The organism is Nocardia sp. NPDC050630 (genome assembly GCF_044457245.1).
In the GTDB taxonomy this organism is placed as follows: domain Bacteria; phylum Actinomycetota; class Actinomycetes; order Mycobacteriales; family Mycobacteriaceae; genus Nocardia.
Map to the genome: position 1 here is coordinate 384,863 of NZ_JBITGN010000003.1, position 51,795 is coordinate 436,657.

Here is a 51,795-nt window from a genome sequence, read left to right on the forward strand (position 1 = left end):
ATCTGCGGCTGTACGGATCCGGATCGCAATGCGCGCACATCGCGCCGCTGCACGGTGACTCGGGCGGGTTCGTGGAGGCCGTAGCCGGCAGGTCGTTGTCGTCGAAGAAGCAGAAGGCGGTGGCGAATCCGCGCCAGAAGTAGCCGCGGACCAGGTTGCCGAAGGTCGGCCAGCCGCCGTCCTCTCCTCGGATGACCACCAAGCCGAGCAGCGCTTCGCCGATGGTGGCGTGGATGATGCGCTGCACGATGACCGTGTGTACGAACGACAACGCCGCGTAGGTCGCCACGAAGACGAGGACGACCCACCCCAGCCCCGAGACTGCGGTGTTCGCTATCGCGCCCGCTGATCCGCCATGTAGCGCGATATCGAAGAACGCCGCAGTATCGCCGCGCAGTTCTCGCGGCGAAGGGTAGCGGGGGTCGTTCTTGTCGCCGTGGTACTGCGGTCCGCGTGGCGGGGCCTCCAGGTAGTCGTTGACTCGCTGCAACCCTCGACCGACAATCCCCATATCGACGATCTTGAAATACCTCTGCCGCAAAGGCCTTCGGAACTTCGGTCTATCGGTGGCGGCTCACGCGACGAGCTCCGAGCAGCAGTGCGAGGACCAGGATGACGCCGCCTACCAGCAATAGCGCACTGGTACCCGTGTGGTTGTCGGGTTCATCGACAGACTGTGCCTCGTGGTCGGTGTCTTTGGGTGGTGGGGAGGCAAGTCCCGCAGTGCTTTTCGTCGATGCGGACTTGGTTTCGGGAAGTTTGCCGATGGTGGATCCCTTCGGCAGGGCGAAACCGTAGTCGAGCAGGCGCGCGGCCTGTTCCCACGGACGCAGCGGCAGCACATCGGCTTTCAGCAGCGTCACGACGAGTCGGCGGCCGTCGCGCTGGGCGGCGGCGACGAAGGTCTGTCTGGCGTCATCGGTGTAACCGGTCTTGCCGCCGAGCGCACCGTCGTAGTCGTAGAGCAGGTGGTTGTCGTTGGCGATGGGGAAGCCCGGATGATCTTTGTCATCAGGGCTTTTCGGGTCCTTGGGGTAGCCGGGAAAGTCGACTTGCTCGGTGTGGATGAATTCGGCGAACAGGGGAATGGTCATGGCCTCGCGGAACAGCACCGACAGGTCGTAGGCCGAGCTGCTCATGCCGGGACCGTCCAGACCGGACGGGCTGGCGGTGCGAGTATCCAAGGCGTACAACGATTTTGCCAGTTCGTTCATCTTCTGCACGGTACCGGCGTCACCGCCGAGTTGGGCGGCGATGGCGTGTGCGGCATCGTTGCCCGACGCCATGATCAGCGCCTGCATGAGCTGTCGGTTGGTGTAACGGCCACCGGGACCGATGCCGACCCGGGTGCCGTCGGCATTCGCATCCTCCTGCGTCCCGGTGACGGTCTTGTTCAGATCGAGGCTGCGCAGCGCGACAGTCGCGAGCAGCACCTTGATTGTGCTTGCGGGCCGGTAGCGACCGTGCGGGTCCTTGGCGGCGAGTACCTCACCGGTATCGAGATCCGATACCTGCCAGGCGGTGGCCGAAATGTCCTGGGGTACCGCCGGTGCGCCGCGCGGGATGACGACGCCGCATTCACCCAGACGTGAGCCGCCGACCGGCGGAATCGGCACGGCCAGCGCGGTCGGCGTCGGCTGTCCGGGTTCAGGGACCTCGGATTCATCGATCGGATTGGGCGGCCTGGTCTTCTGCGGGCAGCTGTCGGTATTCGGCGTGCTGAACGGCGTCGTCGTCGCGGTCGTCGGCGTTGCCTGTGAAACGGTCGCGGCAGGGCCCCACATCACGGCTGTTACGGCCAGTGCGGAGCCGAGGCAGAGTGCGACGAGGAGGCGAAGGTCCCGGGTGCTCATCGGCTGCGAGCCTACTGACCGGCCGCGTTGTCGGCGGGTAAGAGGCACGGATGGATCAAGTATTGACAGGAACTATTAAATGAGAGCTACTATCAAAAAGTTGTAACTATCATTTTCTGGAGGGGCTATGAAGACAGACTCGACTCGCCGCTGGCTGGCGCTGGGGGCGCTGGCCTTGGCAATGCTGACCATCGGCCTGGATATGACCGTGCTGACCGTCGCGCTGCCCACGCTCGCTGTCGACCTCAATGCGAATACCGGCGCGCTGCAGTGGTTCAGTTCCGCATACACATTGGCGCTCGCGGCCGTGATGCTGCCCGCGGGCGCGCTCGGCGACCGCTACGGCCGCAAAAAGCTGCTGCTCGGCGCGCTGGTGCTGTTCGGTGCGGCCTCGCTGGCCTGTGCCTTTGCCACCACCGCCGGTCAACTCATCGCGGCCCGTGTGGTACTCGGCGTCGCGGCGGCGGTCATGATGCCGCTGTCGATGGCGGTGCTGCCGGTACTGTTCCCGGATTCGGCGCAGCGGGCCAAGGCCATGAACATCTGGGTCACCTCGACCGCGCTGGGATTGCCGCTCGGTCCGATCCTCGGCGGTTGGCTGATCGATAACTTCTGGTGGGGTTCGGTATTCCTGATCAATGTTCCGATGGTGGTGCTGGGCGCGGCGGCCGTCGCGGCCCTGGTGCCGGAATCGCGGAACCCGGATCAGCGGCCGATGGATTTGCCGGGCATCGCGCTGTCGATCCTCGGCATGGTCAGTGTCACTTACGGATTCATCCGGCTCGGTGATAAGGGATGGGGCAACGGGCTCGGTTGGGGTGCGCTGGTCTGCGGCGTGGCGATCGTCGCGGTATTCATCGTGTGGCAGCGGCGTGCGAGCTTCCCGCTGGTCGATCTGGGGCTGTTCGGCAGCCCGGGTTTCCGCTGGGGCGCGGCGTTCACCGTGATTATCACCTTCGGCCTGTTCGGCCTGTTTTTCACCGTGCCGCAGTACTTCCAGGCGGTCCTCGGCGTCGACGCGCTGGGCAGCGGAGTGCGGCTGCTGCCGATGATCGCCGGACTGCTGGTCGGATCGCGGCTGGGGGATCGGTTGCAGCCGAAACTGGGACCGGCGCTCATGGTGGCGCTCGGCCTGACGGTACTGGCAGTCGGCATGGGCTTGGGCGGGCTGACCGAGCTGGGAACCTCGTACTGGTTCGTGGCCCTGTGGGTCGGGTTGACCGGTGCGGGCATGGGCCTCGGACTGCCGGTTGGTATGGCGGTCGCGTTGGACAATCTCGAGGTGGCCCGCGCGGGCGTCGGCTCGGCACTGGTGCAGGCGCTGCGTCAGGCAGCGGGCACCATTGCGGTAGCGCTGCTGGGCACCGTGCTGGCTACCGTGTACCGCGACGATCTCGGAGCGCTGAATGTCGATCCTATTCGCGATAGCGTGAATTCCGGTGTGGCAGTGGCGAAGTCGACCGGCGATGCCGCCATGCTGGAGCAGGTGCAGTCGGCGTTCGTCGGCGGGATGAGCGCGATGCTGTGGGTATGTGCGGCCATCTGCGCGGTGGCGGTACCGCTCGCACTGCGGGTGCTGCCACGGCGGTCGACGGGCGCACCACAACCCCCGGAGGCGATACCGGACGCGCTGGTGCCGGTTGATGGGCCAGAATCGACATATGTCGGTTGAGCTGCCCGCGGACGGGACCGCCGCGCAGAGCCTGCGCGAGCGGAAGAAGGAACGGACCCGCCGGACGATTCGTGAAGAAGCGTTCCGGCTGTTCCGCGAGCAGGGCTACAGCGAGACCACCATCGAGCAGATCGCCGCGGCGGCCGAGGTATCACCCAGCACTTTCTTCCGCTATTTTCCGACCAAGGAACAGTTGGTGCTCGCCGACGATCTCGATCCGCTGATGATCGACGCGATACGGGCCCAACCGCACGACATCCCGCCGATGACGGCGTTCCGCAATGCGGTTGGGGAGGTATTCGCGAATCTGCCCGTGGCCGAGCTGGCATTCGAACAGGAGCGTCAGGCGCTGCTGTATCACGTGCCCGAGCTGCGCGCCGCCATCGGACTGGAACTGCAACGCGGCATCGACCTGATGGCGGGCCTGCTCGCCGAGCAGATGGGTCGGGATGCGGACGATTTCGAGATTCGCGTGACCGCCGGTGCTATCGCGGGGGTCGCGCTCGGAATCGCGAGGTTCAACCCGTTGAATGCCGAGAACCTCAATCGCGCACTGGATTTCCTGGAGGCAGGGTTACCGCTCGGCAAGCAATAGTGCTGCCGAGCGGCGGAAAGTCCTAGGCGGACTTGGTAACCGGGCACCCGTGTGCCAATGGGCCGAGCAACTTGTTGTTGTCGTAGAAATGCTCGAGTTCGAGAATGCGCAGGTCGTCGCTGACCCTGGCGATCGTCACGCCGAACATCTCGATCAATGCGCCGGTGGGCTGGTGGCCCTTGTATTCGCCGTCGTAGCGACCCCAGTGCCGCCAGCGGAAGGTGACCGCGGGCGGTCCGGCCAGCACCTCGAGCACCTCCCAGAAGAAGCCCTTCGGAAAGGCGGTATGGAAGGTCTCGTGCGAGGACTCGAAGGTCTCTCGCTCGACCTCGTAGTACGGGTTATCGCCGATCAGGATGTTGTAGCTGCCGATCCGTGCGAATTCCTCGGCGTCCTGCCACGCTCCGCCGTTGACTCGGCCACGGTAGTGCTCGGCTACCAGCGACACCCAGGTCGCTGGGTCCTTCTTGTGTGAGACCTCCATTTCGAAGACCCGCACCAGATCCTCGACGATGGCTTCGAGCGAGCCCGCCGCATGCTCGGTGGTGCGCTCGCGCGGCACGGTTTCGTTGGTCAGGTGGTAGTCGGGCGCGCCGTTGCGCCAATGCTCGGCCGGCGTCGCGGCGACCACCGCGTCTCGGCCCTGTAGCCACAGCGGCGTCGTCTCGGCTGTGGAATCGGTTGTATCAACAGTCATCTCGGCTCGCGCCCCTTCGAAGAGATCGGACGCGAGGCAGGCTAACAGCCGGTTGGTGGATTGTCGCGACAGCTGTGCATCCGGCGAACTACAGTGTCTTCCAGCAACTTTCGAGTTTTAAACGATGATGTGTCACATTCTGGTCGACGCGTGCAATGCGCGGTGCGGCGAATCGTCGTCCATGGTGCTGAAAAATCCGCCGATCACGTCCTCGATTTCCGAAATCGACTGTGCGCAATACAGAATCGGTTGGTAGTGCGTGATGTCGTAGACGGCGGTGCCCATCCTCGCCACATCCAGCGGTCGCAGCTCGGCGTGCTGGAACTCCTCGATCTCGCCGTAGGAGGACAGCAGTCCAGCTCCGTAGCAACGAATTTCGCCGTTCTCGCGAACCACGCCGAATTCCATGGAGAACCAGAACACATCGGCGAGGAACTTCAGCGCCGTCTCGGTGGTCAGCCGAGTGACAGCAGCGCCGACCGCCTCGTAGATGGCCGCGAAACGCGGACTGGCTATCTGATTGGCGTGCCCGATGATCTCGTGGATGGCATCGGGCTCCGGGGTGTACAGCGGGGCCGAATGGTGCCGGATGTACTGGGTGGAGTGGAAGGTCCGGTCGGCGAAGGAGCCGAAGAACTCGCGCAGCGGCACCAGACCCGCGGCGGGTACGTAGCGGAATCCGGTCAGCGGGGTCAGCGCGGCGGAGACCTCGTCGAGCTGCGGAATGTGATCGCTCGGCAAATCGAGCCGGGCGGCGGCCGCGAGCACTTCGGCGGCGGCGTACTTCTGGTGTTTGCGTGCGAGTTCGGCCGACACGATGCGCCACACCTGTTGTTCCTCATCGGTGTAGTCGATATGCGGCAACGCTTTATCCGGTGTGTAATCCAGCGCGAGCGCGGCGATCGCATTGCGGCGGGCGCGGTATTCGGGATCGTGCACGCCGGGGTGCTCGTCGCTCAGGTGCACCATGACATCGCCATCGCCGGATCGAGTCACCGGCGAGTACAGCTGAGCTTCGGTGAACATACGTCGATGCAAGCACCGCCGGGCGGTGGCGACAACAAAAGCCCGCCCAGCTGGTCAAACTGCCTAGCTGGTCGGGCTTTTTCGCGTTGTTACCGGCAGTAGGCCGGCCGTGGCGGCGGCAAAAGTGATCAGTGGTGGCCGTGCAATTCGTGCACCACAGCATGGCCCTTGCCGCGTCCGATCATCCACTTGTTGATCGGTGTGGTGAGGACGAAGGCGACCACCAGAGACAAAGCCAGAGTCGCCCAGAACATGACTGTATCCAGATGTGCGTCCATGGCACCGGGCACCGCGAGGATGACGGCATTGTCGACGATCTCCATGACCGTGATCGAGACCGTATCAGCGGCCAGTGCGGTAGTGATCGCTGCCGCCAGCGGCAGACCCGCCTTCAGGACCCCACGCATGGTCAGTGCGTAGCCGAAGAAGAAGGCAAGCACGATTGCCAGCACCATGGTCGCGGTGTTGTTCCAGCCGAGCGCGGTGCCGATCACCATGCCGAGGATTTCGCCGATCGCGCAGCCGGTGAGGCAGTGCAGGGTGGCCTGGGCGGCCATCCGCCAAGACGCCGGAGCGTGATGCTCGGTGTTTGCGTGCCGAGTATGCCCGGCGGCTGCCGCATGCGCGGAATGTGCTGTGCGCCCGGCGTGTTCGTGGTGTTCGATGGGCGTTCCGTGCTCGTGCTCCATGCGGGGAACTATACCCCCGTAGGGTAATTCGTCAAGTACCGATACCGGTGTTGTGCCCGATTTGCCAGACATCAGCGGGTCGGATAAAGCAATATGGCGAATGTACGAAGGAGGGCGCATGAAATCCGTGCGGATCGATCTCGACCAGCAACTGCTCGCCGCCGCGGCCGCCATCATGGGCACATCGACGAGCAACGCCACCATCAACGAGGCGCTGCGCCGAATCGTTGTGCACGAGCGGCAACTTCACCATCTGGAGCGGTTGGCTGCCGGTGTGCTGTGTGCTCTGCCCGGACCCGAGATCGCGGTTGCCGACGGCTGATCAGAGGTCACCGCGTCGGGCAGCGCAGCCCTTTCTGCGGTGGGGTCAGCTCGATCGGGTACTTCAGGACCGGTTCGTCGACGCATTCGATGCCGTTCATGGTTTGGCGAGGCCGCGGGTCAGTGGGGCCAGGTGCGTGAGGTGTACAAGGTCGAGATCGCCCTGGTCGTGGCATCCGAATAGCCCAGGCCGCGACCGTCGTTCGCGGTGGCGGGTGCTCGGCGAGTGACGGTCGAAGCCTTCCCATCTTCAATGTCGGTGGGGGCTGGCATGATGCGCGAGATCGCACCGCATTCGAGGGGGATTGATGTCGGTACCCATCGCCAAACTGCCATTCGACCAACGTCCACGGGAACGGCTGCTCACGCTCGGCCCGCACGCGCTCAGCGATAGCGAATTGCTCGCCGTGCTGCTGCGCCAGGGACGCCGGGGCGAAAGCGCACTGGACATGGCCGCCGAGCTGATTGCCGAGCACGGCGGCATCGCCGGTTTGGCGGCCGCGCGGCCGGAGGAATTATCGCGGCGAGCGGGCGTCGGGGAGGCCAAGGCCGCGGCCATCATCGCCGCCTTTCACCTCGCGACCAGGGCCCGCAGCAGTCCGGAAAACGCCCCGCGCCTGGACGCCGCCGCCGATGTCGTCCGGGTGGCGCTGCCGCTGTTCGCCGGTGCCCGTGTCGAACGGCTGCTCGTGCTGGTGTGCGATGCGCAGAATCGATTGCGGCACAAGGTATTCGTGGCCGAAGGTGCGATCGATCAGGTCGCCGTCCCGGTCCGCGAAATACTCAATACCGTGCTGCGTCACGACGGTCGCGCCTTCGCGGTGGTGCACAATCATCCCTCCGGCGACCCGGTCCCCAGCTTCGACGACCGTCGCGCGACCAGTCTGCTCATCGAATCCGCTCGCATCGTCGGCCTGCGTTTTCTCGACCACGTGGTGATCGCAGGGCAGGGGTGGGCGAGCGCCGCACCGTTGCAGCGGTCCGGTGCGTGATGCGATCAGCGGGGCAGTGCCGGAATGCGCTGCAGCAATGCGGGTGTCGGTTCGTCGACGCTGGCAGCGAAGTCGTTGTTCCTGGTGACCCACCGCACCACGAACGGGCACACCGGTACGATTCGGCGGCCGCTCGCTACGGTGTCCGCCAGCGCGTCGTGGATCAGAATGCTGCCCAATCCTCTTCCGCCGAACGCCGGATCGACCTCGGTCGCATAGAAGACACGGTGCGCACCATCATCGAAATACAGCTCTTCTCCGACGGGCGTGCCATCGAGTCGGATTTCGTACGCGTTGCGCGCGGGAACGCTGACTACCTCTACTTTCGGTTCACTCATGCCCCCTGGAACGCATCCGTACCGCCGTTTATTGCGCAGACGACGAGGGCTACCGAAATGTCCCTGAATGGGAATGAAATGGGAAAAGCTCCGTAGCGGGGGATCCATTGCGCGGACGACGAAGGCCGCCCGCATCTTTCGATGCGGGCGGCCTCGGGGTGCCTCGAATCAGCGTGCGAACAGCAGTGCGCGCTTGACTTCCTGGATGGCCTTGGTGACCTCGATGCCGCGGGGGCAGGCATCGGTGCAGTTGAAGGTGGTGCGGCAGCGCCAGACGCCTTCGACATCGTTGAGGATGTCGAGGCGTTCGCGGGCGCCTTCGTCACGGCTGTCGAAGATGAAGCGGTGTGCGTTCACGATCGCGGCCGGGCCGAAGTAGCTGCCGTCGCTCCAGTACACGGGGCATGAGGTGGTGCAGCAGGCGCACAGGATGCACTTGGTGGTGTCGTCGAACCGGGCGCGGTCGGCCTGGCTCTGGATGCGCTCGCGGGTGGGCTCGTTACCCGAGGTGATCAGGTAGGGCTTCACGGCACGGAACGCGTCGAAGAACGGCTCCATGTTGACCACGAGGTCCTTCTCCACGGGCAGGCCGCGGATCGGCTCGACGGTGATGGTGAGGGTCTTGCCGCTCTTGGGCAGCATGTCCTTCATCAGCACCTTGCAGGCCAGCCGGTTCACGCCGTTGATTCGCATGGCATCCGAACCACAGACGCCGTGCGCGCAGGAGCGGCGGAAGGTGAGCGTGCCGTCCAGGTAGGACTTGATGTAGATGAGCACGTTCAGGAAACGGTCGGTCGTCAGCACCGGTACCTGGAAGGTCTCCCAGTGCGCACCCTTGTCGTCCTCCGGGTTGAACCGGGCGATCTTGACGTCGACCATGACCGAACCCTCGGGCACCGGTGCGGCCTTCTGCGGGGGTGTGTCGAGTGCGGCAGTCATCAGTACTTACGCTCCATCGGCTCGTAGCGGGTCTGCACCACCGGCTTGAAGTCGAGGCGGATATCGGAGATGAGCTCCGCACCCTCCTTGTAGGCCATCGTGTGCCGCATGAAGTTCACGTCATCGCGGTCCGGGTAGTCCTCGCGGGCGTGACCGCCGCGCGATTCCTTGCGGTTGAGCGCGCCGACCACGGTGACCTCGGCCAGCTCCAGCAGGAAGCCGAGCTCGACGGCCTCGAGCAGGTCGCTGTTGTAGCGCTTGCCCTTGTCCTGCACCGTGATGCGGGTGTAGCGCTCCTTGAGCGCGTGGATATCGGTGAGCGCCTGCTTGAGGGTGTCCTCGGTGCGGAACACCGCGGCGTTCATATCCATCGTGTACTGCAGTTCGGTGCGGATATCGGCGACGCGCTCGTTGCCGTGCTCCGACAGCAGCATGGCCAGCCAGTCCTGCACCATTTTGGCCGGATTCTCCGGCATCTCGACGAACTCGGTGCGCTGGGCGTACTCCGCGGCGGCGATGCCGGAGCGGCGGCCGAAGACATTGATATCGAGCAGCGAGTTGGTGCCGAGACGGTTGGAGCCGTGCACCGAAACGCACGCGCATTCACCCGCGGCGTACAGGCCGGGCACCACATCGGTGTTGTTGCGCAGCACCTCGCCGCGAATCCGGGTCGGGATGCCACCCATCACGTAGTGACAGGTCGGCATGACCGGCACCAGTTCCTTCACCGGGTCCACACCCAGGTAGGTGCGTGCGAATTCGGTGATATCGGGCAGCTTTTCCTCGAGCACGTCCTCGCCGAGGTGGGTCACGTCGATGTAGACGTAGTCCTTGTTCGGTCCGGCGCCGCGACCCTCGAGCACCTCGAGCACCATCGAGCGGGCGACGATATCGCGTGGTGCGAGGTCCTTGATGGTGGGGGCGTAGCGCTCCATGAAGCGCTCACCGCTGGCATTGCGCAGGATGCCGCCCTCACCGCGGACGGCCTCGGAGATCAGAATGCCAAGACCGGCAAGGCCTGTCGGGTGGAACTGGTGGAACTCCATGTCCTCCAGCGGCAGACCCTTGCGGAAGACGATCGCCATACCGTCACCGGTCAGCGTGTGCGCGTTCGAGGTGGTCTTGTACATCCGGCCGGAACCGCCGGTGGCGAAGATGATCGACTTCGCGTGGAAGACGTGCAGTTCGCCGGTGGCGAGCTCATAGGCGACCACACCCGTCGCGACCGGACCACGCTCGGTCTCGGACATGACCAGGTCGAGCACATAGAACTCGTTGAAGAACTCCACATCGTGCTTGACGCAGTTCTGGTAGAGCGTCTGCAGGATCATGTGGCCGGTGCGGTCGGCGGCATAGCACGCGCGGCGGACCGGGGCCTTACCGTGATCGCGGGTGTGACCACCGAATCGGCGCTGGTCGATCTTGCCCTCGGGCGTCCGGTTGAACGGCAGACCCATCTTCTCCAGGTCCATCACCGCGTCGATGGCCTCCTTGGCCATGATCTCCGCGGCGTCCTGGTCGACCAGGTAATCGCCACCCTTGACGGTGTCGAAGGTGTGCCATTCCCAGTTGTCTTCTTCGACATTGGCCAGTGCGGCGCACATGCCGCCCTGTGCCGCGCCGGTGTGACTGCGGGTCGGGTAGAGCTTGGTCAGGACGGCGGTGCGGGCTCGGGGCCCGGCCTCGATCGCCGCGCGCATACCGGCGCCACCGGCACCGACAATGACGACGTCGTAGCGGTGCTCCTGAATCCGGGATTCACTCATGCCTGCACCTCGCTGGCTCCGGCATGTGTGAAACACGCTGTGTCGATGATTCGTTCGCTGCGCTCACTCATCGGAGTTCGCCTGTTCCTAACTGATGTTGGGGTCGAAGGTGAAGATGACGTAGGTGCCAACGCCCACGATCAGGATCATCGAGATGGCTAGCAGGGTGTTCAGCCAGAACCGGGTCGAGTCCTTGCGCGAGTAGTCCGCGATCACGGTGCGCAGGCCGTTGCCGCCGTGCAGCTGGGCAAGCCAGAGCATGGTCAGATCCCAGAACTGCCAGAACGGGCTGGACCAGCGCCCGGCAACGAAGGCGAAGTTCAAGCGCTTCACGCCGCCGTCGAGCAGCAGCATGATCGTCATGTGGCCCAGGACCAACACGATCAGCAGCAGGCCGGAGAAGCGCATGAACAGCCACGCGTACTTCTCGAAGTTGTTGTTGGAGCGGGCGCGCGGCGAGCGAGGCAGATCCAGGCTCGCGGGACGGTCGTAACTCTTACCGATGACAGGTGCGTTCATGCCTCCACCTCGCTGGCGCTCGGCTCCGGCATGACCGCACTGGCGGCTGTGTCGATGATTCGCTCGCTCATGTCAGTGCTCCGTGAACAGGTAGAAGAACTGGCGGCCGACGGCCGGAACCACCAGCAGGAACCAGACGGCCAGAATCACCCACAGCATCGTCTTCTGGTACTTCGGGCCCTTGCCCCAGAAGTCGACCAGGATCACGCGTACGCCGTTGAGCGCGTGGAACAGCACGCAGACGACGAGACCCATCTCCATCAGGGCGACGATCGGGTTCTTGTAGGTCTCGATGGCGTGGTCGTAGGTGTCGGGGCTGACCCGTACCAGTGCGGTGTCCAAGACGTGCGCGAAGAGGAAGAAGAAGATGGTGACACCGGTAATCCGGTGTAGCGCCCAGGACCACATTCCGGGGTCGCCTCGGTACAGCGTCTTCCGCTTCGGCTGTGCCGGAGCTTCTGTCGTGGTCATAGAGTGCGGTGCCTCCAACGTCGTTGATGGACCCGGTTGCAAGTCCGAGGCAGGCGACGTGGATGTATATGCCCAGGTGGCTGCGCTTTGCTGCTTCAAATAGCTCGCGCGTGGGCCCGCCGCCGGGAACCTGAACCGATCTGATCTGGACTCTAATCCCCTCGCAATCGCGGAACTAATTCGGCGTGCCGTGCGTTGCGCTACAGTCGAGCGAGTTAGGTTTACCTTTCTTGATGCGTAATGGGTTGCGCTGTGGCCCCTGCGCGGGCAAGTGTGGCTCGGTCCGGAAGGGGTTCCCGATGGCGGATATCGACTGGAAATCCTTGCGCAACAAAGCAATCCAAGTTATGCACAATGCCTATGCGCCGTACTCGCGGTTTCCGGTCGGCGCGGCGGCTCTCAGTTCCGACGGCCGAATTGTGAGCGGCTGCAATGTGGAAAATGTCTCATATGGATTGGGCCTTTGTGCCGAATGCGTACTCATCGGTAACTTATTCGCGGGTGGTGGAGGCCGTTTGCTGGCTATCTCCGTTACCGATTCCCGGGGCGAAATCCTGATGCCGTGTGGGCGTTGCCGCCAGCTGCTCTACGAACACGGCGGAGCCGACCTACTTGTGGATCACAAGGCCGGACCCGTGCCGCTACGAACCCTGCTCCCCGACGCCTTCGGGCCTGAAGATCTCGATGCCGGGCAGCGGTAGGCCGTTCTCAGCAATCTGCGAACGACGCGTCGATTTCGACTTCCGTCGGCATGCTGATCTCTGGTCTGCCGACCGACGTGATCCCCGAGGTGCTCCCCTTTCGACCTCGCGGACACTGAACTCGAGATCCGCGACGCGGCGGTCCATGTGTGCGTGCGTCATTGCGCTCCCCAACGTCTACTCGATGATGCGCGGAAGCTATCGGAAGGCACCGGCAAGTTCCAGGGGACGAGCGTGTCCCGTGCCAGACTTGCCGGTGTGACGGCAGTGGACGCGGTTTCGATCATTACGACCAAGCGGGACGGCGGGGAGCTGTCGGGCGCGCAGATCGATTGGGTGGTGGATCGATTCACCAAAGGGGTGGTGGCCGACGAGCAGATGGCGGCGTTGGCGATGGCGATCGTGTGGCGGGGGATGACGCGGCGGGAGACCGCGCGATGGACGAATGCCATGATCGCGTCGGGGCGGCGGATGGACTTCACGGATCTGGCGCGCCCGACCGTGGACAAGCATTCGACCGGCGGGGTCGGGGACAAGATCACGTTGCCGTTGGCGCCGTTGGTCGCAGCGTGCGGGGCAGCCGTGCCGCAGCTTTCCGGGCGCGGGTTGGGGCATACCGGCGGGACGTTGGACAAGCTGGAGGCGATACCGGGATGGCAGGCCGATGTGCCGGTGGCGCGCATGCGGGAGATTCTGTCCGATCCCGGCATCGGCGCGGTGGTGTGCGCCGCCGGCACCGATCTCGCGCCCGCCGATAAGCGGCTGTATGCGCTGCGCGATGTCACCGGGACCGTTGAATCCATACCGTTGATCGCCAGCTCGATCATGAGCAAGAAGATCGCCGAAGGGACCGCCGCGCTCGTCCTCGATGTGAAGGTCGGCGCGGGTGCTTTCCTGAAAACCCTGGACGGTGCACGCGAATTGGCAACGGCCATGGTCGAACTGGGCGCGGATGCGGGGGTACGGACGGTCGCGTTGCTGACCGCGATGGACACGCCACTCGGACGCACCGCGGGCAATGCGCTCGAGGTCGCCGAATCGGTGGAGGTGCTCGCGGGCGGCGGCCCCGCCGACGTCGTTGAACTGACGCTCACCCTCGCCCGCGAGATGGTGACCCAGGCCGGACTCGATATCGACCCGGCCGACGTCCTCGCTGATGGTCGCGCAATGGACCATTGGCGCGCCATGATCAAGGCCCAAGGCGGCGACCCGGACGCGCCCCTGCCGCGCGCGAAGCACACCGAAATCGTGCGCGCCGAACAAGACGGTGTCCTTACCAGACTCGATGCCATGGCCATCGGCGTCGCCGCCTGGCGTCTCGGCGCCGGTCGAGCTCGCCAGGGCGATCCAGTCCAATTCGGTGCAGGCATCGAAATGCACGCCAAACCAGGCGATTCCGTAACCACACGCCAGCCCCTACTGACCTTGCACACCGACACGCCGCAAGCCTTCCCCGGCGCTCTCGCCGCCCTCGAAAACTCCTTCACCATCGGAACCACGGCACCACCGCCAGCCGCCTTGGTCCTGGAGCGCATCGCCCTCTGACACCACGGCGTGCCGTCGCGGTGATCCGCTTGCCTCTTTTAGGGTCGTGGACCGCATCGGCTCCTGACACCACGGCGTGCCGTCGCGGTGACCCGCTTGCCTCGTTTAGGGTCGTGGACCGCATCGGCTCCTGACACCACGGCGTGCCGTCGCGGTGACCCGCTTGCCTCGCTTAGGGTCGTGGACCGCATCGGCTCCTGACACCACGGCGTGCCGTCGCGGTGACCCGCTCGCCTCTTTTAGGGTCGTGGACCGCATCGGTCCCTGACACCACGGCGTGCCGTCGCGGTGACCCGCTCGCCTCTTTTAGGGTCGTGGACCGCATCGGTCCCTGACACCACGGCGTGCCGCGGTGACCTGCTCGCCCGCTAAGCGTCGGGAAGTCCGATTGCCGGGCGGTCCTGGGCCGCCGGATCAGTCGGCAACACCTGTGCGAGTGCGAGTCGATCACACGGGAGGCGTGGCATGAGGTTTGTGGCAATTTGGCGGGAAACCGACCGCTACGTTAATTCTTGGCTGGTTAAAGGGGCTTTCCGGTGCTCATGGGTGGCCATCGGCTACTCGAGCAGCGACATTGCGGATTATGTCTCGGGTGGGGGTGGCGGAGAGCGCGATCACAGCCGCATGAAGGGGTCGGTGCGGCTAACGTGTGGTCATGACAGGACCGATGCCTTTGACCCTTGCCTCGATCCGCCAAGCTCCCAAGGCGTTGTTGCACGATCATCTCGACGGTGGTCTGCGGCCCGCGACGGTTTTGGAGCTCGCCGCCGATTGCGGTTACGACGACCTACCCGCCGACAATGAGACCGAGCTGGCGGCATGGTTCCGCGATGCGGCCGACAGCGGCTCGCTCGAGCTCTATCTGGAAACCTTCGCGCACACTGTCGCGGTAATGCAGACCCCGGAGGGCCTGCGCCGCGTGGCTCGGGAATGTGCCGAAGACCTCGCCGCCGACAGCGTGGTGTATGCCGAGGTGCGCTTCGCTCCCGAACAGCATCTGGAGCGCGGCCTCACCCTGGACGAGGTGGTCGAGCACACCCTCGCCGGATTCCGCGAAGGTGCGGCGGCCGCGGCCGAGGACGGTCACCCTATCGTGGTGACCTGCCTGCTCACCGCCATGCGGCATGCGGCGCGTTCGCGCGAGATCGCCGAACTCGCCGTGCGGTGGCGCGATCGTGGCGTCGGCGGATTCGATATCGCGGGCGCGGAGGCGGGGTTCCCGCCCAGCCGCCACCTGGACGCCTTCGAATACATGCGCGCCAATAGCGCGCACTTCACCATTCACGCGGGTGAGGCGTTCGGACTGCCGTCCATCCACGAGGCGCTGGCATTTTGTGGCTGCGATCGGCTCGGCCACGGTGTGCGGATCACCGATGACATCACCGTTACCGGCGCGATCGAGGACGCGCAGCTCGGCCTGGTCGCGAACTATGTGCGGGATGCCCGAATACCGCTCGAGCTCTGTCCGTCGTCGAATGTGCAAACCGGCGCGGTTCCCGCACTCGACAAGCATCCGTTCGACCTGCTGGCGCGGCTGCGCTTCCGCGTCACCGTCAATACCGATAACCGTTTGATGAGCGATACCAGCATGAGCCAGGAGATGCTCAAGCTGGTCGACACCTTCGGCTACGGCTGGAGCGACCTCGAACGCTTCACCATCAACGCGATGAAGTCCGCGTTCATCCCGTTCCCCGAACGTCTGCGCATCATCGACGACATCATCAAGCCGGGTTACGCCGTACTGCTCGGGTAGTTATTTCTCCTGCGTGAGCCGGGACTCGAAGTTGCGCTCCAGGTCCCGCCAGCTCTGGGCTTCCGCGGTGAACGGAGGGTTCGGGGCCAGGCGGGTCGGGTCCGGGTTCAGCAGGTACGAGACGTACCAGCCGAGCGGAGTGGACTGCGCCAGCGCCTGTTCAACCGTATCGTCGTCGGCGTAATCGGCTGCGTCGGTGAACAATTCGACCGCAAGATCGAGCTGTTCGACATCGACCGCCTGCGGGCCCTCGGCCAGATCGTCGGCGAGACCGGGCAGCACGTAGACGTTCTCGTCGGTGACCTCGACCTCGAGCGAACCGTCGACGGCGGCGGTCTGCACATCGGTGTAGGTGCTCACCCGCGCCAGCTCATGCTCGTGGTCATCGGCCAGGTAACGGGCCAGCGCGCGCTCGGAGCCGAACACGGTGATGGAGCCGTCCTTGCCGAGGAAGATCGGCTCGTCGTCGAGGTAGCAGCGCAGGGTGAAGTAGGTGCCGTCGGAGGTGACGATCTTGACCGGGTCGATGCCGACCTCATGCCAGAACGACTCGTCCTCCTCCCCTTCTTCTTCTTCCTCCTCCTCGTCGTCCGCATCGAGGTCGACGGATTCGAACTCCTCGTCCTCCTCGCTGTCGGCCGCGTCATCGGCGTCGACCACGTTTTCCTCCGCGGCGAGCAGTTCGGCCTCCGCGACCGCGACCGCCTCGGCATCGACCTCGGGGGTCTGCACCACGGAGTCGATGGCGTCGAGCACGTCGTCCCAGCCCTTGGCGATGGCGGCGCCGATCTGATCCCACAGCTCCTCGCCGTCGCGCCCGACAAAGGCGCTCACGCCGCTGGCCAGCGCGCCGACCACCGGATGGGAGCCGAAGAACTTGGTCACCGTCTCCAGCTCGCACACCTCACCGATATTGCGCACCATGCTGAGCGTGTCGTCGAGCTCGGCGATGGTATCCACATCTGGATCGCTCGCGACCAGCTCCGGCACCCCGACCAGATCGAAGGTGAAATTCTCCTCCGGCTCCAATTCGACCGCCGACAGCCCGGCCACGACCTTCCACGCCGGATGGTCCACGAGATCGTTATCGGAGTTGGTCCGGATGAATGCGGCCAGCTCCGCGACGGTCTCGAAACCGTAGAGGGAGTCCTCATGTCCGAGGAACGCCTCCCACTCGTCATCACCGTCGCGCCAGCGCGGTGCCCACAGGGTGACGAGATCGCCGTCGGTCAGGCCGAGCTCGATCGGGACGATGTCTCCAGAAGCCATGTGCGGAAGCCTATCGACCTTCCGAGTCAGTGACTATCCGGCCCGCCCCCAACGCTTCCCTGGGCGCCCTCCGGCCCGACCGCGAACGACTCGTTCAGTGTCGCAACGACCTTCGATCGCTGCGTGCCGGCGTCCTCCGCGGCTTGGCGACAGGCCCATATGATCAGCTGACCGACCTCTGCCGGCGGCAGCGAGGTGACCGACTCCGACAGGCTCAGCGCGACCAGCGCGCCGTCGCTGTTCACCTCGACGCTGACCATGCCGTCCTCGGTCCGGAACCGGCCATGCACCTGCTTCAGGCCGTACAGCGCGGCCTCGAGCGCTTCCAGTTTTGCCGTCGCGTTGGCGACCAGCGCGTCCATTTCAGCGCTCATACCTGCGCCTCGCTGGCGCTCGGCTCCGGCATGACCGCTGAGGCGCCTGTGTTCATGATTCGTTCGCTCCGCTCACTCATACCGGCCTCATCCAGCTCGTCGGTCCGGTGTCCGCGTCATCGATGCGGTCCAGTTCGTCCACCGCGGCCTGGCGCGTCGGCAGGCCGAGCTTGTCCAAGATGTCGGCGGGCATGCCCGCCTCGGCGAGCAGCTCGCGGCGGCGGGCTCGGGCGGCGACAGTGGAACGCTTGGTCAACCGCAGGATCTCGTCGGCCAGAGTCTGTGCGCCGTAACGGTATTCGCTGCGCTCGAACTTGATCTCGATCGGCATGCCCTGGTCGGTGGCACGGACCGAGATGGTGCCCGATCGGTTGGTGCTCGCCGCCACCGTGACATTGGGTATCGGTGGGGTCTGGGGCTGGGACATTATTCGTTCGCTCCGCTCATTTACGAGGTCGGCCGGTAGAAGCCATGGAAGTTCATGCCCATGTTGTCGGTTCGAACCGAGCTGATCTGGACCGGATTACCGGCCTCGACGAACTGTCCGTTGCCGATCACCATCGCGACGTGGCCATCCCACACGGCCAGATCGCCCGGCATCAGATCACCCGGTGACACCTGCATATGGCCATTGCCCTGCTCCTGAGCCAAGCGGGGCAGATCGACACCGGCCTCGCCGTAGGCGTACTTGGTGAGACCGCTGCAGTCCAGTCCGGAGCCGGGCGTGTTGCCACCCCACACGTAGGGTGTGCCGACCGCGCCGATGGCCGCCTTGACCGCCGTCGCAGCCTTTTCGTTCGGGGCCTCCACGACGCTTCCGTCGGGCAGGGTGATCTTCACGCCCTTCCCGGAGGCCGACGACTGCCCGGTCCCGGTCGTGCTCGTACTCGGTTTGGAACTCGATGCCGTACTCGCGGACGTGGTGCTGGCTTTGCTCGCGGTGCTCATCAGGCTGCTGAGCATGCCGCCCGCGCCACTCGCGACAGTGCTCACGGTCGATGACAATTGCGAGGCACCCTGGGTGGCGGTGCCGACCGTGCTGGCGACATTGGACAGCGACGGCGTCGACGGCGGGGGAGTCAACTCGTTCATCGACGCGGTCTGGGTATCGAGTTCGTTGCGTACCCGGCCGACCACATTCAGGCCCTGACCGATGTGGTCGATCGCGGAGCCGACGAGCACCGTCAGCCCCTCCGGTGTGGCCAGCGCAGGACCGAGACTGGTGGCCTGGTTCACGAATGACTGGACGATCCCGTTCAGTTCCTTCTGGCCCGTTTCGACTTGGGCCGCAGCCTGATTCACGACGGTGGCCATATCGTTGCCGCGATCGGAAATGGTGGCGGCCGAGGTCTGTACCCGCAGCGCCTTCACGGTGACGGCATCGGCCGCCGCACCGTCCCATGCGTTGTTCACCTGGTTGATGCTGTTGCGCCCGACCGCGTGCACCTGGTCGACGGCGGTCGAGGTGGAGGTCAGTGCGTCGGCGGGTCCGCCAGTTGGCAGGACACCGGTGCCGAAGCTGGAAAGGAGGTCGAGCAGTGGCTGGACCAGGGCGCTGACATCGATCACGGCGTCATCCGTCCAGGCCGGTGGCGTTCAGCCCGGCGGCATTGTTCAGGTCGGTTTCCTCGAGGACGACGGCCGAAGATGTTGCCGCACCGCCCATGCTCGCGAGCACCGCCGACAACTGACCGATCGAAGCAACGTGTCCGGCGTGCGCCGCGGCGTAGGCGGCCATGAAATCGCCGCCGATAAGGCCCATGATCGGGCCGAGAAGTGTGGGATCGGCGGCCGCGGCGCTCACCCCTGCGGCGGCGAGATCACCTGACATGGCCGCGGCCGTCGCGCCGTAGGCGGTGATGCCTTCGGTGTCGGCCGACATCTTTCGCATAATGCTCCCCCATCTGTTTGTTCCCAGGCAGAGTACGTCATCCACCTAGTTCGACGCGCTGCCTTGCCGATCGGTTCCAGCCGTTCGAAAAAAATTCGGGTGGAGGTACGCCGCCGAACTCGTTTTCGACCTTATCGTTCCCTCATGCGCACGCACACCGTGGACCATCCGCTCGTCGCCGCCCTGCTGACCACGATGCGCGATGCGAGAACGGCCAATCCGGCCTTCCGCGCGGCATTGCGCGATCTCACCGGGATCCTGATCTACGAGGCGCTACGTGACGCGCCGGTCGTCAACTTCCCGATCACCACACCGGTATCCGACACCGAGGGAACGCGATTGGCGCAGCCGCCGCTGTTGGTTCCGGTGCTGCGCGCCGGACTCGGCATGGTCGACGCGGCCGCCGAACTCATTCCGGACGCCAGGGTCGGTTTCGTCGGCATCGCCCGCGACGAAACCACCCATCAGCCGGTGCCGTACATGGAATCGCTGCCCGCCGACCTGTCCGAGATGCCGGTCTTCGTGCTCGACCCGATGCTGGCCACCGGCGGTTCGATGCGCCACACCCTGACGTTGCTTGCCGCTCGAGGGGCCACCGACATCACCGCGGTGTGTGTCGTAGCCGCCCCCGAAGGCATTGCCGCTCTTGCCGATTCGGGCCTACCCGTGCGCCTGGTCACCGCCGTCGTCGACACCGGCCTCAACTCCGATGCCTACATCGTCCCCGGCCTGGGCGACGCAGGCGACCGCCAATTCGGCCCCCGCTGAGCCACTTTCGCGTCGAATATGTCGGTGGCTTCTGACAGGCTGAGTGGCCTGCTTCGAGATCCGCGGTGGTTCGCTCGGTGACCGAGTCCGGATGAATAGCCTGGCTCAGAGTCCTCGACAGAAGGCACGCAGTTCAGCGAGGCGTTGTCCGGCGGCGGTTCTCGCCGCAGCCAGAACTCCACAGTCGGCGACCGGCTCGACGACTTCCAAGTAGCACTTGAGCTTCGGTTCGGTGCCGGATGGGCGGACCACGATCCGGGAACGGCCGCCCTCGAAAATCAATGCGTCGGTGCGCATTCGGCCGCGCACCTGGAGCAGGTCGGTGTATGCGACCGGCTCGCCCGCGATTTCGTCGGGTGGGGCCGTGCGCAGGCGGTTCACGAGTTGCGCGGCTGCTGCCGGATCGGGTAGGCGCAATGAGACCTGGTCGGTGGCGTGCAGGCCGAATTCGACCGCGTAGTCGTCGAGTTCGTCGGCGAGGGTGCGGCCTTGGGCCTTCAGCCGGGCGACGAGATCGGCAGCCAGCACCGCCGCGGATATACCGTCCTTGTCGCGTACCGTGGCCGGGTCCACGCAGTGGCCGATGGCCTCTTCGTAGGCGTAGACCAGACCATCGCCCGCGCGGGCCAGCCACTTGAAGCCCGTCAACGTTTCCGCGTACCGCGCTCCCCGGGCGGCGGCGAGTTTCGAGAGCAATCGCGACGACACGACGGTGGTCGCTACCAGTGCATCCGGCGCAGCGGTCCGCAGCACATAATCGCCGAGCAGCACACCGGTTTCGTCGCCGCGCAGCATGCGCCAGCCGCCGTCGCCGTCCGGAATTCCGATGGCGCAGCGATCGGCGTCCGGGTCGAGCGCGATGGCGAGATCCGCGCCGATCCTGGTGGCGATGTCCAGCAGAAGGTCAGTGGCGCCGGGCTCTTCCGGATTCGGGAAGGCGACGGTGGGGAAGTCGGCATCGGGCGCGAATTGCGCCCCGACGACGTGCACATGCCCGAATCCCGCCGCGGTGAGGGCAGTCACGGCAGTATCGCCGCCGACCCCATGCAGCGGTGTCAACACGATCCGGATATCGGAACGCTCGCCGGGACCGCCGATCAACTCGGGCAGCCGAGCCACCCGATCGATATAGCGGCGCACCAGGTCATCGGCGGCCGGTGTGACGGGCGTGCGGGCGATCGGCTCGGTGACGTCCTCGATGCAGCGCTCGATCTCGGTGTCGGCCGGTGCGATCAGTTGCGAACCGCCGTCCAGGTATACCTTGTAGCCGTTGTCGGTCGCCGGATTGTGCGATGCGGTGATCTGGACTCCCGCGACGGCTCCCAGCTCACGCACCGCATAGGCGACGACCGGGGTGGGCAGCGGGCGTGGCAGCAGCACGACCGGAAAGCCCGCGGCGGCAAAGATTTCCGCGGTCGCGATGCCGAATTCGGCGGAGCCGTGCCTGGCGTCGCGTCCGACGACCACCGCGCCGCCGCCGAGACAGCGACCACGCAACCAGTCCACGAGTCCGGCGGTTGCCCGGCTCACCGTATCCAGGTTCATGCCGTCGGGTCCGTCCCGCAGCGGCCCGCGGAGCCCGGCGGTGCCGAAGCGCAGCATCTAGAGCCGTTCCAGTACGCCGCGCAGCAGTTTGCCGAGACGGGGCGCGGCCGCATGACCTTCGGCGAGTACCTCGGCGTGCGAGAGGTGCGCACCCGTGACGCCCGCGGCAAGGTTGGTGACCAGGGAAATACCGAGCACCCGGGCGCCGAGCGCACGGGCCGCGATCACCTCGAGCACCGTCGACATGCCCACCAGATCCGCGCCGATGGTACGCAGCATCCGGATCTCGGCGGGGGTTTCGTACTGCGGCCCGGTCAGGCCCGCATACACACCCTCGGTCAGACTCGGGTCGATTTCTCGTGCCAGCGCACGCAATTCGGGATCCCACGCGTCCACGAGATCGACGAATGTGGCACCCGCCAGCGGCGTGCGGCCGGTGAGATTGAGATGGTCGCTGATCAACACCGGCTCGCCGACGCGCAGCCCATCCCGAATCCCGCCCGCCGCATTCGTGAGCACCACCGTTTCCACGCCCGCCGCGATCGCGGCGCTCACCGGATGCACGACATCGCCCGGCTGGTAGCCCTCGTACAGATGCTGACGCCCCATCAGCAGCAGCACGGGCGTGTTGTCTACGGCAACCGAATGCACCATCCCGACATGCCCTTGCGCAGTTGGCCTCCCGAATCCCGGCAGCTCCGGCATCGGCACCGAAGCCGACGGCGTGCCGATCTCCGCGGCCGCATCCTGCCAGCCCGATCCCAGCACCACCGCAACCCGGTGCCGCTGCACTCCCGTACGTTCGGCAATCGCCCTCGCGGCCTGTTCGGCAAGCATGCCCGTCACGATAGCTGGGTTTTTGGCGGCGCGGGCGCCGCGAACGGGTCGCGAGGGGACGGCATTTGACCTGCCGAGAATTTGCTACCCGCGAGTAGGTTTTCCATCCTTTTCCCGTTACGCTGCACGCATGCCGTATCTGGAACGTGAAGGGGATGTGTTCGTTGTCTACCTCGGGAACGAGGGGCAGACCGACAGCGAGAACCGTTTCCATCCGGATTGGATCGATGCGTTCCACGGGTTGTTGGACCAGGTCGAGGCGTCCGAGGGGCCGGCGGCGCTGGTCACTACGGCGAGTGGGAAGTTCTACAGCAACGGACTCGACACCGATTGGCTGTTCGGCAACCTGGATCAGATGCACGGCTACCTCGATCGCGTGCACAGCCTCTACACCCGACTGCTGACCTTTCCGCTGCCGACCGTGGCCGCCGTCAACGGTCACGCCTTCGGGGCGGGTGCCATGCTCGCCACCTCGCACGATTTCCGGGTGATGCGGGCCGACCGCGGCTTCTGGTGTCTGCCCGAGGTGCATCTCGGCATGCCGTTCACCGTGGGCATGAACGCGCTGCTCACCGAACGCCTGGCCAACCAGGTCTGCGTACAGGCCATGACGACCGGTCACCGCTTTGCCGCGGACGAGGCGATCGCTGCGGGAATTGTCGACGCCCAGGCGGATGCTGATAGTTTGCTGAAGTCCGCCATCGAACGCGCGGGCGCCCTCGCGGCAAATCGCAAGCCCAATCTGCCGGTGATCAAGCGGTCACTGCACGCCAAGGCGCTCGCTGGGCTCGCGACGCCGACCACGCCGGAGAATCTGGCGTTCGCCCCGGGATAACCGCAACTCGAGCGCAACCCTTGCGCCATCGGGCGACATCGCCCCTGGACGCAGGGTGCGCCCGATCGTCTGCGCAGTGCCAGACTGTGTGCCATGCCACCACCGCGCAGCGGGCACCCCGAATCACGCACGGACCACCACGCGCACCCGGCCGCGGCGGCGGATGCCACGATCCTGGCCGCCGCGCCCGAACTGATCGCGCTCTCGCATTCGATCCACGCCGAACCAGAGCTGGCGTTCGAGGAAACCCGCAGCGTCGCCAAGACCATCGCGCCGCTGGCCGAGCGTGGTTTCGCGATCGAGACCCCGGTCGCCGATCTGCCGACCGCGTTCCGCGCGACCTTCGGATCCGGCGAGCTCACGGTCGGTATCTGCGCCGAATACGATGCGCTGCCCGAGATCGGGCACGCCTGCGGACACAACGTCATCGCGGCGTCCGCGGTCGGCGCCGGACTCGGCCTCGCCGAGGTGGCCGACGCCCTCGGTATCACCGTCGTCGTCTTCGGCACACCCGCCGAGGAGAGCGGCGGCGGCAAGGTACTGATGCTCGAGCGTGGCGTCTTCGACGATGTCGCGATGGCGATGATGGTGCATCCGGGCCCGATCGATATCGTCGACGCGCGCTCGCTGGCGCTGGCGGATCTGTCGGTGGTCTTCCACGGCCAGGAGGCACATGCCAGTGCGGCGCCGGAATTGGGCCGCAATGCGGGCGACGCGGTGACCGTGGCGCAGGTTGCTCTCGGATTGCTGCGGCAACATCTCCGACCCGGACAGCAACTGCACGGTATAGTCAGCGACGGTGGCGTAGCCCCCAACATCGTTCCCGGACGTGCGGAACTGCTGTATTACCTACGCGCAGTCGACTCCGCATCCCTCGACGATCTGATGCGACGAGCGTCGGCCTGTTTCGAGGCGGGTGCGTTGGCAACCGGCTGCACACACGAAATCCGGACGGTTGCGCCGACATATACCGAGCTGACGCCCGATGCCGGATTACTGTTTGCCTATCGCGAGCAGATCGTCGACTTGGGCCGGGTGCCGATCGCACCGGAACTCGAGGCGCAGCGACCGCTCGGGAGTACGGATATGGGCAACGTCACCAACGTCATACCGGGCATACATCCGGTCATCGGCATAGATGCCGGTGGGGCGGTGACGCATCAGCCCGGCTTCGCCGCGGCGAGTGTCAACGCTTCGGCCGATCGTGCGGTAACCGACGGTGCGATCGCGCTCGCGCGTACCGCTATCGCCGTAGCTCGCGATCAAGTACATAGGGACAGGTTGTTGCGACGGCTCGTTCAACGACAGGAGGACATTCGGTGAGCATTTCCGGCCGTTCCGCGGCGCACGCGAGACGTTCCGTGACGGCGACGCGCGTGCCAACGGGGGGCCAGGGGAGCGCCGCGCATTCGGATATCGCGGAAGTCGGACCGGATGCGGTCGATTCCTGGCTGGCCGAGCACACGGTCGATCTCATCCAGTGGCGGCGGCATATCCACGCGAACCCGGAGCTCTCCCGCACCGAATTCGCCACCACCGAGTTCGTCTCGGCCTGGCTGACCAAGGCGGGATTGACGCCGCAGAAGATGCCCAACGGCACCGGAGTGCTTTGTGACATCGGTCCGGTGGACGCACCGCGCATCGGACTGCGCGCCGATATGGATGCACTCCCACTGCAGGAATTCACCGGACTCAGCTTCGCGTCCACCGTCCCCGGCGTCTCGCATGCCTGCGGGCACGACGCGCACACCACGATCCTGCTCGGCACCGCGCTCGCGCTGGCCGATCAGGAACTGCCGGTCGGCGTCCGATTCGTCTTCCAGCCCGCCGAAGAGGTGATGCCGGGTGGTGCGATCGATATGGTCGCCGCCGGCGCGATGGAGGGCGTCGACCGGATCTTCGCACTGCACTGCGATCCGCGTCTCGAGGTCGGCCGGGTCGGCATCCGGGTCGGTGCGATCACCTCGGCCGCCGACACCATCGAGTTGGTCCTCGATTCGCCGGGCGGGCACACCTCGCGTCCGCATCTGACCAGCGACTTGGTCTACGCCATCGGCACCGTGATCACCGGCCTGCCCGGTCTGCTCAGCCGCCGCATCGACCCGCGCACCAGCACGGTCATGGTCTGGGGTGCGGTCAGCGCGGGCAAGGCGCCCAATGCGATACCACAGACCGGCATGCTCACCGGCACCGTGCGCACCGGCGATCACGCGACTTGGTCGCTGCTGGAGCCGATGGTGCGCGAGATCGTGGACGGCCTGCTCGCCCCGACCGGGGTGCGCTACCAGTTGAACTACCGCCGCGGTGTGCCGCCGGTGGTCAATGACGAGCACTCGACCAGGATGTTCGAGGACGCGATCCGCATGCTCGGCCCGGACGCGCTCGCCGACACCTTGCAGTCCGGCGGTGGTGAGGATTTCTCCTGGTACCAGGAGGAGGTACCGGGCGCGATGGCCCGCCTCGGCGTTTGGTCCGGGCACGGTGAACAGCTGGATCTGCACCAGCCGACCTTCGATCTCGATGAGCGCGCGCTTGCCGTGGGTGTCCGGGTGCTCAGCAATATCGTGTTGAACGCGAGCTGACGAAGACAAAGAAGCGGCCGACCCTCGGCCGCTTCCGCGTCTGCTCAGCTACCGAAGAATCCGGGTCCGACGTTCTTGCTGTTGCGGGTGCGCAGCGCATGGACATATTCCGGTGGCGCGCCTGCCTTTTCGGCCGCATCCGCCATTACGCCGATATAGCGCGCCGAGGGTAGGCCGCCCTCGTAGGCATCCAAGACATACAGCCAGGCCAGGATGGGTTCGGAACCGCTGCCCGCGGTCGGGGTCACGCGCAGCCGGATCTTGCGGTGGATGCCGAAGTCGGAACCCTCCCAGCGGTCCAGGCGCTCCTCGTCCTCCGGGGATACGTCGTAGAGCACGACGAACACCCGCGAGTCCGGGTCCTCGACGACGGTGGCCAGCGGGCCCTCCCAGCCGATGTCGTCGCCGCTGAAGGTGAGGCGCCAGCCCTCCAACCAGCCTGTCCCGTACATGGGGGAGTGCGGACAGCGCTCGAGCATCTGGGACGAGTCCATGTTGGACCCGTAAGCGGCGTAGATCGGCACGACGCAAGGGTATCCAATAACCTGCGCACATCGTCTCTATCCCGGCGAGATGACCGTGTGTTCGCCAGCTAACGTTGTTTACCGGCACCGGAGATCCCGGTCGAACAGCTCGAGCGGAGGTATCCATGACCCGCATAGCGATCATCGGTGGCGGACCGGCCGGTTACGAAGCGGCATTGGTTGCGGCCCAACACGGGGCCACGGTCACCCTGATCGATAGCGACGGCATCGGCGGGGCGTGCGTCCTGTGGGACTGCGTGCCGTCGAAGACCTTCATCGCCTCGACCGGCGTGCGCACCGATCTGCGTCGCGCCCGTGACCTGGGGATTACCCTCGATCCCAGCCAGGCCCAGATCGAACTGGGCGAGGTGAACGCGCGCGTCAAGGCGCTGGCGCTGGCTCAGTCCTCCGATATCCGCTCCAAGGTGCAGGCCGCGGGTGTGACGGTGTTGACCGGACACGGACAGCTCAGCGATCCGGCTGCCGGTCTGGCCGCGCACCGCGTCCGCGCGCTGCTGGCCGATGGCACCGAGGAAGCCATCGAAGCCGAAGTAGTGTTGATCGCCACTGGTGCGAGCCCGCGCGTGTTGCCCGGCGCCGAGCCCGACGGCGAGCGCATCCTGAACTGGCGTCAGCTCTACGACTTGGAGGAACTTCCGGAGACCCTGGTCGTGGTCGGCTCCGGTGTGACCGGTGCCGAATTCGTCTCCGCATATACCGAAATGGGTGTGCGGGTGAAGTTGGTCTCCAGCCGTGACCGGGTGCTGCCGGGCGAGGACGCCGATGCCGCGCTCGTACTCGAGGACGCACTCGCCGAACGCGGTGTCGAACTGGTCAAGCACGCCCGCGCCGATGCGGTGGAGCGCACCGCCGATGGCATCGTGGTCAAGCTGTCCGACGGCCGCACCGTCACGGGTACGCATGCGCTGATGACGGTCGGCTCGATCCCTAATACCAACGAACTCGGTCTGGAGCGGGTTGGGATCGAACTCGACCGCGGCGGCTATCTGCGGGTGGACCGGGTGTCGCGCACCTCGGTACCCGGTATTTACGCCGCGGGCGACTGCACCGGCCTGCTGCCGCTGGCCTCGGTGGCCGCCATGCAGGGCCGCATCGCCATGTATCACGCGCTGGGTGAGGGCGTCAGCCCGATCCGGCTCAAGACGGTCGCCTCGGCCGTATTCACCCGTCCGGAGATCGCGACCGTCGGTGTGAGTCAGACCGCCATCGATAACGGCGAGGTGCCCGCGCGCACGGTGATGCTGCCGTTGAACACCAATCCGCGCGCCAAGATGTCGGGTCTGCGCAGGGGTTTCGTCAAAATCTTCTGTCGGCCCGCGACCGGTGTGGTCATCGGTGGTGTGGTCGTCGCCCCGATCGCCTCGGAGCTCATCTTGCCGATCGCGCTCGCGGTTCAGAACAATCTGACCGTCAACGATCTCGCCCAGACTTTCTCGGTGTACCCCTCGCTCACCGGCTCGGTCACCGAGGCGGCTCGCCTGCTGATGCGTCACGACGACCTGGATTAATCGCCGCCGAATCCCACCGCCCCGAGACTTACTGTCTTGTGGGGATTTTCATCGCGTTGCCAGGCAGCCGCGCATGTGGTTCACTTCCCGCAGAGATGCGATCGGCGGGCGATCGCGAGGGTTCTGTGTGGGGGGATCGATCCTTTCCAGCGGGAACGGCGAACGGCCGCTTGGTCGTTCGCCGGTCCTCGTTCGTGGACCAAGCGTCTCACCAGGGATAACTGCGTGCGACCCACCCGGTCGCACACGGGAAGGGATTGCGAAAAGTGAAACATCGTAAGCCGAGTCGGGCGCAGCGGGCGATGGCGAGCACATCGCTGCCACTCGCCACCGCGGCGGCCGTGGCCACGCTCTTCGCGGCGCCGGCGGGGGCAGTTCCGGATCAGCCGAGTACACCGACCACCCCGGCGCCCGCCGCGCCCGCCGATCCGGGCAGCACCACGCCCACGGATCAGGGCCAGCCGGAGACCACCAAGCCGGATCCGGGTAAGCCGGAGGCCAAGCCGTCGCCGACGCCGAGCCAGCCAGGGGTCACCACTCCGGATCCGAACCAGGTCATGCCGAATCAGCCGAGGGATCCGAAGCTTTCCACGCCGACCCAGCCGGGTGTCACCACTCCGCGCGTCGCGCCGCTGCCGGTTCCGGGTCAGGCCGGACCCGACATCCCCGCCGTGGTGCCGGAGACCGCGCCCGGCGCGGAGGCTCCGAAGCCCGCGCAGCCCGGAACCACCGCGCCGGGTGCGAACACCCCGAGCGGTCCGAACGCCCGGACCCCGCAGCAGCCACAGTCCGACACACTGGTGCAGCAGCCGCGCTGGGAGGCTCCGCGCTTCCAGCAGGCGCCGGCCGCGCCGGTCGTCGAGATGGATGGTCCGCACCAGGAGATCGGTGCCAATATCGACGGTGGTTCGCTGGCGCCCGGCTACGTGGCCAATACCCACCACTTCAACAATGCCTCGGGCTACGTCGGCACCATCGGTTACCGCACGCCGACCGGTCAGGGCGAGGCCGGTGTGTCGGTCGAATACATCACCGCCAACAGCGTCAAGGTCACCTCCTACACCGGTGGTGAGGGTCTGGCTGACAACAAGACCGAGGTCGTCATCGACACCACCCAGGCCAACCTGGCCAAGGCGGCTGTCGAGCACTGGATTCGGGAACAGCCGGGCGGCGCGGCTGCCCTCGAGGCCGCCGCACAAGTTAAACTTCCGGTGCCGCCAGGCGAACTGGCTCCGCAAACGGTCAACGTCGCCGGGGTCACCACCCAGTGGGGTGGGTCACTCCAGTACTGACACGAGCTGATTCGACGGGTGGGGCGGTCGTTCTCGACCGCCCCACACGTGTGTCCTGGGGAAAGGATTTGGTGTGGGCTCCGAGGGTGATGGCAGGGACAACGAATCCGACCGCTCCGAGTCGGAATTCGGACCCCCGTTGGATGATTTCGGCCCGCCGGTGTCCGAATTCGGCCCGCCCGTCTCCGAATTCGGCCCGCCGGTAGGCGAATTCGGTCCGCCGACGGGTGGGCAGGCTCGACCGCAATGGTCGGTGCCCGAGCCTGCCACCGATCATCCCGAGCTGATCTGGCGGCCGGCCGACGAACCGCCGACGGTGCCGCCGCCGCCCCCGCAGTACCGCGCGCCGGATACGACGGTGTTCGGCGATGCGCCGCCGCCTCCGCCGCCCCGGCGACCGGAACCACCGGTCGAACCGGATCCCAACGAGGCCACCGTCCGGCATACGGCGCCTGCCGCGGGCCAGCACGACACCTGGTGGAACAGCCCCACCGAATCCGGCGGGGTGCCGAAGCCGCCGTCCGAGCCGCCCGGCCTGTCCTGGTCCGACGATCCGATCGCCAAGCGTCTCGCGCCGAAGCTGATCTCCGACACCATCACCGCGACCCCGACTCGGCACAGTTCGCGCGGCCGGTGGATCGCGCTCGGTGTGCTGGCCGCGATCGTGGTGGTGCTCGCGCTGGTGGTAACTTTCGTGGCGGTCAAGCGCGACGATAACGGCAGTCCGAAGGCGGCGCCGCCGGCACCGCCGAGCACCTCCGCCGCGCTGAGTTGCCCCGCCAGTAAAGACGGCAAGGTGACCCGCGGCAACGGGCAGGGCGACACCTCGAGCGGCCCGGGGGCGATCCTCGGCTTCCAGTACGAGTTCTACGTCGACCGCAATGGTGAGCGGGCGCGCAGATTCGTCGCGCCGGATGCCGAGAATGTGTCGACGGCCGAGGTCATCCAGCAGGCCATCAATGAACAGATCCCGGTCGGCACCACGCATTGCCTGCGGATTGCCGAGTCGGCCGCGGACACCTTCGAGGTGGATCTGACCGAACATCGCCCCGACGGCACGACAAATGTCTACCGGCAGACCATTATCACGGTGGTCCGGGACGGTAAGACCCTGATCTTCGCCATCCGGGAGCGCATCTGAGCTCTCTACCCAGAGCTGGAATTCATCCCATGATAGGGTAAGTGGGCTGCTGATTTTCGGAGGGTTTCCATGTCGCCGACCAATCCACCGCTCGCTGCCAAACTGGGCGGATTGAAGAGTTCGGCGATTCGTGACCTGCTGAAACTGACGGCGCGTGACGAGGTGATCAGCCTCGCTGGTGGTTTGCCGGATGCGGAGTTGATGCCGAGGGAACGGCTCGCGGCAGCGGCCGATGCGGCGCTGCGTGGTTCGGCGGTGTTGCAGTACACCGAGTCGGCCGGGTGGGTTCCGCTGCGCGATGTGCTGCGGCAGCGGGAATCGGCGAAGCTGGGCCGTGCGGTCGGGCTCGACGAGATCTTCGTGACTCATGGTTCGCAGCAGGCACTTTCGCTGCTCGCCGAGGTGCTGCTGGATCCGGGCGCGCTGGTTGTCGTCGAGGATCCGGCGTATGTCGGTGCGCTGCAAGTGTTCCGGGCAGTTGGGGCGCGAATTGTGGCGGTGCCTCTGGATTCCGAGGGCATGCGGCTGGATGTGTTGAAGGAACTGCTCGGCCGCGGTGAACGTCCCGCGATCGTGCACACGGTGAGCAATTTCCACAATCCGGGTGGCGTCACCATGAGTCCGCCGCGTCGTCGTGAGCTGGCCGAACTCGCCGATGCCCATGGTTTCTGGGTGATCGAGGACGATCCGTACGGTGAACTCTGGTTCGACCGGCCCTCGCCCGATCCCGTGGCGACTTACTCCCGCAACGTGATTCGGCTTTCCAGTGCCTCGAAGATCCTCGCGCCCGCGCTGCGGGTCGGCTGGATGGTCGCGCAGGAGCGGATCTGTCGCGCGGTCGAATTGCTGAAACAGGGCGCTGATCTGTGCGGTTCGGCGCTGACCCACCAGATCGCCGCCGACCTGCTCACCGATGAAAGCTGGCTGACCGGCCACGTCGACACCGTCCGCACCGCCTACGGTGATCGGGCCAAGGCACTCGTGCACGCCGTGCGCACCCGCTTCGGTGACCGCGTCACCTGCACCGATGCCGCCGGCGGCATGTTCGTATGGGCCGATTTCACCGACCGCACCGATACCGATGAACTGCTGCCCCTTGCCCTGGCGCACGGCGTGGCATTCGTCCCCGGCTCGGCCTTCGCCGTCGATACCGACTACAGCCACTCGATGCGCATGTGCTTCACCACGTTCGACCCGCCGACACTGGAAGCTGCGGTCGACCGGATGGCAAGAGCTGCCGAGCAGTTGAAAGCCACTCCACAACAACTGATTCGGTCAGCCGGCTAGGCGGGGGAGTCGACCCAGTTGTAGGTGCGCTCCACGGCCTTGTTCCAGGCGGCGAGGTGGGTTTCGCGGTCCGTCGCCGACATCGCGGGCTGCCAGGTCTTATCCGCGGCCCAATTGGCGCGGATGTCATCGGTGCTCTCCCACAGTCCGACGGCGAGTCCGGCCGCATAAGCCGCACCCAGTGCGGTGGTTTCGTTGACGACCGGGCGGACCACCGGCACATCGAGAATGTCGGACTGGAACTGCATGAGCAGATCGTTGCCGACCATGCCGCCGTCGACCTTGAGCGTGGTCAGCTCCAGCCGTAGCTGCTGGGATTCGGCGTCGGCGCGCATCGCATCCATGACCTCACGCGTCTGGAATGCGGTGGACTCCAATACCGCTCGCGCCAGATGCGCCTTGTTGACGAAGCGGGTGAGGCCCGCGATGACGCCGCGGGCATCAGGTCGCCAGCGCGGTGCGAAGAGGCCGGAAAACGCGGGAACGATATAGGCGCCGCCATTGTCCTCGACACTGCGTGCCAGCGGCTCGATCTCATCGGCGGCGGAAATGATGCCGAGATTGTCCCGGAACCATTGCACCAGTGAGCCGGTCACCGCGATGGAGCCCTCCAGGGCGTAGACCGCCGCCTCGCCGCCGAGTCGGTAGCAGACGGTGGTGAGCAGTCCATGCTTGCTGAATACCGGTGTGGTTCCGGTGTTGAGCAGCATGAAATTGCCGGTGCCGTAGGTGTTCTTGGCCTCGCCGGGAGACAGGCAGGCCTGGCCGAAGGTGGCCGCCTGCTGGTCGCCGAGAATGCCCGCGACGGGTATGCCCGCCAATGGACCGGAGCCGATCTCCGCATAGATCTCCGATGAGCTGCGGATCTCGGGCAGCATCGATTGCGGTACCCCGAATTCCGCGCAGATTCGTGGATCCCATTGCAGCGTACGCAGATCCATCAGCATGGTGCGCGACGCATTGGTCACGTCGGTGATGTGCTGACCGGTCAGCTTCCACAGCACCCAGCTGTCGATGGTGCCGAAGCACAGCTCGCCGGACTCGGCCCTGGCTCGCGCGCCCTCGACATTGTCCAGGATCCAGCGCAGTTTCGGACCGGCGAAGTAGGTGGACAGCGGGAGGCCGGTGCGGTCCTGGTAGCGCGTCGCGCCGAATTCGCCGCCCAGTTCGGTGACCAGGCGGTCGGTGCGGGTGTCCTGCCAGACGATCGCGTTATGAATCGGCTTGCCGCTGGCCCGATCCCACACCACCGTCGTCTCGCGCTGATTGGTGACACCGACCGCGTTGATCTGCTCGGCGGAGATCCCCGTACTCCGCAGCGCCTCGGCGAGCACGAATTCGATATCGCGCCAAATGGTTTCCGGATCGTGCTCGACCCAGCCCGGCCGCGGGAAGATCTGCTCGTGCTCGCGTTGTGCGACACCGACGACGCGGCCCCGCCGGTCGAAGATGATGCACCGACTCGAGGTCGTGCCCTGATCAATGGCGGCCACATAGCGACGCATTCGTGCAGGCTACTAAAACCGGCGTGGCCCGCGGGGAAAACAGCGGAGTGCGCGGCACTTCACCTCGCGACCAGCACGGTGCCGGACTAGTGTTGGGGTCGGTTACCGGCGAGTAGCGCGGATTATCGGCCGTGGGCGACACGGCTACGGTCCCGATACGGGATCGTCGCCGATTCCTTTAGCCTGTACAACAGAACATCGCCCCCCGACTGAGCAGCTCGATCGTGTGCCCGAAGGACCACAAACGTCGTCTGAACCCCGACGCCGGGGTCGGCTGGAGGAGTCGAGCATGATCAAGAAACCGGAATCGCAGTTCCTCGGCCCCGAGCAGCGCGCGACGGCGTGGGAGCGCTTCGGTAAGGATCATTTCGACGTGGTCGTCGTGGGTGGCGGCGTGGTCGGCTCCGGTATCGCGCTCGACGCGGCCACGCGCGGTCTGAAGGTCGCGCTGGTCGAGGCGCGCGATCTCGCCTCAGGCACGTCCAGCCGCTCCTCGAAGATGTTCCACGGCGGGCTGCGCTATCTGGAACAACTGGAATTCGGGCTGGTGCGCGAGGCGCTGCGGGAACGCGAACTCGCACTCGCTCGGCTCGCACCGCATCTGGTGAAGCCGCTGCGCTTCCTCTACCCGCTTACCCGCCGCGGCTGGGAACGTCCGTACGTGGCCGCCGGACTGATGCTCTACGACACTATGGGCGGCGCGAAATCCGTTCCCGGCCAACATCATCTAACCCGGCACGGCGCACTTCGGCTCGCGCCGGGTTTGCGCCCCGACTCGCTGATCGGCGGCGTCAGCTACTACGACACGGTCGTCGACGATGCCCGCCACACCATGACCGTCGCCCGTACCGCCGCGCACTATGGCGCGGTTATCCGCACCTCCACCCAGGTGGTCGGCTTTCTGCGCGAGGCGGATCGGGTCGTCGGGGTGAAGGTGCGCGACAGCGAGGACGGCCGCACCGGGGAGATCCGCGGGCATGTGGTGATCAATGCGACCGGCGTGTGGACCGATGAGATCCAAGCACTCTCACACAACCGCGGCCGCTTCCATGTGCGTGCGTCCAAGGGAGTGCACATCGTGGTGCCGCGCGACCGCATTGTCAGCGATGCCGCGATCATCCTGCGTACCGCGACCTCGGTGTTATTCGTCATCCCGTGGGGCGCGCACTGGATCATCGGCACCACCGATACCGAGTGGAATCTGGATCTCGCCCATCCGGCGGCGACCAAGGCCGATATCGAATATCTGTTGGACCGGGTCAACCAAGTGCTGGTCACCCCGCTCACCCCTGCGGATATCGACGGTGTCTATGCCGGTCTGCGGCCGTTGCTTGCGGGAGAAAGCGATTCGACGTCCAAACTGTCGCGCGAACACGCCGTCGCCCGGGTCGCGCCGGGGCTTGTCGGCATCGCGGGCGGCAAGTACACCACCTACCGGGTGATGGCCTATGACGCGGTCGACGAAGCGGCACAGGACATTCCGGCGCGTGTTTCGCCGTCCATCACCGAGAAGGTTCCGCTGCTCGGAGCCGACGGCTACTTCGCGCTGATCAATCAGACGGTGCACCTCGCCGAGGCCTACGGCGTGCATCCGTACCGGGTCAAGCATCTGCTCGATCGCTATGGTTCGCTCATCGACGAGGTCGTGGCCATGGCCGACGGTAAACCCGAACTGCTGCAACCCATTATGGATGCGCCGTCCTATCTGCAAGTGGAGGCGGTCTATGCGGCCGCAGCGGAGGGCGCGCTGCATCTGGACGATATTCTGGCGCGCCGGACCAGGATTTCCATCGAATACTCGCACCGCGGCGCGAATTGCGCCGAGCAGGTCGCCCGTCTGGTCGCACCGATACTCGGCTGGGACGACGAGGAAATCGACCGGGAGGTGAGCACTTACCAGGCCCGCGTCGATGCGGAGATTCGCTCGCAGACCCAGCCCGACGACCCATCCGCCGATGCCCTTCGTATCGCGGCCCCCGAACCGCGCCCGCAGATCCTGGAACCTGTCCCGTTGGACAGCTGAGGCTGTGATGAGACCGAAACGGCTGTTCAGTGCTCCTTTTTCGGGGTTTCGACATGGGTGGCCCATGCCATGAGCGACCGAATGTAACGCAGTACCAATTCATCCGGATACCGCTGCGGATCGGCCAGATGCAGCCGGGCCAGTTCCTCCAACGCCGCGAGCATGATTCGCTCGGTCGCGCCATCCGGATCGACGGTGACTCCGGCATGGCGCGACAGATGCCGCGCGCCGATCGCCCGCGCATAGGCCCGGCCGAGTTCGAGCCGGTCGCGCAGATCCGGCGGTCCACCGTCCGGTGGGCTGAGGATGATCCGCCAACTGGTCGGGGCTGCATGCAGATAGGCGAGAATCCCGCGGCCGATCCGATCCGCGTCATCATCGGTGTCGGACCAGTCGAGAGTGCCGATACCGGCCAGTGCGGTGGCCGATTCGCGATCCACCAGTGCGGTCATCAGCCCGGACAGATCGGTGAACTGCTGATACACCAATGCGCGTGCGACCTCGCCCTCGCGTGCTACCCGGTCGATACTCACCGCGCCGAAGCCGTCGACGGCGACGATGTCGCGCGCCACATCGAGTAGCTGTTCGCGCCGGTCGGCCGCGGACATGCGGCGCTTGGGTGTGGGACAGGGCTTGGCAGTGGGCTGCTCAGACGTCGAGCGCTCCGTGGTCACGGCAATGACGGTAGCGCAAGTAGCAGTTCCACCGCCTTGGCAGCGCTCTGCACCGCGCTCTCCATGGTGGCCGACCAGTCCGTCGCGGTCCAATCGCCGGCCAGTACCAGCGTCGGCACCGAGGTGCGCTGCTCCGGGCGCAGCCCGTGCGTGCCGACCACCTGTGAGAAGGTCGCTCTCGGCATTCGAACCACGTGTCCTTGAACGACTTTCGCGTACTCGGCGGCCGGGTAGTAGCGACGCAGCAGCCGCATTTGCTCGTCGATGATCTGCTCGTTGGTCTTGTGAATCTGCTCGTACGCGCCGCTGGTGGTCAGGCAGTACAGCCAGGCCTGGTCGGTGCTGCGTCCGGTCATCCGCTGCCGGTCGAAGACCTCATCGATAACGCCTGCACCGCCGATCAGCGCCTCGAATTCGGCCTCGGTGCCGAGCGGGCGGTCCAGGTACAGGTTGGTGCTGACGATCGGTGTAGCACCCAATTTGTCTGCGGCGGAGTAGATTTCGGCGTGTTCGGGCAAATCGTCGAGCAGTCCGCCGATATTCGAATTCGGTACCGCGCAGACGACGGCATCGGCTGCAACGACCGAGCCGTCCGCGAGAGTCACCCCGGTCACCGCGCCGTTGTCGATATTGATGCGGCGGGCTACCGCGCGATGGCGGACCTCGACACCGTATTTCTCGAAAACCCTGTGGGCTCCGGTGATATAGAGCGTATCGAGGTCGGTGGTCGGGTAGCCGATGGTGACCGCTCGGCGGTGTTTGATCCCGAGCCGGATGCCGGTGGCCAACAAATCGGCGAGAATCTTGGCCGATTCCTGCTGCACGGGTTCGGCCGCGAGGCCCAGAGCGAGCCAGTCCCACAACGCTTCTCGCGCGGGAGCGGGCATACCGACCCGGTTGAACCACTGTTCGGTGCTGAGGTCAGCGAGATCGGCGGGCTGGCGCAGGCTCTGCCAGCCCACGCGCACCGTGGCACGGGCGGCGCGCAGCCGATCGAGCAGGCTCGCGTCGGGATGTGCGCCGAACAGGGTGCGCCAAGCGCCCCAGCCCTTGGTCACTATGGAGGTGCTGCGTCCGCCCGGCCAGCGCAGCGTGCCGCCCTGCGGAAAGGCGATGTGGTCACGGGTGCCGACGCTGGTCAGATAACGGAACAGGTGGTCGTAACCGCTGGCGATCACATGCTGGCCGTTATCGGGAAGATCGTGGGCCGCGTCGACTTTCATCGCATGGGTCCGGCCGCCGAGTCGGCCGCGGCGTTCGAGTAGCGTGACCTGCTTACCCGCCTCGGCCAACCAGACCGCGGACGCGAGCCCGGCCAGTCCGCCCCCGATGACCACGTACCGCCGCGGATCGTTCACGATGCACTCCCTATATTAACTTACATTTCGCAAGTTAACTGTGAGTGCTTGGGGTGTCAAGGGTTTGGGTTAAACGCCGACCTGCTCCATGGCATGGAATTCGATCGAGCTGTGCGCGGAGAACACGGTGACCTCGTCGCCGTGGTCGCGCACCAGCTCGCGCAGCCGTCGCTGATTCTCGATGCGGGCGGCCGGAAATGTCTGCACATTCTTCTCGAATATGGCCGTTCCCAGCGGTTGTCGCGGACGAACCGGGTCGAGGACGCCGGGGTGGAAGTAGGAGTCGCCCGCGGACAGCAGCCAGCCGTTTCCGGTATCGACGGCCACGCCCGCATGACCGCGGGTATGTCCGGCGAGCGGAATGATCAGGATTTCCGGTGGCAGGCCGGTCAATTCGCGCACCGCGTCGAAGCCGAACCAGCTGTCACCGGTATCCGCGTACGACTCCCACTGGGCACCGTGTCGGAACTGGGGGTCCTTGTAGCGCAAGCGCTCTTCACGCGTATGCCCGCCCTGGAGAGCGCGCAGTTCCTCGGCGTACACGTGCACGCGCGCGTGCGGGAAGTCGGCGAGTCCGCCCGCATGGTCGAGATCTAGATGGGTCAGCACGATGTCGCGCACGTCCTCGCGTCGGTAGCCCAGTGCCTCGATCTGGCGGACCGCGGTCTGTGCGAGATCGAGCACCGGATTGGTGAGGCGGAGGAAGCGGCGGCCGAGCCATTCCTCGGGCCGATGCACCGCCTGCTCGCCGACGCCGGTCTCCACCAGGACGAGTCCGGAGTCGAGTTCGAGAAGCAGGCAGTGGCAGACCATTTCGGCGCGGCGGAAGATGCTGCCGGTGCCGTCGATGAGTCGGCCGCCGAATGGGCGCATGGTGCCGCAATTGAGGTGGTGCACGCGCATCAGGAAAGCTCCCGTTCGAAGGTGGTACGCAGATGGGCGGCGACCGCGCGCAGCGGCGCGACATCGCGTGTGGTCTTGGCGAGCATGAGGGCGCCCTCGATCGTGGCGAGGGCGACGGTAGACAGCTCGGTGGCGCGCTCTTGGTCGATTCCCTTGTCTCGCAGGTACGTTTCGATCGACTCGCGCCAGGATTCGAAACCGGTGACGCAGGCCTGCCTGATCGTTTCGCTCTCGCGGCCCGCGTCGAGTGCGATGGTCGCGATCGGACAGCCGCGTTCGAAATCGGACTCGACGAGCAGCGCGGTGAGGACGTCGAAGACGGTGGCGATATCGCCACCATCGGCAAGGATCGCGTCGAGTTGGTCGCGCAGTTGTCTGCTCGATTGGGCAAGAGCTTCGGCGGCGAGTTGTTCCTTGCCGCCTGGGAAGTGGAAGTAGAGCGAGCCCTTGGGTGCGCCGCCCGCGCTGACGAGTTGGTTCAGGCCGGTGGCGTGGTAGCCCTGGGTGTGGAAGAGGTCGGCCGCGGCGTCGATGAAGCGTTGGCGGGAGTCGGTGCGAGGTGCCACGTCTTCACGGTACGCGAACTATGACGACCGGTCTAGTTAGATGACGGATATCGAGATGGCTGGTGGATTCGGTAGTTGCCTTCGGTCTTGATCAGGCGGGTTCGGGTTGGCAGCGCGGGCAGAAGTAGATGCCGCGCTCGCGCTGGGTTATGCGGTCGGACTGCGGGTTTCGGGCCGCTCGGCCGGGTGCGGGTTCGGACTCGCCGAGTAGATGGACGACCATGCGGGTGCCGCAGCGCTGGCAGGGGCGGCGGGCGCGGCCATAGGCCAGTGGCCGCCACGGTGGTTCGGTGGCGGCCTTGGTGAGGACGCGATGGGCCTCGTGCACGAGGGCGAGCAGGTCGGGGACATCGCCGACCGGTGTGGCCGGATGGACGCGGCGCAGAAAGCAGATTTCGCTGCGGAAGATATTGCCGATACCGGCCAGATTGCGCTGGTCGAGTAGGGCGAGTCCGATCGGTTGGGCCGGATGCCGTGCCAGCCGTCGCACCGCCTCGGTCACATCCCAGTTCGCGCCGAGCAGGTCCGGTCCGAGATGGTCGGTGGCGGTGTGCTCGTCCGCACGTCGCAGCACCTCGACGGTGCCGAGCGAAAAGCCCACCGCCTCGGTGTCATCGGTGCCGAGCACCAGCCGGGCGGTCACCGGCGGTCGCGTCCATCGTTCACCGGCGCAGTAGGTCCGCCATTCGCCCTCCATTTTCAAATGCGTGTGGACACTGACCTCGTCGGTGCGGACGAACAGATGCTTGCCATAGCTGGCGACCCCCTCGACCCGCTGCCCGACCAAATCGACCGTCGCATAGCGCGGCACCCGGAAATCGCTGCGGATCAGCGTCTTTCCCTCCAGCGCGAGCCGCAGCCTGGCCGCGGTGAGGAATACGGTGTCGCCTTCAGGCATGGCGCGAGTATGGACCGAGTCGATGGTTCACGGCTTGCTCCGGAGTCGGAGACCGCGTGGAGTCGCGGAGAATCCGGCCTCGGTGAGGAAACCGGCGAAGGTATTGCCGTGCACGGTTTCTCCGTCGACTCGATCGATGACCAGTGAGTCGACGCGGCGGTCGCGCACCACATCGGCCAGGGCGGTGGCCGCGGCTTGGCGGACGTTCGGATCCTCGGTGAAGGTGAGCAGGGTTTTGCCGCCGCGCTCCAGATAGAGTGCGAGTTCGCCGTCGATGAGCACGACGATCGCACCCGCCTTGCGTCCGGGACGGTGGCCTGCGCCCTCGGACGGTCCTTTCGGCCAAGGCAGTGCCGCGCCATAGGGGTTTGCGGGATCGCTTGCCGCCAAGGCGAATGCGGTGCTCCGGCGTTGTCCGCCGGTGCCGGGGCGGGCGCGTTCGGTGTCGAAGGAGCGCAGTCGGTCCACCACATCGGTGGTGGAGAACTGTGCGCCGCCCAGCGAGTCGATGAAATAGCCGCGGCGGCAACGGCCGCGATCCTCGAATTCGGTGAGCACGCGGTACATGAGTGCGAATCCGCCGGGCACGCCCTCGTTCTGCACTGAGCCGCGGGTCAGCACGCCATACCGCTCCAACAGGGTGTCCGCCGTTGCGTGGGCGCGCAAGGTGTTGTCGGCTACTCGCTCCGGCAGCAGGGACCAGCGGCCCGCGACGGCGGGCGGTCCGGATCTGGTTGGCATACTCGGTCGTGGGAGGTAGGCCCGTCCGCGTGGCGCGCGCCGGGGTGTGCGATGGGCGGTTGTGGTCCGTGCCGTGCCCGAGAGCAGGGCGCGGACCGGGGCGAAGGTGTCACCGGAGACCACGCCTGCCCACACGAGCTCCCACAGGGCGCTCGCGACGCGAGTGTCGTCGAGGAGTCCGGTGGCATCGGAAAGCTGACGGAAGAAGTACGCGCCGCCACCGTGCAAGACCGGGGGGAGTCGCATCGGCGAACCGTCGCGGTGCGCTGAGCGGCTGGCCGAGACACCTCGGGTCGCCGAAGCATCCTGCCCGGCATCATCATCCAGCGAGACGACCTGGTCGGTTCCTGCGGGGGGTTCCTCCGTATCGGCATCGATGGGAGTCCACGGTGCGATCGATGCGCCCAACGCATCGAGTAGGCGCAGATGAACCTCGGATAGCTCGATCTCGTCGGCGGGCGTCAGCGTGAACGGCGCCTGATCGGCCAGGTGCAGCGCTATCCAGCCGTCCTTGGCGGTGATGGCGCCGTGCCCGGACCAGATGACCTCACCGGTGGCCATCAACTCGTCCAACATCGCCGGGGAGTAATCGCGCACCCGCGCGGGCAATACCAGCGATTCCCATGCGGAAGCGGGAATCGGCACTCCAGCAAGCTGTTCCACCACCGCCGCGACACCGTCGACTCCGCGCAGCTCACCGGTGCCGATGTGTTGCCAGGACGGCAGGAATCGGCCGAAGGCGGCGGTCGCGACCGGTTCGACCTCGTGCCGGGCGGCCGCGAGCGATCGGCGGCGCAATCGGCGCAACACCTGGCTGTCACACCATTCCGAGCCGCTGGCCGCCGGCGTGAATTCGCCCTCTACCACACGCTTTTCCGCGACCAGCCGATGCAGTGCCGTCGCGGCGACCGCGGTGCCGAGTCCGAAGCGGGCGGCCACGGCCTCGGTGGTGAACGGTCCGTGCGTGCGGGCATAGCGCCCGACCAGGTCTCCGAGCGGATCGGCGACCGGTTCGATGAATGCGGCCGGGGTGCCGATGGGCAGCGGTACGCCTAGCGCGTCGCGCAGGCGCGCGGCATCCTCCACCGCGACCCACCAGGTCCGTCCGGCAAAGGTGACCTCTAGTGCGCGCTTCGATTTCACCAAGGCGGCGAACCATTCCGCCGGACTGCCGGTTGGCGCTGCATCGTCGAGTTGAACGCCGACGCACCGCTGCTCGGCTTCCTCGGCGGTAAGCGGTCCGAGCAGCCGCAATAGATCGGCCAGCCCCTCCGCATCCCGCGCCAACCGTTCGGGTGTGAGCCGTTGCAATTCCCGCTCGGTCTGCTCGATGACGGTGGCGTCCAACAGCTCCCGCAGTTCCACTCGCCCGAGCAGTTCGGCGAGCAGACCCGAATCGAGCGACAGCGCGGCGGCCCGACGTTCGGCCAGCGGACTGTCCCCGTCGTACATGAACTGCCCGATGTAATCGAACAGCAGCGAATTGGCGAACGGCGACGGCGTCGCGGTCTCCACCTCGACCAACCGCACTTGGCGCCGCGCCACACGTCCTAGTAGATCCCGCAGCGACGGCAGATCGTAAACGTCGCGCAGACATTCGCGCACCGTCTCCAACAGGATCGGAAACTCCGGAAACTTCCGCGCCACATCGAGTAATTGCGCCGACCGCTGCCGCTGCTGCCACAGCGGCGCACGCTTACCCGGATCGCGTCGGGGCAGCAGCAGCGCCCGCGCCGCGCACTCCCGGAATCGCGATGCGAAAAGCGCCGATCCGCCGACCTGCTCGGTGACGATATCGTCGATCTCATCGGGCTCGAATACGAACAGTTCGGCCCCGGGCGGATCGTCGGTGGTATCGGGCAGTCGCACCACAATTCCGTCGTCGGAGGCATTCGGCGCGACGTCCACGCCGAACCGCTCCCGCAGCCGCGCACCAATTGCCAATGCCCACGGCGCATGCACCGGCAGGCCGTACGGCGAATGCAGGACCAGTCGCCAATCGCCGAGTTCGTCGCGGAAGCGTTCGACGATCATGGTCTTGTCGGTGGGCAATTGCCCGGTGGCAGTGCGTTGTTCATCGAGCAGGGTGACCAGATTCGCGGTGGCATTCTCGTCGAGGCCCGCACCATGTAGAAGTGCCGCGACTGCCGGATCCGCCGGTGAGTTCTTCTTGGGGTCGTCCGAATCCTTCGACGAGTGCGCACCGGCCTTGCGAATGAATTCGCCGAGTGCGGCACCGAGTTCGGCCGGCCGGCCGAGTCCGTCACCATGCCAGAACGGCAACCGCCCCGGCTGCCCGAACGCGGGCGTGACCAGCACCCGGTCGAACGTGATCTCCTCGATGCGCCAACTGGTCGCGCCGAGGGCGAATACATCGCCGACCCGCGACTCGTAGACCATTTCCTCATCGAGTTCGCCCACCCGAGAGGCCTTTTCCCCGACCATGTACACCGCGAACAGGCCTCGGTCCGGGATCGCGCCACCCGAGGTTACGGCCAGTCGCTGTGCGCCGGGCCGACCGCTGAGGGTGCCCGCGTCGCGGTCCCATACGAGCCTGGGCCGCAATTCGGCGAACTCGTCCGACGGATATCGACCGGCGAGCAGATCGAGTACCGATTCGTACGCCGACCTGGGCAGCGAGGCGTAATTACCGGTGCCGCGCACGGTTTCGAACCAGGCGTCGACATCGATGGGTTCGAGTGCGCAGGCCGCGACGGTCTGCTGGGCCAGGATGTCCAAGGGGTGCGCGGGAACTTGCAGTGCCTCGATCTGTCCAGCCGTCATCCGTTGTGCGGCGACGGCGCAGTGGATGACATCGGTGCGATGCTTGGGGAAAAGCACTCCGCGGGAAATCTCACCGACCTGGTGCCCGGCCCGCCCGACCCGCTGCAGCCCACTGGCCACCGAAGGTGGTGCCTCCACCTGCACCACCAAATCGACCGCGCCCATATCGATTCCCAGTTCAAGACTGCTGGTAGCCACCACGCAGCGCAGCCGTCCGCTCTTGAGATCGTCCTCGATCAGCGCCCGCTGTTCTTTACTCACCGACCCGTGGTGCGCCCGGGCCAGCAGCGGATCGGCGCCGTGGCTCACTTGGGTGGGTGCGCCGAGTTGCGCGGGCGGCTTGTGCCCGCCGCGCGCGTCAGGCCCGGAGGAGCCAGCTCGCGTACCCACGGAGCGCCCAGCGTCGGGCATATCAGGCGCGTTCTCGACGGACTCGCCCAGCCGCGCCGCATAGGCCTCATTGAGCCGCGCGGTCAGTCGCTCGGCCAACCTGCGCGAATTCGCGAAGACGATCGAAGACCGGTGGTCCAGTACCAGATCCACGATCGCCTCGTCCACATGCGGCCAGATCGATCCGGGCTGATCGGAATCGCCCGGTTCGGTCATATCCGCGATCGGTACGCGCACGGACAGATCGAAGGTCTTGGGGGCGGGCGGCGAAACGATGGTGATCGCAGCATTGCCAACCAGGAACCGCCCGACCTCCTCGGGCGGCCGTACCGTCGCCGAGAGGCCGATCCGCTGCGCGGGCCGCTCGGTGAGCAGATCCAATCGGGCCAGCGACAGCGCCAGATGCGCACCGCGTTTACCGCCCGCGATGGCGTGCACCTCGTCCACGATCACTGTGCCGACATTGCTCAGCGTCTCCCTGGCCGCCGAGGTAAGCATCAGGAACAGCGATTCGGGCGTGGTGATCAGAATGTCGGGTGGCGTGCGCTGCATCGATCGCCGGTCCGCTGGACTGGTATCGCCGGAACGAACACCGACAGTGATCGTCGGCGGGTCCAGGCCGAGCCGCTTGGCGGTCTGGGTGACTCCGACAAGCGGGGCGCGCAAATTCCGTTCGACGTCCACCGCCAATGCCTTGAGCGGTGACACATACAGCACCGAGGTGCCCGCCTTGCCCGCGGGCTCAGGCCGAGTCGCGAGTTGATCAATGGCCCACAGAAAGGCCGACAGCGTCTTACCCGAACCGGTCGGCGCGACGACCAACGTGTGCTCACCTGCGGCAATGGCCTTCCATGCACCCAGCTGAGCGGATGTCGGCGCGGGAAAAGCGCCGTCGAACCACTCTTGGGTCGCGGTGGAGAACTGGGCCATGGCATCAGTGTGCACCCGGGCACCGACAATCAGCAGCGTCACCCGGATTACCTCGAGTCCGGCAAATGATTCCAGGGCCGAGCGAAGGGGTGGCAATCGAAGTACGGCCGCCAGCGTCGCCCCGTACGCTTCCAACCGTGCAAAAGGTGCTCAGACTCGACCTGGTCAGCCATGGCATGACCGAGGCGATGCGAAAGGCACGTTTTCCAGTAGACGAATCGCTGACGGAGGCGGGGCGCCGAGCAATCGCGGCGTGTGGCCGCCTGACCGCGGCGCGGGTACTCACCGGACCCGAACGCCGGACCGTGGAAACCGCTGCGCTGATGGGGCTTCCAGGTGAGGAAGACACCAGGCTGCGCGATCTCGACGCTGGCGCCTGGCGCGGCGGCGAACTGATGTCGGTGCCGCAGGATGAGCTATATGCCTGGCTGACCGACCCGCAGTTTCGTGGTCACGGTGGCGAATCGGTCACCGATGTGGTCGAGCGGACCAGGTACTGGATGGCCGAAATCGCTTCCGAGGGCAAATCCACCATCGCGGTCACCCATCCGGCCGTGATCCGCGCGGCGCTGCTGGTGACCCTGGACGCGCCGCCGAAATCGTTCTGGCGGATCGACATTCCGCCGGGCAGCGTCACCCGGCTGCACTACCGCGGCGAATGGACATTGCACTTCATGGCGTGAGATCCGGGCTCATCGCGCGCAGCGGCCCCTCGCCCATAGTCACGAGCAGCCGCACCGCATCGGTGATCAGCCGGACCGGAATCGACGGATCGACGGCTCGCTGCATGCCGAGCCCGATACCCATGCTCAGGATCGCGGTCGCGGCATCCTCCGCGGGCATCGGCAGTGGGATTCCGATGGTGTCCGAAAGCGTCTGCACCTGCGCCGCGACGGCGCCGCGCATCATGGCGAGGCTCGAGACCAGCGCCGCCTGCAGTTCCGGATCGTCGCGGGCGACCGTGGCGAATTCGAATTCGAGCATGGTCCAGCCGACATCGCCGATGGTGTGTTCGGCCCATTCGTGGAATCGCGCCAGCTGATCGTCGAGCGTCTCGCCCGCCGCGATCAGATCGGCGACCTCGCCGAACTTCGTCGAGTGGATCAGGCCGAGCACCTCGAGACACAGCTCCTTCTTGGTCCGGAAGTTCGAGTAGACCGCGCCCTTCGAGTAGCCCGCCTCCTCGGCCACCCGTTCCAGGCTGGTTTTCGCATAGCCCTCGGCCAGGAAGAGATCGCGGGCGGTCGCGATCAGATCGGCCCTGGTGCGGGCCTGGCTTTCGGACCGGGTCAGACGTGCCATGCCGCCGATTCTACGTACCGATGGATTTCAGATACCGTAGGTATTTGAATCCTGCTAGTGTTTGAAACCATGGGTAACAAAAAACGGCGCGCCCTGGCCGTGGGCTGCGGCGGCACGCTCGGGTTCGCCTGGATCGTCGCCGCGCTGGCCGCCATCCGCGAGGTGCTGGATTGGGATCCGCGCGAGGCCGATGTGCTGCTCGGTACGTCGGCGGGTGCCGAGACGGTAACCCTGCTCGGCAGCGGTATCGGCGTGGACGAACTCGTCGCGATGCAGCGCGGTACCTCGACGAATCCGATTCTGTCTGCGCATATGCGAGCCGAGCCCGGACGGTTCCCGCCGCTGCCCCGGCCGCGGCTGGGTGAGTTGGCATTGAGCCTGCGTGCGCCCGCGACCGGACAGCGGTTGCTCACCGCGGGCAGCGGTCTGCTGCCGATCGGCGGTGGGGATGCGAGTTGGCTGCAGCATCTGGCCGATCGCCTGAATCCCGGCAGATCCTGGGTACCTCATCCCGCGACCTGGCTGGTCGGCATGGATTACGCGACGGGAGAGCGGGTTCCGTTCGGCTCGCCCGATGCGCCAGCGGCGCACCTGGGTGCGGCGCTGCGCGCGTCGTGGGCAGTCCCGGGCTGGTTCCCGCCCGTTTCTATTGCCGGACGCCGCTTCATCGATGGTGGTGCCGGATCGACCGCATCGGTGGATCTCCTTGCCGCACAACAACTCGACGAGGTACTGGTGCTCGCGCCCATGGCCTCCGTCGAAGACGTCCCGGCGTCCGGTCCCGGTCATTTTCTGGAGCGGCAGCTGCGCAATCGCATGAGTACTCAGCTAGCGGCCGAGGTCGCCGTGTTGCGTTCGGCAGGTACGCGCGTCCTCGTGATCGGCGCCACCGCGGCCGATCTCGCGGTAATGGGCCCGAATTTCATGGACGGCCGTCGCCGGCTCGACACCTTCGAACACAGTCTGCGCAGCACTCGGCGAGCGCTGGAACAAGGAGCTTTCGCATGAATATTCTCGGTCACGGTTATCCGGGTATCGACCTGAAGGGCGCGCGGGTACTGATCACCGGTGCGGGCCGTGGCATCGGACGGTCGACCGCGCAACTGTTCGCGGCGAAGGGCGCTGAAATCGCCATCGCCGATGTCGACACTGTCGCAGCCGAATTCGCCGCTGCCGCGATCGGCGCGCGCGCCTATCAGCTCGACGTTCGTATCCGCGACCAGTGGGACACGCTCGTCGCGGACTTCGGTGCGGTGGATGTACTGGTCAACAATGCGGGTGTCATGCCAGCGGGGGCGTTCCTCGACGAGCCCGACGCGGTCGGTCGCACCACCATCGATATCAACCTCTGGGGTCTTATCCACGGCATGCGCGCCGTGGTGCCCGGCATGATCGAGCGCCGCCGCGGCCACGTCGTCAATGTCGCCTCGCTCGCGGGCAAGATACCGGTCGCGGGTCTGGCCGTCTACAACGCCAGCAAATTCGCCGCCGTAGGGCTGTCCGCCGCAACGCGTTTGGAGTTCGCACCGCACGGCGTCAGCGTCAGCTGCGTGCTGCCGTCGGCGGTTCGCACCCGTCTCTCCTCCGGCCTCGCCCTCGGCAAGGGCATGCCCACCGTGGACCCCGAAGACGTGGCCGCCGCCATCCTGCAAACCTGCGAAACCCGTAAGGCCGAAGTAGCCGTCCCGAACTACCTGGGCCCTGTCGACATAGCCCTTGCCGCCGCTCCCGAACGCGCGGTCCGCCTTGTTCGCCGACTACTCGACGGCAACCGCGCCCTCCACCCCGCCGACACCGCAACCCGCGCGAAGTACGAACAACAGGTCCGTTCGATCACCGGATAGCCGAAGTTATCCACAGCCTGGCAGTTATCCCCAATTCGGTAATCGGGGATGGTCGAACTCCGGATCAGTGGCGAGTATCGAGGGTGTGGGGATTCCTGAACCGATTTCTCGTCGCGCAGCGCTGGCTGCTGAGTACACCGACTACGAGCTCAGCGGGCGTGCATGGTGCCGCGTGCGTCGGGGCCACTACCTGGACGTCGCGAGTGCCTTCGATTCGAACCGGGCACCCCGTCTCGCGACCAGGCACCCCGTCTGCGGGGCGCCGGGCGCGGAGACGGGGCGTCCCGATCCGCGGCTGCTAGAGGTGCGGGGGCTCGATGCCGAGGTCGTGCAGGCTGTTTCGGTAGAGCTCGACGTTGGCGAGTTTGACGTCCTCGTATCCGCGGACCATGTCTGGAAGTGCTGCGGCTCGGGCTGCGCGGTCATAGTCTGCTGGGTCGAGGTCAGCGGCCAGGGTGGTCACCATTTCGGTGTAGTGGGCGAGCAGGGTGCGTTCGACGCGGCGGACATGGGCGTAGCCGAAGGGGTCGAATTTGGTGCCGCGCAGCCGCTTTCCCTTGGCGAGGACACGCAGGGCGAAGTGACTGCTGGGGCCGAGGCCGATCTTCTTCTTGCGTCCCATGGCGCGCAGGATCGGCGGGTGCAGGCGATAGGTCAGGTTGGCGCCGTCGGGGAGTTGCTCGCTGACCTGGTCGAGGAAGGCCGGGTCGGTCAGGCGGCGGGCGACCTCGTATTCGTCCTTGTACGCGGTGAACTTGTAGAGGCCACGGGCCACCTGCTCGCTGAACTCGGTGCGGTCGGTGACGTTTCGCTCGGCATCCCAAATGCGTTGCACGGTATGGACATAGTCGCGGGCCGCCCGCACGCCCTGGAAGCCGATCAGCTCGACGGCACGCAGTTCGAGCAGTCGCCTCGTCTCACCCGTCGCGGTCACACCGTCGAAAAGATCTGCCGGAATGGCGATCTCGGCGCGCTTGTGCGTCTTGCGTGTGGTGACGGCGGCGAATTCATCCGGCCGCGCTATCGCCACCCGACCCCAACGGAAGGCAGCGATATTGGCCTGCACCGCGACACCGTTGATCTCGATCGCCTCTTCGATCGCCGACGCTGGTATGCGCAGTCCACCGATCTGGTAGGCGGCGCCGACCAGCAGGAAGTTGGCGGCCGCGGTATTGCCGAACAGCACCTCGGCCGCGGCCAGTGCGTCGAACGATCGCACCGATCGCGACACCTGCTCGAGCCGGGAAAGCAGTTCGCGCTCTGCGGGATACGCGACGGACTTGTCGTAGACCATTTCGCCGGTCGGGGTCTTGCTGGTCGAGGCGACGGACAAGGTGGACTGCTTCGACCCGTAGACCAGATTCTTGTTATCGGTAGCGGCGAGCAGGTCGAACGCGACGATGCAGTCGGCCGAACACGGGGTCAGGCGGTTCGCCGGTTCCAATTCGCCACTCACGAAGCGCAGGTGCGATACGACCGGTCCGGCCTTCTGACTCAGGCCGATCTGGTCCAGACTCGCCACCTCGTACCCGGCGCGCAACGCCGCGGTCGCAAGCACCTGGTTGACCGTCACGATTCCCGTCCCGCCGATACCGGCGAGGAACACATTCTGGGTCGTCGCCGGTGCGTCGTTCGGCAGATCGGCCAATACCGGTGGCTCGGGGCGTCGAGTTGCCTTGCGCTTCTCGGCTTTCGCGGGAAGCTCGACCGTTACGAACGAGGGGCAATCGCCGTCCATGCAGCTGTAGTCGGTATTGCAGGAGGTCTGATCGATACGGGTCTTGCGGCCGAATTCGGTATCGACCGGCTGCACCGAAAGACAGTTGCTCTTGACGCCGCAGTCGCCGCACCCCTCGCAGACCGCCTCGTTGATGACTACCCGGGTCTGCCGAACCGCCAGCGTGCCGCGCTTGCGCTGGCGGCGTGCGTCGGCGGCGCAGTGCTGGTCGTAGATGAGCACGGTCACGCCGGGAATTTCGCGCAGAGTGCGCTGGGCTTCGTCGAGCCGATCCCGGTGCCAGAGCAGGGTTCCGGCGGCGAGGTCGCGCTTGCGGTACTTCTTGGGTTCATCTGCGCAGATGATGATCTGGCGCACGCCCTCGGTGGTGAGTTTGTGGGTCAGCATGGGCACCGCGAGTGCGCCCTCGGCGTCCTGCGCGCCGGTCATCGCCACGACGTCGTTGTAGAGCAGCTTGTAGGTGATGTTCACGCCCGCGGCGATACATGCCTGCACCGCGAGTTGTCCGGAGTGGAAATACGTTCCATCACCGATGTTCTGGAACAGATGCGGCACCGAGGTGAACGGGGCCTGTCCGATCCACTGCGCTCCCTCACCGCCCATCTGGGTCAGCCCGGTCACCTTGCTGTCGTCGCGACCGGACATTGTCACCATGGTGTGGCAGCCGATGCCGCCACCGGCGATCGACCCTTCCGGCACGGCGGTGGACCGGTTGTGCGGGCAGCCGCTGCAGAAGTACGCGGCCCGCTTCGCAGGCAGAACCGAGAGCGACAGTGGTTGCGGCAAGGGACGTTTCATCTCCAGCCGTCCCTGCAGCGCACGACGCAGTGGTGCCACGATCCGACCCGAGGTGAGTTCGCCGTCCTGAGCGAACAGCGGCCGGTTCCCGGTATCGCGCTTGCCGATGATCTCCGGCGCATCGGCGGTGCCGTAGAGGATTTCGCGGATCTGCGTTTCGATGAACGCGGTCTTGTCCTCGACGACCACAATCCGCTGCAACCCGTCGGCGAACTGCCGGACCCGCTCGGGTGCAATGGGATACGGCATGCCGATGCGCAGCAGTCGGACTCCGGCGCGATGCAGTGTGTCATCGTCGACGCCGAGATCGATCAGTGCCTGGCGCACCGCGTCGAATGTGGTTCCGGTGGCGGCGATTCCGACGCTGGCGCGCGCCGGATTCACCTCGATGACATCGAGTTCATTGAGTGTGCTGTAGGCCTGCACCATCTTCCAGCGCGGCCCGTACAGGTCGGCCTCGGCGAGCACACTGTCCGTCGGCGCGGCCATGGGTCGTTGCAGATAGGTGAAGGGCGTTCCCTCCCAGTGGATCTCGGGGATCGTGATATCGATATCGCCGACCGTGCCGTCGACTGTCCATGCGCCATCAGCCACATCGGCGACGATTTTCAGAGCGACCAGACATCCCGATGCGCGCGAGAGTGCGACACCATGCAGACCCATGGTGATGATCTCGCGGGAGTTGCGCGGAAACAGCACCGGAATACCCATCGCGGCCAACGACCGCTCGCTCACCGCTGGCACGGTCGAAGACTTGGCGGCCGGATCGTCGCCGACCAGCAACAGCACGCCGCCACGGGCATTCGCGCCGTACATATTGGCGTGCCGCAGTGCATCAGTCGCGCGGTCGAGACCTGGGCCCTTGCCGTACCAGACTCCGACAACGCCGTCATGGGTCGCGGCGCCGGCGGGCAGATCCGTCTGGCTGCCCCATACCGAAGTCGCCGCAAGTTCTTCGTTCAAACCGGGGACAAACGAAATATCGTGCTCGGCCAGAACATTCGGCATCCCGCTGAGCATCTTGTCGACGCCGCCGAGTGGGCTGCCCTGATACCCGGAGACGAAGGTGCCGACCCGGCGTCCGGCGCGCAGATCACGAACATGCTGCTCGACCAACTGTCGAGCGATCGCCTGGACGCCGGTGAGAACAACGGTGCCGGCGCCGACGCGGTAGCGGTCGGCGAGGTCATAGGGGGCTGGGATCAGTTCGCGGTCCGCGAGCTCGGTCATGTAGTCCACCCGTCCGCGACGCGCCGATCGGGCGCTTCGCTTCGTTGAGCATTTCTTGTCGCCATCCTCTACTTGAAGGGCTGAACGCACAACCGATGCGCGATACGTTGAGCAGACTGCTCAATGTGCGCCTCTCTCGCTGGGCATGAACTATGCAGTGTGCGAGGCGAACTGTGACCCCGCCCACGCTCGCCGAAGGAGCGGTGGCGCGTCATCGGCGGGTTACCGACTGCTGGCACGCCTTGTATGGCAGACGAAGGAGTCGTGGCGCGTCATCGGCGGGTTACCGACTGCTGGCACGCCTTGTATGGCAGACGAAGGAGTCGTGGCGCGTCATCGGCGGGTTACCGACTGCTGGCA

46 protein-coding genes and 1 pseudogene (1 of these 47 running past the window's edge) are annotated in these 51,795 nt (G+C 66.0%); 20 read left to right on the forward strand and 27 right to left on the reverse strand.

Annotation, left to right across the window (positions count from 1 at the left end):
* Positions 1-511: the 5' portion of a hypothetical protein gene (locus tag ACIBG0_RS11980; RefSeq protein ID WP_397031738.1), read on the reverse strand. It extends 296 nt beyond the left edge of the window; 511 of the gene's 807 nt are visible here — the first part of the coding sequence; the start codon lies at positions 509-511; the stop codon falls past the left edge of the window.
* Between the two features lie 49 nt (positions 512-560).
* Positions 561-1,853: a serine hydrolase gene (locus ACIBG0_RS11985; protein WP_397031740.1), complete on the reverse strand. Its 1,293-nt coding sequence runs from the start codon at positions 1,851-1,853 to the stop codon at positions 561-563.
* Positions 1,854-1,980: 127 nt separating this feature from the next.
* Between ACIBG0_RS11985 and ACIBG0_RS11990 the strand changes: the two genes are divergently transcribed.
* Positions 1,981-3,525: an MFS transporter gene (locus tag ACIBG0_RS11990; RefSeq protein WP_397031742.1), complete on the forward strand. Its 1,545-nt coding sequence runs from the start codon at positions 1,981-1,983 to the stop codon at positions 3,523-3,525.
* Complete coding sequence (locus ACIBG0_RS11995) at positions 3,515-4,120, forward strand: TetR family transcriptional regulator (protein WP_397031743.1); 606 nt, start codon at positions 3,515-3,517, stop codon at positions 4,118-4,120. The genes ACIBG0_RS11990 and ACIBG0_RS11995 overlap by 11 nt, the downstream gene beginning before the upstream one ends.
* A 22-nt stretch (positions 4,121-4,142) precedes the next feature.
* On the opposite strand, the gene ACIBG0_RS12000 is transcribed toward ACIBG0_RS11995, so the two are convergent.
* The 3 genes from ACIBG0_RS12000 to ACIBG0_RS12010 form a co-directional block, all read right to left on the reverse strand.
* A complete protein-coding gene (locus ACIBG0_RS12000) occupies positions 4,143-4,817 on the reverse strand; it encodes an ester cyclase (protein ID WP_397031745.1) in 675 nt (224 codons plus the stop codon).
* 132 nt (positions 4,818-4,949) lie between these two features.
* Positions 4,950-5,843, reverse strand: coding sequence for a phenylalanine 4-monooxygenase (locus ACIBG0_RS12005; RefSeq protein WP_397031747.1), 894 nt, complete (start codon positions 5,841-5,843; stop codon positions 4,950-4,952).
* 128 nt (positions 5,844-5,971) lie between these two features.
* The gene (locus tag ACIBG0_RS12010; protein WP_397031748.1) at positions 5,972-6,532 is read right to left on the reverse strand and encodes a DUF4396 domain-containing protein; all 561 of its coding nucleotides are present in this window, start codon (positions 6,530-6,532) and stop codon (positions 5,972-5,974) included.
* 118 nt (positions 6,533-6,650) lie between these two features.
* On the opposite strand from ACIBG0_RS12010, the gene ACIBG0_RS12015 reads away from it, so the two are divergent.
* Together ACIBG0_RS12015 and ACIBG0_RS12020 are read left to right on the forward strand one after the other, a co-directional pair.
* On the forward strand, positions 6,651-6,854 hold the full coding sequence (locus tag ACIBG0_RS12015; RefSeq protein WP_397031750.1) for a type II toxin-antitoxin system VapB family antitoxin: 204 nt from the start codon (positions 6,651-6,653) through the stop codon (positions 6,852-6,854).
* A gap of 307 nt (positions 6,855-7,161) precedes the next feature.
* Positions 7,162-7,845: a RadC family protein gene (locus ACIBG0_RS12020; RefSeq protein ID WP_397031752.1), complete on the forward strand. Its 684-nt coding sequence runs from the start codon at positions 7,162-7,164 to the stop codon at positions 7,843-7,845.
* Positions 7,846-7,850: 5 nt separating this feature from the next.
* Here the strand turns inward: ACIBG0_RS12020 and ACIBG0_RS12025 are convergent, their stop codons facing one another.
* The 5 genes from ACIBG0_RS12025 to sdhC form a co-directional block, all read right to left on the reverse strand.
* Positions 7,851-8,183 (reverse strand): GNAT family N-acetyltransferase, encoded by a 333-nt coding sequence (locus ACIBG0_RS12025; protein ID WP_397031754.1) that lies wholly within the window; start codon positions 8,181-8,183, stop codon positions 7,851-7,853.
* Between the two features lie 168 nt (positions 8,184-8,351).
* Positions 8,352-9,122 carry a succinate dehydrogenase iron-sulfur subunit gene (locus tag ACIBG0_RS12030; RefSeq protein WP_397031756.1) on the reverse strand — a complete coding sequence of 257 codons (771 nt, stop codon included), beginning with the start codon at positions 9,120-9,122 and terminating at the stop codon, positions 8,352-8,354.
* Positions 9,122-10,888 carry a succinate dehydrogenase flavoprotein subunit gene (sdhA, locus tag ACIBG0_RS12035; RefSeq protein ID WP_397031758.1) on the reverse strand — a complete coding sequence of 589 codons (1,767 nt, stop codon included), beginning with the start codon at positions 10,886-10,888 and terminating at the stop codon, positions 9,122-9,124. Before sdhA ends, ACIBG0_RS12030 begins: the two co-directional genes overlap by 1 nt.
* An 87-nt stretch (positions 10,889-10,975) precedes the next feature.
* Positions 10,976-11,407, reverse strand: coding sequence for a succinate dehydrogenase hydrophobic membrane anchor subunit (locus tag ACIBG0_RS12040; RefSeq protein WP_397031760.1), 432 nt, complete (start codon positions 11,405-11,407; stop codon positions 10,976-10,978).
* Between the two features lie 72 nt (positions 11,408-11,479).
* Complete coding sequence (gene sdhC / locus ACIBG0_RS12045; RefSeq protein ID WP_364346499.1) at positions 11,480-11,878, reverse strand: succinate dehydrogenase, cytochrome b556 subunit; 399 nt, start codon at positions 11,876-11,878, stop codon at positions 11,480-11,482.
* Positions 11,879-12,177: 299 nt separating this feature from the next.
* Between sdhC and ACIBG0_RS12050 the strand changes: the two genes are divergently transcribed.
* The 3 genes from ACIBG0_RS12050 to ACIBG0_RS12060 all read left to right on the forward strand — a co-directional run bounded on the left by ACIBG0_RS12050 (position 12,178) and on the right by ACIBG0_RS12060 (position 15,877).
* The gene (locus ACIBG0_RS12050) at positions 12,178-12,579 is read left to right on the forward strand and encodes a cytidine deaminase (RefSeq protein WP_397031762.1); all 402 of its coding nucleotides are present in this window, start codon (positions 12,178-12,180) and stop codon (positions 12,577-12,579) included.
* A gap of 258 nt (positions 12,580-12,837) precedes the next feature.
* Complete coding sequence (locus tag ACIBG0_RS12055) at positions 12,838-14,124, forward strand: thymidine phosphorylase (protein ID WP_397031763.1); 1,287 nt, start codon at positions 12,838-12,840, stop codon at positions 14,122-14,124.
* A gap of 655 nt (positions 14,125-14,779) precedes the next feature.
* Positions 14,780-15,877 carry an adenosine deaminase gene (locus ACIBG0_RS12060; RefSeq protein WP_397031765.1) on the forward strand — a complete coding sequence of 366 codons (1,098 nt, stop codon included), beginning with the start codon at positions 14,780-14,782 and terminating at the stop codon, positions 15,875-15,877.
* Here the strand turns inward: ACIBG0_RS12060 and ACIBG0_RS12065 are convergent, their stop codons facing one another.
* The 5 genes from ACIBG0_RS12065 to ACIBG0_RS12085 all read right to left on the reverse strand — a co-directional run bounded on the left by ACIBG0_RS12065 (position 15,878) and on the right by ACIBG0_RS12085 (position 19,402).
* Positions 15,878-17,146 (reverse strand): primosomal protein, encoded by a 1,269-nt coding sequence (locus ACIBG0_RS12065; RefSeq protein ID WP_397031767.1) that lies wholly within the window; start codon positions 17,144-17,146, stop codon positions 15,878-15,880.
* A gap of 26 nt (positions 17,147-17,172) precedes the next feature.
* The gene (locus ACIBG0_RS12070; RefSeq protein WP_397031769.1) at positions 17,173-17,520 is read right to left on the reverse strand and encodes a YbaB/EbfC family nucleoid-associated protein; all 348 of its coding nucleotides are present in this window, start codon (positions 17,518-17,520) and stop codon (positions 17,173-17,175) included.
* A gap of 76 nt (positions 17,521-17,596) precedes the next feature.
* Positions 17,597-17,947 carry a hypothetical protein gene (locus ACIBG0_RS12075; protein ID WP_397031771.1) on the reverse strand — a complete coding sequence of 117 codons (351 nt, stop codon included), beginning with the start codon at positions 17,945-17,947 and terminating at the stop codon, positions 17,597-17,599.
* A 20-nt stretch (positions 17,948-17,967) separates the two neighbouring features.
* Positions 17,968-19,089 (reverse strand): NlpC/P60 family protein, encoded by a 1,122-nt coding sequence (locus tag ACIBG0_RS12080; RefSeq protein WP_397031773.1) that lies wholly within the window; start codon positions 19,087-19,089, stop codon positions 17,968-17,970.
* A gap of 4 nt (positions 19,090-19,093) precedes the next feature.
* Entirely contained in the window at positions 19,094-19,402 is a 309-nt protein-coding gene (locus ACIBG0_RS12085; RefSeq protein WP_397031774.1) for a hypothetical protein, read from the reverse strand.
* Positions 19,403-19,555: 153 nt separating this feature from the next.
* Between ACIBG0_RS12085 and upp the strand changes: the two genes are divergently transcribed.
* Positions 19,556-20,179 carry a uracil phosphoribosyltransferase gene (upp, locus tag ACIBG0_RS12090; protein WP_397031776.1) on the forward strand — a complete coding sequence of 208 codons (624 nt, stop codon included), beginning with the start codon at positions 19,556-19,558 and terminating at the stop codon, positions 20,177-20,179.
* Positions 20,180-20,284: 105 nt separating this feature from the next.
* On the opposite strand, the gene ACIBG0_RS12095 is transcribed toward upp, so the two are convergent.
* A complete protein-coding gene (locus ACIBG0_RS12095) occupies positions 20,285-21,781 on the reverse strand; it encodes a phospho-sugar mutase (protein ID WP_397031777.1) in 1,497 nt (498 codons plus the stop codon).
* Positions 21,782-22,561, reverse strand: a complete 780-nt coding sequence (locus ACIBG0_RS12100; protein ID WP_397031779.1) for a purine-nucleoside phosphorylase — start codon at positions 22,559-22,561, stop codon at positions 21,782-21,784. It abuts the gene before it with no gap.
* 130 nt (positions 22,562-22,691) lie between these two features.
* Between ACIBG0_RS12100 and ACIBG0_RS12105 the strand changes: the two genes are divergently transcribed.
* From ACIBG0_RS12105 to ACIBG0_RS12115, 3 genes are all read left to right on the forward strand, one after another.
* The gene (locus ACIBG0_RS12105; RefSeq protein WP_397031781.1) at positions 22,692-23,396 is read left to right on the forward strand and encodes an enoyl-CoA hydratase-related protein; all 705 of its coding nucleotides are present in this window, start codon (positions 22,692-22,694) and stop codon (positions 23,394-23,396) included.
* A 93-nt stretch (positions 23,397-23,489) separates the two neighbouring features.
* A complete protein-coding gene (locus tag ACIBG0_RS12110; RefSeq protein ID WP_397031782.1) occupies positions 23,490-24,719 on the forward strand; it encodes a M20 family metallopeptidase in 1,230 nt (409 codons plus the stop codon).
* A gap of 92 nt (positions 24,720-24,811) precedes the next feature.
* Complete coding sequence (locus ACIBG0_RS12115; protein ID WP_397032000.1) at positions 24,812-25,978, forward strand: M20 family metallopeptidase; 1,167 nt, start codon at positions 24,812-24,814, stop codon at positions 25,976-25,978.
* A 44-nt stretch (positions 25,979-26,022) separates the two neighbouring features.
* Here the strand turns inward: ACIBG0_RS12115 and ACIBG0_RS12120 are convergent, their stop codons facing one another.
* Positions 26,023-26,502, reverse strand: coding sequence for a gamma-glutamylcyclotransferase (locus ACIBG0_RS12120; protein ID WP_397031784.1), 480 nt, complete (start codon positions 26,500-26,502; stop codon positions 26,023-26,025).
* A gap of 125 nt (positions 26,503-26,627) precedes the next feature.
* Between ACIBG0_RS12120 and ACIBG0_RS12125 the strand changes: the two genes are divergently transcribed.
* The 4 genes from ACIBG0_RS12125 (at position 26,628) to ACIBG0_RS12140 (ending at position 31,751) form a co-directional block, all read left to right on the forward strand.
* Positions 26,628-28,031 carry an NAD(P)H-quinone dehydrogenase gene (locus tag ACIBG0_RS12125; protein ID WP_397031785.1) on the forward strand — a complete coding sequence of 468 codons (1,404 nt, stop codon included), beginning with the start codon at positions 26,628-26,630 and terminating at the stop codon, positions 28,029-28,031.
* Positions 28,032-28,297: 266 nt separating this feature from the next.
* Complete coding sequence (locus ACIBG0_RS12130) at positions 28,298-29,323, forward strand: hypothetical protein (RefSeq protein WP_397031787.1); 1,026 nt, start codon at positions 28,298-28,300, stop codon at positions 29,321-29,323.
* A gap of 73 nt (positions 29,324-29,396) precedes the next feature.
* Positions 29,397-30,464: a hypothetical protein gene (locus ACIBG0_RS12135; RefSeq protein ID WP_397031788.1), complete on the forward strand. Its 1,068-nt coding sequence runs from the start codon at positions 29,397-29,399 to the stop codon at positions 30,462-30,464.
* Between the two features lie 69 nt (positions 30,465-30,533).
* Positions 30,534-31,751: a PLP-dependent aminotransferase family protein gene (locus ACIBG0_RS12140; protein WP_397031789.1), complete on the forward strand. Its 1,218-nt coding sequence runs from the start codon at positions 30,534-30,536 to the stop codon at positions 31,749-31,751.
* On the opposite strand, the gene glpK is transcribed toward ACIBG0_RS12140, so the two are convergent.
* A complete protein-coding gene (glpK, locus tag ACIBG0_RS12145; RefSeq protein ID WP_397031791.1) occupies positions 31,748-33,256 on the reverse strand; it encodes a glycerol kinase GlpK in 1,509 nt (502 codons plus the stop codon). The genes ACIBG0_RS12140 and glpK overlap by 4 nt on opposite strands.
* 289 nt (positions 33,257-33,545) lie before the next feature.
* Here glpK and ACIBG0_RS12150 point away from each other — a divergent pair, with 289 nt between their 5' ends.
* Positions 33,546-35,279 carry a glycerol-3-phosphate dehydrogenase/oxidase gene (locus ACIBG0_RS12150; protein WP_397031793.1) on the forward strand — a complete coding sequence of 578 codons (1,734 nt, stop codon included), beginning with the start codon at positions 33,546-33,548 and terminating at the stop codon, positions 35,277-35,279.
* 26 nt (positions 35,280-35,305) lie between these two features.
* On the opposite strand, the gene ACIBG0_RS12155 is transcribed toward ACIBG0_RS12150, so the two are convergent.
* The 5 genes from ACIBG0_RS12155 to ACIBG0_RS12175 all read right to left on the reverse strand — a co-directional run bounded on the left by ACIBG0_RS12155 (position 35,306) and on the right by ACIBG0_RS12175 (position 39,678).
* Positions 35,306-35,887, reverse strand: coding sequence for a TetR/AcrR family transcriptional regulator (locus ACIBG0_RS12155; protein ID WP_397032001.1), 582 nt, complete (start codon positions 35,885-35,887; stop codon positions 35,306-35,308).
* 62 nt (positions 35,888-35,949) lie between these two features.
* Positions 35,950-37,314 carry an FAD-dependent oxidoreductase gene (locus ACIBG0_RS12160; protein WP_397032003.1) on the reverse strand — a complete coding sequence of 455 codons (1,365 nt, stop codon included), beginning with the start codon at positions 37,312-37,314 and terminating at the stop codon, positions 35,950-35,952.
* 66 nt (positions 37,315-37,380) lie between these two features.
* Complete coding sequence (locus tag ACIBG0_RS12165) at positions 37,381-38,214, reverse strand: MBL fold metallo-hydrolase (protein ID WP_397031795.1); 834 nt, start codon at positions 38,212-38,214, stop codon at positions 37,381-37,383.
* A complete protein-coding gene (locus tag ACIBG0_RS12170; protein ID WP_397031797.1) occupies positions 38,214-38,780 on the reverse strand; it encodes a TetR/AcrR family transcriptional regulator in 567 nt (188 codons plus the stop codon). The genes ACIBG0_RS12165 and ACIBG0_RS12170 overlap by 1 nt, the downstream gene beginning before the upstream one ends.
* Before the next feature lie 91 nt (positions 38,781-38,871).
* Positions 38,872-39,678, reverse strand: coding sequence for a DNA-formamidopyrimidine glycosylase family protein (locus ACIBG0_RS12175; RefSeq protein ID WP_397031799.1), 807 nt, complete (start codon positions 39,676-39,678; stop codon positions 38,872-38,874).
* A 1,077-nt stretch (positions 39,679-40,755) separates the two neighbouring features.
* Here ACIBG0_RS12175 and ACIBG0_RS12180 point away from each other — a divergent pair.
* Positions 40,756-40,839 carry a hypothetical protein gene (locus ACIBG0_RS12180; protein ID WP_397032005.1) on the forward strand — a complete coding sequence of 28 codons (84 nt, stop codon included), beginning with the start codon at positions 40,756-40,758 and terminating at the stop codon, positions 40,837-40,839.
* Between the two features lie 84 nt (positions 40,840-40,923).
* Here the strand turns inward: ACIBG0_RS12180 and ACIBG0_RS12185 are convergent.
* Positions 40,924-44,523, reverse strand: a pseudogene (locus ACIBG0_RS12185) (ATP-dependent helicase); the annotation flags it as partial.
* Positions 44,524-44,660: 137 nt separating this feature from the next.
* Between ACIBG0_RS12185 and ACIBG0_RS12190 the strand changes: the two are divergent.
* Positions 44,661-45,206 (forward strand): histidine phosphatase family protein, encoded by a 546-nt coding sequence (locus ACIBG0_RS12190; RefSeq protein ID WP_397031801.1) that lies wholly within the window; start codon positions 44,661-44,663, stop codon positions 45,204-45,206.
* Here ACIBG0_RS12190 and ACIBG0_RS12195 read toward each other — a convergent pair.
* Positions 45,196-45,825, reverse strand: coding sequence for a TetR/AcrR family transcriptional regulator (locus ACIBG0_RS12195; protein WP_397031803.1), 630 nt, complete (start codon positions 45,823-45,825; stop codon positions 45,196-45,198). The two genes, ACIBG0_RS12190 and ACIBG0_RS12195, sit on opposite strands and share 11 nt — an antisense overlap.
* Before the next feature lie 69 nt (positions 45,826-45,894).
* Between ACIBG0_RS12195 and ACIBG0_RS12200 the strand changes: the two genes are divergently transcribed.
* Both ACIBG0_RS12200 and ACIBG0_RS12205 read left to right on the forward strand, forming a co-directional pair.
* Entirely contained in the window at positions 45,895-46,833 is a 939-nt protein-coding gene (locus tag ACIBG0_RS12200) for a patatin-like phospholipase family protein (protein WP_397031804.1), read from the forward strand.
* The gene (locus ACIBG0_RS12205) at positions 46,830-47,669 is read left to right on the forward strand and encodes an SDR family oxidoreductase (protein ID WP_397031806.1); all 840 of its coding nucleotides are present in this window, start codon (positions 46,830-46,832) and stop codon (positions 47,667-47,669) included. Before ACIBG0_RS12200 ends, ACIBG0_RS12205 begins: the two co-directional genes overlap by 4 nt.
* A 298-nt stretch (positions 47,670-47,967) precedes the next feature.
* Here the strand turns inward: ACIBG0_RS12205 and ACIBG0_RS12210 are convergent, their stop codons facing one another.
* Positions 47,968-51,435, reverse strand: a complete 3,468-nt coding sequence (locus ACIBG0_RS12210) for an indolepyruvate ferredoxin oxidoreductase family protein (protein ID WP_397031808.1) — start codon at positions 51,433-51,435, stop codon at positions 47,968-47,970.
* Positions 51,436-51,795: the final 360 nt, after the last annotated feature.

Coding starts and splice junctions, on each gene's coding strand:
- ACIBG0_RS11985 (WP_397031740.1), bottom strand. CDS start 1,853: ATGAGCACCCGGGACCTTCGCCTCCTCGTCGCACTCTGCCTCGGCTCC.
- ACIBG0_RS11990 (WP_397031742.1), top strand. CDS start 1,981: ATGAAGACAGACTCGACTCGCCGCTGGCTGGCGCTGGGGGCGCTGGCC.
- ACIBG0_RS11995 (WP_397031743.1), top strand. CDS start 3,515: ATGTCGGTTGAGCTGCCCGCGGACGGGACCGCCGCGCAGAGCCTGCGC.
- ACIBG0_RS12000 (WP_397031745.1), bottom strand. CDS start 4,817: ATGACTGTTGATACAACCGATTCCACAGCCGAGACGACGCCGCTGTGG.
- ACIBG0_RS12005 (WP_397031747.1), bottom strand. CDS start 5,843: ATGTTCACCGAAGCTCAGCTGTACTCGCCGGTGACTCGATCCGGCGAT.
- ACIBG0_RS12010 (WP_397031748.1), bottom strand. CDS start 6,532: ATGGAGCACGAGCACGGAACGCCCATCGAACACCACGAACACGCCGGG.
- ACIBG0_RS12015 (WP_397031750.1), top strand. CDS start 6,651: ATGAAATCCGTGCGGATCGATCTCGACCAGCAACTGCTCGCCGCCGCG.
- ACIBG0_RS12020 (WP_397031752.1), top strand. CDS start 7,162: ATGTCGGTACCCATCGCCAAACTGCCATTCGACCAACGTCCACGGGAA.
- ACIBG0_RS12025 (WP_397031754.1), bottom strand. CDS start 8,183: ATGAGTGAACCGAAAGTAGAGGTAGTCAGCGTTCCCGCGCGCAACGCG.
- ACIBG0_RS12030 (WP_397031756.1), bottom strand. CDS start 9,122: ATGACTGCCGCACTCGACACACCCCCGCAGAAGGCCGCACCGGTGCCC.
- sdhA (WP_397031758.1), bottom strand. CDS start 10,888: ATGAGTGAATCCCGGATTCAGGAGCACCGCTACGACGTCGTCATTGTC.
- ACIBG0_RS12040 (WP_397031760.1), bottom strand. CDS start 11,407: ATGAACGCACCTGTCATCGGTAAGAGTTACGACCGTCCCGCGAGCCTG.
- sdhC (WP_364346499.1), bottom strand. CDS start 11,878: ATGACCACGACAGAAGCTCCGGCACAGCCGAAGCGGAAGACGCTGTAC.
- ACIBG0_RS12050 (WP_397031762.1), top strand. CDS start 12,178: ATGGCGGATATCGACTGGAAATCCTTGCGCAACAAAGCAATCCAAGTT.
- ACIBG0_RS12060 (WP_397031765.1), top strand. CDS start 14,780: ATGACAGGACCGATGCCTTTGACCCTTGCCTCGATCCGCCAAGCTCCC.
- ACIBG0_RS12065 (WP_397031767.1), bottom strand. CDS start 17,146: ATGGCTTCTGGAGACATCGTCCCGATCGAGCTCGGCCTGACCGACGGC.
- ACIBG0_RS12070 (WP_397031769.1), bottom strand. CDS start 17,520: ATGAGCGCTGAAATGGACGCGCTGGTCGCCAACGCGACGGCAAAACTG.
- ACIBG0_RS12075 (WP_397031771.1), bottom strand. CDS start 17,947: ATGTCCCAGCCCCAGACCCCACCGATACCCAATGTCACGGTGGCGGCG.
- ACIBG0_RS12085 (WP_397031774.1), bottom strand. CDS start 19,402: ATGTCGGCCGACACCGAAGGCATCACCGCCTACGGCGCGACGGCCGCG.
- upp (WP_397031776.1), top strand. CDS start 19,556: ATGCGCACGCACACCGTGGACCATCCGCTCGTCGCCGCCCTGCTGACC.
- ACIBG0_RS12095 (WP_397031777.1), bottom strand. CDS start 21,781: ATGCTGCGCTTCGGCACCGCCGGGCTCCGCGGGCCGCTGCGGGACGGA.
- ACIBG0_RS12100 (WP_397031779.1), bottom strand. CDS start 22,561: ATGCTTGCCGAACAGGCCGCGAGGGCGATTGCCGAACGTACGGGAGTG.
- ACIBG0_RS12105 (WP_397031781.1), top strand. CDS start 22,692: ATGCCGTATCTGGAACGTGAAGGGGATGTGTTCGTTGTCTACCTCGGG.
- ACIBG0_RS12110 (WP_397031782.1), top strand. CDS start 23,490: ATGCCACCACCGCGCAGCGGGCACCCCGAATCACGCACGGACCACCAC.
- ACIBG0_RS12125 (WP_397031785.1), top strand. CDS start 26,628: ATGACCCGCATAGCGATCATCGGTGGCGGACCGGCCGGTTACGAAGCG.
- ACIBG0_RS12140 (WP_397031789.1), top strand. CDS start 30,534: ATGTCGCCGACCAATCCACCGCTCGCTGCCAAACTGGGCGGATTGAAG.
- glpK (WP_397031791.1), bottom strand. CDS start 33,256: ATGCGTCGCTATGTGGCCGCCATTGATCAGGGCACGACCTCGAGTCGG.
- ACIBG0_RS12150 (WP_397031793.1), top strand. CDS start 33,546: ATGATCAAGAAACCGGAATCGCAGTTCCTCGGCCCCGAGCAGCGCGCG.
- ACIBG0_RS12155 (WP_397032001.1), bottom strand. CDS start 35,887: ATGTCCGCGGCCGACCGGCGCGAACAGCTACTCGATGTGGCGCGCGAC.
- ACIBG0_RS12165 (WP_397031795.1), bottom strand. CDS start 38,214: ATGCGCGTGCACCACCTCAATTGCGGCACCATGCGCCCATTCGGCGGC.
- ACIBG0_RS12175 (WP_397031799.1), bottom strand. CDS start 39,678: ATGCCTGAAGGCGACACCGTATTCCTCACCGCGGCCAGGCTGCGGCTC.
- ACIBG0_RS12195 (WP_397031803.1), bottom strand. CDS start 45,825: ATGGCACGTCTGACCCGGTCCGAAAGCCAGGCCCGCACCAGGGCCGAT.
- ACIBG0_RS12200 (WP_397031804.1), top strand. CDS start 45,895: ATGGGTAACAAAAAACGGCGCGCCCTGGCCGTGGGCTGCGGCGGCACG.
- ACIBG0_RS12205 (WP_397031806.1), top strand. CDS start 46,830: ATGAATATTCTCGGTCACGGTTATCCGGGTATCGACCTGAAGGGCGCG.
- ACIBG0_RS12210 (WP_397031808.1), bottom strand. CDS start 51,435: ATGACCGAGCTCGCGGACCGCGAACTGATCCCAGCCCCCTATGACCTC.